This is a genomic window from Bacillus sp. N5-665, from assembly GCF_022637375.2.
Lineage (GTDB): Bacteria > Bacillota > Bacilli > Bacillales > Bacillaceae_G > Bacillus_A > Bacillus_A wiedmannii.
Window position 1 is genome coordinate 5,440,001 of record NZ_CP093325.1, and the last position, 50,000, is coordinate 5,490,000.

Sequence of the window (50,000 nt, forward strand, 5' to 3'; positions counted from 1 at the left end):
CGTTCTTTTTGATCAATCGGATCATTTAGCTCAGTAAATGCATTTGCATGTTCACGTGCAACGATAAATAATTCGAAACGATCTGTGAATCGTGGATCTTCGTCATTCTTTTTCGCAAGTGGCGAAATTTCTACCGGATGACCGTAAATAAATGTTGGTTGGATTAATTTATCTTCTACTTTTTGTTCGAAGAATTCGTTTATAATATGACCAACTTCCATCGTATCCTTAATACCTACATTATGTTCTTTTGCAAGTTCACGCGCTTCTTCTACACTCATTGGATTCCAGAAATCTGCTCCTGAATGTTCCTTGATTGCATCTACCATATGAAGACGTGTCCATTCTGGTTCTAGATTAATTTCATAATCACCATATTGGATTGTTGTTGTACCTAGTACTCGCTTCGCAATATGAGCAACCATATTTTCTGTTAGTTTCATAATATCTTTATAATCAGCATACGCTTCATATAATTCAATCATTGTAAACTCTGGATTATGACGAGTTGATACACCCTCATTACGGAATACACGACCGATTTCATAAACTTTTTCTAATCCACCCACAATAAGGCGTTTTAAATGAAGTTCAATTGCGATACGCATGTATAATTCCATATCTAACGCATTATGGTGCGTAATGAAAGGACGCGCAGAAGCTCCACCTGCAATTGCATGCATCATAGGTGTTTCCACTTCAAGATAACCATTGTCATCTAAGTATCTTCTCATTTCACGAATGATTTTACTGCGAGTAACGAATGTTTCACGGCTTTCCATACTTGTGATTAAGTCTAAGTAACGTTGACGGTAGCGTTGTTCAACATCTTTTAATCCATGATATTTATCCGGTAATGGACGAAGAGATTTCGTTAATAGTGTGAAGCCCGTTGCTTTCACTGAAAGTTCTCCAACGTTCGTTTTGAACACTTTACCTTCAATACCTACTAAATCACCTAAATCTGCTGTTTTAAATAATTCGTACTCTTCATCTCCAACAGCATCTTTACGAACATAAATTTGAACTTGTCCATGTAAATCTTGAATATGTGCAAATCCAGCTTTTCCTTTACCGCGTTTTGTCATAATACGACCAGCGATAGAAACAGAGATTTCTTTCTCTTCTAATTCTTCTTTAGAGAACTCTCCATATAAGCTTAATAAGTCATTTGTTGCATTTGTACGTTCAAATCGTTTACCGAACGGATCGATTCCTTGCTCACGTAAGTTATGTAACTTTTCACGACGAACAAGCAATTGGTCGTTTAATTCTTCGTGGTTCATGTTATCCATGGTATTGATATCACTCCAGCTCTATTAATTTTTACAATATATACAGTATAGCATTTTCTACTCAACTAGAAAAACTGCCAGCAACTAGCTGGCAGTTCTTCTTTCTTTCACGTAATTATAGGAAGTGTATAGAAGAATGTCAATCTTCCCTATCTATTATTAACCAACGTGAATTGTTTGTTGTTTCGCTTCTACTTCTTCTACAAATGCACCTAATACATTCGCAAGGTCCTCACGCGTATTACAAGCATTGATACCATTACGTACAGTTGCATTACCACGAACACCCTTTAAATACCAAGCTGCATGCTTTCTCATCTCTCTTACAGCGACATTTTCGTTCTTTAAATCGATAAGACGATCCAGATGCAACATACATACGTCAATTTTCTCACGCACTGTCGGTTCCGGCATTAATTCACCTGTTTCCAAATACTTTACCGTACGATAAATCATCCACGGGTCCCCAAGGGCAGCGCGACCAATCATAACACCGTCTACACCAATTTCATCAAGCATACGCTTTGCATCTTGTGGCGTTTCGACATCACCATTTCCGATAACCGGGATATTTACAGCTTGCTTTACTTGTTTAATAATATCCCAATCCGCTTTCCCTTCATACATTTGTACTCGTGTACGTCCATGAACTGCTACTGCTTGTCCGCCAGCACGCTCAACAGCTTTTGCATTCTCAATTGCAAAAATATGATCTGCATCCCAACCAATACGCATCTTAACTGTAACCGGCTTTTCAACAGCATCTACAACTGCCGCTACCATTTCATATATTTTATTTGGGTCTAAAAGCCACTTTGCTCCCGCGTCACACTTAATGATTTTCGGTACTGGGCAACCCATATTAATATCAATAATGTCTGCTGTCGTATATTTATCTACGTATTTCGCAGCATCTACAAGAGTTTTTTTCTCTCCACCAAAAATTTGTAAACTTAATGGCTTTTCTCTTTCGTCAATATATAACATATCTAATGTTCTTTTGTTATTAAGTAATATCGCTTTATCACTTACCATTTCAGCACAAACTAAACCTGCACCAAATTCTTTTACTGTCAAACGGAATGCAGAGTTACACACTCCCGCCATCGGTGCTAATACAACCGGGTTTTTCATCTCAATATTTGCAATCTTTAACACTCGACTTACTCCTTCCTTCATAGTCACTTCGGCATTAATTCCTCCACTGAAACCTTTAATGCCTTAGCAACTTCCACTACAAAATCTTGGGAAGGCGATCGATTCCCTCTCTCAACTTCACCTAAAACAGATACAGATACCCCTAACTCTTTCGCAAAACCTTCTTGTGTATAACCTTTTAGCTTTCGAAAAGCACGAATGCGTCTTCCCCATTTTTCTGCTTCCATACCGTTACTCCCTCTCGCCTTTTCATTTCTTCTACTTGTGAACGTGAAATGTTTTGTTTTATATCTTGATTAATCTCTAACAACGGAACGATAACAAAAGCTCTTTCGAACATCCGCGGATGCGGAACAATAAGATTCTCTGCTTCAATATTTTCTTGATTATATAGTAAAATGTCAAGGTCGATGGTCCTCGGACCCCATCTGATTTCCCTTTTTCTTCCTAAATCATTCTCTACTCTTTGTGTAATTTTCAATAGTTCTTGCGGTGATAAATTGGTAGAAATTTTTATAACTAAATTTAAAAAGCAACTTTGGTCAGTATAGCCAACTGGCTCTGTTTCATATACAGATGAAATATCGTTAACTTGGATATACGGGTTTTTGTTTAAAAACTGAATCGCTTCAGTTAAATACGTATAACGTTCTCCGATATTTGAACCTAATGCAATGTAAGCTATATTATTCATGGACGTTCTCTCGTAATTTCCACTGCTACAGCACGATAATGCCCAGGTATCGGCGGATCTGGTTTAATTACTTTAATTGTACAACGGAAAATACTCTCATATTGTTTCAATATATCTGCAGCAATATTTTCAGCGATACTCTCTACAAGCTTATACGTTCTATCTTCAACAACTTTTCTACATAACTCGAAAAGCTCTCCATAATTGACAGAATGCTCTAAGTCATCACTTTCTCCTGCCTGTTTCAAATCCAACTCCACCGTTAAGTCCACTTTAAATCTCTGACCCAATTTATTTTCCTCTGGGAATACACCATGATAACCGTAAAACTCCATATCATGAACATAAATTTTATCCAATTACTTTACCCCCTTACCAATCATCGCATCCATCATCTTAGCCATACGTGCCATTTCCTTCACATCATGAACACGAACAAACTCACAGCCCTTTTCAATGCCAAGACAAACGGTAGCTCCCGTTCCCTCAAGACGTTCCTCTACCGGTAAATCTAACACATGTCCAATAAAGGACTTTCTTGAAGTACCTAAGAGAACTGGATAACCCAATACGTTTAACTGTTCTAAATTACGCATCGCTTCTAAATTTTGTTCAGGTGTTTTAGCAAAACCGATGCCTGGGTCTAAAATGATATTCTCATCTCGCACACCAGCATCTTTAGCAATTTTAATACTGTCATATAAATCAGCAATCATATCAGCCATTAAATTGCGGTAATTCATGTTATCTCGATTATGCATCAAGATAATAGGTACATCGTAATGAGCTGCAACTTCAGCGATTTTCGGTTCCGCCTTCGCTCCCCAAACGTCATTAATAATATGAGCGCCCGCTTCGATTGCTTGTTTTGCAACTTCAGCTTTATACGTGTCGATAGAAATAGGCAATTTCACTTCTTTTGCAACCGCCTGAATCATCGGAACAACTCGCTTGATTTCTTCTTCCACTGATACTTTAGCAAAACCCGGGCGAGTAGATTCACCGCCGATATCAATAATATGAGCACCTTCATCTCGCATTTCTTTCGCATGGCGCACCGCAGCCTCTATCTCGTTGTAACTCCCACCATCGGAAAACGAATCTGGTGTTACATTTAAAATCCCCATAATTAAAGTTTTTTCATTTAAGTTCAATGTATATTCGCCGCAGCGCAAATCATAATCCCACTTCAAACTACACATCTCCTCTTCACAATTCATTTCTGCTCCACAATTTCTCTCTCTGCATTTCGTAAAGATTCATAAACCTTTTTGTAACCATACCTACTTTACCCGGGAAATCTCGTCCCTCTATATGATAAAGTGGAACAATTTCTTGAATCGAGTTCGTTACGAAAACTTCATCAGCTGAAAGTAATTCATCTTTTGTAAAGAAACCTTCCTTTACTTCGATGCCCAGCTCTTCAGCAACCTTTATAATAAACGCACGAGTGATACCATTTAAAATCCCTGTTTTTAACGAAGGTGTATACAAAATATCACCTTTCACGAAAAAGAGATTCGAAACAATACCCTCTGCAACATAACCTGTTTCAGTAAGGAAAATACCTTCCTTATTCACAACATTTCCAATTTCACGTTTTCCTAAAATGTTATTTAAATAATGATGAGACTTTAAGCGAGACGCACCCTCTGGTGTATTTCGCACTTGTTTTAAAACAACCCCTTCTTTTTCCACTACATCTCCCGGGGCTGCTAAAGGTTTTATAAAAACAATAACAGACGGCTCTTCATACATTTCCGTTTGCAATCCAATTTCATCTATACCCGCTGATACATTAAAACGTACATATGCATGCTCTAATTCATTCTTAACGAGTAAATTCTTCAAAATAAGCAGTACTTCATCTTTCGTCATTGTCCATTTAATTTGCAATGTATCCAGCGCATCTATTAAACGGTCATAATGATCATCCAATAAGAAAGGATGACCATTATAAATACGAAATGTCTCAAAAACTCCAAGACCATATAAATAACCATGATCATAAGGAGAAATTCTCGCTTCACTTGCTTCTACATACTCACCATTTACATAAATTAACACGATGTCACACTTGGGCTGTATTTACGAATGAAATTCTGCAACAACTCTTTCCCGTGGGAAGTCATAATTGATTCTGGATGGAACTGTACACCTTCAATCGGTAATGTTGTATGACGGAGCGCCATAATTTCCCCTTCTTCTGTCCAAGATGTTACCTCTAAGCAATCAGGTAACGTCTCTTTCTTAACGATAAGGGAATGATAACGTGTCGCAGTAAACGGATTAGGGATATCCGAAAAAATCGTCTTTCCGTCATGATGCATAAGCGACGTTTTCCCATGCATTAAGCGCTCCGCACGTATAACCTCTCCGCCAAACACTTGTGCAATGGATTGATGTCCAAGACAAACCCCAAAAATCGGAATCTTTCCAGCAAAGTATTGAATAACCTCCATACTAATACCTGCTTCATTAGGACTACACGGACCTGGTGAAATCATTAACAAATCTGGTTTCATATTCTCAATATCTGAAATAGTCACTTCATCGTTACGTTTAACAACAAGCTCTTGTCCAAGTTCTCCAAGAAACTGCACTAAATTAAATGTAAAAGAATCATAATTATCAATCATTAATATCATTTCTCTCACCTAACCGTTTCTTCGCTACGTTCTTTTGCACGCCATAAAGCAATCGCCTTTTTTAACGACTCTTTATATTCATTTTCCGGATTCGAATCAATTACAATTCCCGCCCCTGCTTGTACATGTGCTTTTCCATCTTTAGCAAGCAGTGTTCTAATTACAATATTCAATTCTGTATCTCCAGAATAACCGATCCACCCGATTGAACCTGTATAAATCCCTCGGCGAACAGGTTCTAATTCTTCAATAATTTCCATCGTACGTATTTTCGGGGCACCAGTAATTGTTCCCCCAGGGAATACAGCCTTCACTAAATCAAAAGCATCTTTATCTTCTTCCACCTCACCACGCACATTAGAAACAATATGCATAACATGTGAGTATTTCTCGATTATCATAAATTCATCTACTTCTACAGTGCCATATTTACAAACACGCCCTAAATCATTTCGTTCTAAATCCACAAGCATGACGTGCTCTGCTCTTTCTTTTTCGTTCTCAATTAATTCTTTTGCTAATTCTTCATCCTCTTGCTCATTCGCCCCTCTAGATCTCGTTCCAGCAATCGGTCTTGTACTTACTTCGGTTCCCTCTTTCTTAATTAGCAACTCTGGCGATCCACTAACAATTTGAAAATCCCCGAGCTCCAAGTAACCCATATATGGAGATGGATTAATCTCACGAAGACTTGTATAGATTTCTAGTGGGTGTGTTTGTAACGTTCTTTCTTGCCTTGTCGACAAGTTTACTTGGAACACATCACCAGCCCCAATATATTCTTGAATACATTCAACCGCCTTCATAAAGCTTTCTTCTGTAAAAGCAACTGTTTCACTTTTCTCTTCAGGGCATGCAAAAGGTATATTCACTTCTGGCGCTTCTGTCGCCCAAAGAATCTTCCATTCATTTAATCGCTCTTTTGCCTCTTCATGCTTATCTACATAATGTGTAATAATCCATAATACTTTTTCTTTTTGATCATACACAAACACATCATCAAATAATAAAAAGAATATATCAGGTATATTAATGTCATCCTCCGCATGGGAAGGGAGTTTTTCAATATAACGGATGCAATCATAACTAAAGTAACCAATTGCACCACCTTGAAATGGAGGGTATTCCGGATTATAGTCCGTTTTCCATCGCTCCATATATTCCTGCATTAAATCTAATGGGTTTCCTTGTTTTATTGTTTCCTTACCACTTTCGCTTATATGTAACGTTTCACCCTTCCCTCGGATTACCGCTACTGGGTTCAACCCCACAATGTTATAACGACCGCCACGTCCACTCTCTAACAAAATATGTTGCGGTTTATCCTTAGAAAGAAATTTATACTGCTTAAAGAAATCTAACTGATATGGAATAGAAAGCGCTAAAGATTTTCTTCGTTGCATATCAACACCCCGTCTTCTTTTATCCCACCCTCTTAGATTAACCACCTCAAACTACATTCGTTATATATATAAAGTGGTTATACTCGAAGGCTAGTGAAAATAAATTAATTATACTACCTCTTATTTTACATGAAGTTTTCTAGTCATTCACTCTTTTCCTATTTCCAATCCAAAAAGAAAAAGCATCCTTTTTCAAGGATGCTTTTTCAATCACATATAATTAAGACTCAAATTGATACAGCGGTGTACTTAAATAACGTTCACCGTTACTTGGGATAATAACAAGTACCTTTTTCCCTTTACCTAACTTTTTCGCAATTTCTGTTGCTGCATAAATAACTGCTCCAGAAGAGATACCCACTAAAATACCTTCCTCTTTAGCCACTCTTCTTGCATATTCAAATGCTTGCTCTGCTTTTACTTGAACAATTTCATCATATACCTCTACATCCAATGTCTCTGGGATGAATCCCGCCCCAATTCCTTGGATTTTATGTGGACCCGGTTTCCCACCAGATAGTACTGGTGAATCCGCAGGTTCTACTGCATAAATTTTAATATCTTTATACGCTTCCTTCAGTACTTCACCAGCACCAGTAATCGTTCCACCTGTACCAATACCTGCAATAAACGCATCTAATTGGTCACCCATTTGTTCAACAATTTCTGGCCCTGTTGTTAAACGATGAATTTCTGGATTCGATTGGTTTTTGAACTGTTGTGGTATAAAGTATCCATGCTCTTTTGCTAATTCAGTCGCTTGACGAATCGCTCCACCCATTCCTTCAGGCCCTGGAGTCAATACTAATTCTGCACCGTAAGCACGTAACAAATTACGACGCTCAATACTCATTGTTTCTGGCATTACTAAAATTGCCTTATATCCTTTAGCGGCCGCTACCATCGCTAAACCAATTCCTGTGTTACCACTTGTCGGCTCAATGATTGTATCGCCTTCTTTTAATAATCCTTTTTTTTCAGCATCTTCAATCATAGCTAATGCAATACGATCTTTAACACTGCTCCCTGGATTCATAAATTCTAATTTTAAGTATATATCTGCGCTGTTTGATTCTACGATGCGGTTCAACTTAACGATCGGCGTTTTCCCGATTAATTCTGAAACTGATTGTGCCACTCGCATTCCTGTCACTCCTAACACCGAGTATTTTTATTGGTTTTATCTATATTTAGATTTTGTCAGAAAATTCCCTTTTTGTCAATCTATTTAGAGGACGGATTCCCTCACTTCCCTTATTACAAACTCTCAATTAAATTTGTAATATCTTCTTTAGAGAACTTGTATCGCTCATTACAGAAATGACAATGAACTTCTGTCTCTTCTTCTTCTTCACGAATTTGCTCTAACTCTGTTTTACCCAAACTAATTAACACACTCTCAATACGTTCGCGTGAGCATGTGCAATTAAATTGAACATCCATCACTTCTAATACTTTTACTTTATCTTCTTCAAGAACTGCATACAGTAACTCTTCTGGAGAAAGCCCTTGTTCGATTAACGTTGATACAGGAGGAATCTTCTGCAAACGATCTTCAATGAATGAAATTGTTTCTTCCTGTGCACCTGGCATAATTTGAAGGATAAATCCACCTGCCGCTAATACGCTGTCATCTCCATTTACAAGAACGCCGACTCCTACAGAAGAAGGTGTTTGCTCAGAAACTGCAAAATAATACGTGAAGTCTTCCCCTAATTCTCCTGAAACAATTGGAGATTGACCAATAAACGGCTCACGCATACCAATATCTTTAATTACTGTTACAAATCCTTCAGTACCTACCGCTTGATATACACGTAATTTCCCTTGTTCCGTTCCTTCAAAATCAACATGTGGATTCGTTACATAACCACGTACATCCCCATTCGCATGAGCATCTACTAAGATGGGACCAATCGGACCATTACCTTCTACCTTAATCGTTAACTTTTGGTCACCTTTTAACATCGCGCCCATCATTGTACCTGCAGTTAAAGAACGACCAAGTGCCGCTGAAGCTGTTCTCCATGTATCATGACGTCTTTGCGCCTCACTTACTGTGTTTGTAGTACGTACACTATATGCACGCACTTCCCCATCAAACGCTAACGCTTTTACTAAATAATCTTTCATACTCATTTATTCACCTTTCTCATGCTGTAAATTTGCATTACGCTCGTATAACATATACAAACCCTTTAATGTTAAAAATGGATCTACAACGTCAATTACATTCGATTCTTCTGAAATTAATTTCGCCAATCCACCTGTTGCGATAACTTTCGGTTCTTGTTTAGCTTCCTCTTTCATACGCTTAACAATACCTTCCACTTGTCCAACATAACCATAAAGAATACCAGATTGCATCGCACTTACCGTATTCTTTCCAACAACACTGCTTGGTTTTGTAATTTCAATACGAGGAAGTTTTGCCGCTCTACTATATAAAGCCTCTGCTGAAATCATAATTCCCGGCGTAATAACTCCACCCATATAATGCTTTTCTTCGTTAATATAACAATATGTAGTAGCCGTACCGAAATCGACAATAATAAGCGGACTTCCATATAAGTGGATTCCTGCTACTGCATTTACAATTCGGTCCGCGCCTACTTCACGTGGATTTTCATATTTAATATTTAGCCCCGTTTTTATTCCAGGACCTACTACAAGCGGTTTAATTTTAAAATACTTTTCACACATGCGCTCTAAAGCAAACATAATTGGTGGTACGACTGAAGACACGATAATACCTTTCACATCTTCAAACGAAAGACCTTCATGCTCAAGCAACTGCTTTACAAGCATTCCATATTCATCTTCTGTCTTATGACGATCTGTTTCCATGCGCCAATGTTGACGAAGTTCCCCCTCTTCAAACACGCCTAGCACAGCATTTGTGTTCCCTACATCCAATACAAAAATCATATTCTCACCACTTATCTTATTTAATCTATATTTGTGCAATATGTATAAAACTTATAAAAACATCATATCACACATACTTATATAATCAGCTTTTCTATCCTCATCATTTTACAAAAAGATTACACTCTATTTCAATTTTTAATACCAGATTTACTTAAATTTTTTTCTACTTCATTTCGTTCCACAAATAAAAAAAGGAGTGACCATCGTCACTCCTTCATCTCTTACTTATCTTCTGATTCTTCATCGTCCTTCTTCATATTGATGTTTACTTTCACATCATCTGAAGATGTTGGACGCTCTGGCAATCTGCCGTAATCATATAAATGATTGATTTGCTCTGCATCTAACGTTTCTACTTCAAGTAACGTTTTCGCAATAATATCTAGCTTATCACGTTTTTCAGTAAGAATTTGTTTCGCGCGAGCATAACATTCTTTTATAATAGTTTGCATTTCCACATCGATTTCATGTGCAATTGCATCACTGTAGTTTTGTTCTGAATGGAAGTCTCTTCCTAAGAACACTTGACCACCTTGTGAGCTACCGAATTGCATCGGTCCAAGCTTATCACTCATACCGAATTCCGTAACCATACGTCTTGCAATACCAGTCGCACGTTGGAAGTCGTTGTGAGCACCTGTACTTGCTTCACCAAACACAATCTCTTCAGCTACTCGACCACCAAGTAAACCAGTGATTTTATCAAGTAACTCTGGTTTTGTCATGAAGTAACGATCTTCTTTCGGAAGCATTACTGCATATCCACCAGCTTGACCACGAGGGACAATTGTTACTTTATGAACGATATCTGCTTCATCAAGGACAACACCAATTACAGTATGGCCAGCTTCATGGAATGCAACGATATTACGTTCTTTTTCAGAGATAACACGACTTTTCTTAGCTGGACCTGCAATAACACGATCCGTTGCTTCATCAATATCACTCATATCAATTTTCTTCTTATCTTGACGCGCAGCCACTAAAGCAGCTTCGTTTAATAAGTTTTCAAGATCCGCACCAGAGAACCCCGGTGTACGAGTTGCAATTGCTCTTAAGTTGATATGATCATCAAGCGGTTTATTACGAGCATGTACTTTCAGCACAGCTTCACGGCCATTTACATCTGGACGATCTACTGTAATTTGACGGTCAAAACGACCTGGACGTAATAACGCTGGATCAAGAATATCAGGACGGTTTGTTGCAGCGATGATAATAATACCTTCGTTTGCACCGAATCCATCCATTTCAACAAGTAATTGGTTCAACGTTTGCTCACGCTCATCATGGCCACCACCAAGACCTGCGCCACGTTGACGTCCTACTGCATCAATTTCATCAATGAAAATGATACAAGGAGCATTTTTCTTTGCATTTTCGAATAAATCACGTACACGTGATGCACCGACACCGACGAACATCTCTACGAAATCAGAACCACTGATAGAGAAGAATGGAACGCCTGCCTCACCTGCAACGGCACGTGCTAGTAAAGTTTTACCTGTACCTGGAGGTCCTACTAATAGAACACCCTTCGGAATACGGGCACCAACTTCAGCGAACTTACGAGGATCTTTCAAGAATTCAACTACCTCAACAAGCTCTTGTTTCTCTTCATCCGCTCCAGCAACATCTCTGAAACGAACTTTTTTCTTTTCGTCATTATATAACTTCGCCTTACTTTTCCCGAAGTTCATAACACGGCTACCGCCGCCCTGAGCCTGGTTTAATAAGAAGAAGAATAAAATGAAGATAATGACAAACGGAATGATAGAAGTAAAGAACGTTACCCAAGCACTTGTTTCTTCTGCTGGTTGATACTTAACTTCAGCACCTTGCGCTTTGTCATTAATTTTCTTTTGTAATTCCTCAGTATTTGGTGCATAAGTAACAAATTGTTCTCCTTGGCTAGAGTTGTTAAATTGTCCTTTTACCTCAAATACACCATTTTTCGGTTGAAGTTGCACATTACGCACTTCACCTTTTTCTAGTTTAGTAATGAATTTATCGTAGCTAACTGATGTCGTTTTTTGTGTCGAACCATTAAAATAGCTCACGATTCCAATTACTACTAGGAATATCAGTAAATAAAAGATGGTATTACGGAAGATACGATTCATTCCTAACCTCCTCTCACGGCATAAACACTATAGTAAATCGTAACATAGAAAAACTTTCCTATACAATTGTGACGCCTGTATTTAATTAATTTGAGTAAACACTTGGTTTTAATACTCCTACATAAGGAAGATTACGGTACTGCTCTTTATAATCTAATCCATACCCTACAACAAATTCATGTGGAACAGTAAACCCAACATAATCCGCTTTCAAATCTACCTTACGGCCTGTCGGCTTATCTAATAACGTAACAATTTTTACAGACTTCGCTTTACGATATTTGAATAGGTCTACTAAGTAACTTAGCGTAAGACCGCTATCAATAATATCTTCAACGATTAAAATATCGCGACCCTCTACAGAAGTATCAAGGTCTTTTAAAATTTTCACTTCGCCTGTTGAAACAGTAGAGTGACCGTAACTAGATACAGCCATAAAATCCATTTCAAGATATGTATCTGTTCTCTTTAATAAATCTGCCATGAATGGCATTGCGCCCTTTAATACACCAATCGCAAGAGGTATTGTATTTTTATAATCCTCTGCAATAACCGCACCTAATTCGCGCACCTTTTCTTGTATTTGTTCTTCAGAAATTAATACTTTTTCGATATCTTGATTCATCATTTCATTATCCTCCCGGAAGACTCCTTGCTTTTGTAGTGAATAATCATATATTTATCCTTCTTTGCCGTCTCTTTCGAGATAGCAAACGCAGATCGCTTCAACAAGGGTACCCAAATAATATTCCCACTTGCATCACAAACGACCGGCCATTCTTCTCTTTTTTCTCTTGGTACTTTTGCTTCAATAAAAATAGTTTTTATCTTTTTTGTGCCATTCATACCTTGTATTGACATGCGATCTCCATTTTCTCTAGAACGAATACGAAGTGGATATGATATATCATTATACTTAGCAACAAATACTGTTTCATTCATGTTACTTGGTATATCTTCGCTCACCTCTGTTACAAGCTTATCCCCGTTCGATAGCGTAATTGTCCCGGGCACTGATAAATCTTGTAAAAAAGGAGAAACAATTTCTTGTTTAAATCCAAAGCTGCACTCCTCGTATGCACGAACAATTTTTAAATCACCTGGGAAATCAAGTGAACCCGAAGGTTGTGTCCGCTTAAAAAACTCGATCACTTTGTCAATATGTATAGAGGAAAGAGAAGATGGAATCTTATATTCATAAAGATAGTTTAATATTAGTTGAATCCCTCTTCTTTGTAAAGGCATAGACATGGATTCAAAGGCAGGAATTGATAAGCTAATTTGTTTATCACTTTTTTTTGTAATTACTTTATTCATTTTCTCAAAAGCTAATTCCTGCAAATACGCCTCATCCTCTTGCATCTGCATGCTAAATTTTTGGAATTTCTCATGCACTTGTGAATTTTCTTCTTTCAAATGAGGAAGAACATATTTACGTAATCGATTCCTTGTATATACTTCCTTTTTATTACTTGGATCTATACGGGGAATTATTTTTAGCTTATTACAGTAATCAACAATCTCTTCCTTCGTTACTCCAAGTAACGGCCTAATTAAATATCCATTATGAAAAGGACGCTTCACTGCAATTCCTGCATATCCTTTCGGAGTACTCCCTCGTACAAGGCGCATTAAAATCGTCTCTACTTGATCATCACCATGATGTCCAAGAGCTACATATCTCGCATCATATTTCTTCATTATTCTTTCCAAAAATGCATATCTGCATTCTCTAGCAGCAACCTGTGCATTCATTCCATGTTGCTGTTGATATTGCGACACATTAATCCTTATCGTTTCGCAAATAACTCCCAGCCCTTTACAAAGGTCCTGCACAAACTGTAGGTCCTCATGAGATTCATCACCTCTAAACATATGGTCCACATGTGCCACTACAATTTCGAACTGTTTTGCTGCTCTTTTTTCTAACAAATAATATAGAAGAGCCAAAGAGTCAGGACCACCAGAAACCCCTACAACAATTGTTGAACGTTCCTTTAATACATCATGCTGCTTTACAAAGTCATCTACCTTTTCAACAAATGTATCTTTCAACTTCGTAATCACCTTTCATTAAACAAGAACAGCAACGTTAGTTACCTTGTTTATAATGGTACAACTTTTACAAACATTGTGCAAAAAAAAGATATACAAAAATTACATTTTTATCTTACATCATCCGTACATATTCACAAAAATAATAACATTATCTTTTAAAGTAAAAAAACCTAGGCATCCACCTAGGTTTTTAGAAAGCAACAGTGATAAAGAAACATCACACTTAAAATTTATTGTGCCTGCATTCCTACAATTGGAATCGTAGCCCACTTCGGCATATTTTTCTTCACTTTCGCCACAACGATAGTCATATCGTCATTTATATAACCATCACAAGAGCGAATCACCTCTTCCATAATGATATCAGCAATTTCTTGCGGATCTTCGGTTTGTAATTCTTTAATTTTTCGTTTCATCCATAGTTCATGATTTTCTACATGTTGCGCTCCCTCGAAAATCCCATCGCTCATCATAATAAGGATATCGCCCGTTTTTAATTGTTCACCTACTACATCAACTTCAACATCCTCAATAATCCCCATCGGCAAATTACTTGCCTCAATTTTCAAAATATTATTCGCGCGTTTAACAAAACTCGGCGTCGATCCAATCTTTAAAAATTTCGCACTCGCATCCCGCAAATCCACCATAGCTAAATCTAACGTCGTAAACATCTCTTCTGTTGTTCTTAAAGAAAGAATAGAATTGATAGATTTAATTGCTATTTCCTCATCAATGCCTGATTGAAGTATTTTTTGTAATAATTTTACCGTTTCTTTACTCTCCATATGAGCTCTTTGCCCATTTCCCATACCATCACTAATTGCAAGTGCATATTTACCAACACTTAAATCCATCATCGCATAAGAGTCACCAGAAACAAACCCACCGCCTTTTGCAGCTGTGGCCAACCCAGTATCAAGAGAATACGTTTTTGCCGAACCAAATGATATTAAGCTGTGGCCGTTCGGATAAGAAGATTTTTCTTCATGTTTAACAACAATATTTTCCTTTAGAATGTCAGAAAGCATCGGCGCAACTAACTTTTCACATTCTCCATGTTCATTAGATGCAACTGGAATCAACATTTCAATATCAATACTTCCTCTATCTAAACAATATATATCAACATGCTCTACTTCTACGCCAAAATCACGAAACGCTTGCATAATCTGTTCTTCCTGCACTTGATGATTTTCTCGTTCTCTTTGGATCTCCTTAGCAAAATCCTCCATAACTTTTGATACACCTAATAGTTGCTCCGCTACTATTCTACGGTTTTCTTTCATTTGTTTTCGTAATTTTTGTCCTTCATAGAAGTGATCTAATTCACCCGCTACTAAATCCGTCACTTTCTTCCCTCTCACACAATGCTTGTCCCATTCACGAACTAACTTCCGATTATGCTGCAACGTCCCCTCTTCCGTTTCACTCATTATTTGTTTCATATAATCGTACGTTTTGTCGAAATTAACTACCCAGCATTGGTCCTTTTTAAAGCATGTTTGACATGTTTTTGCAGTAATTGTACTTAAGAACAAATCCGCCTCTGTCTCTTTATCGTCCTCCTCCACATATCCATATACAGAAAAGCTATTAGATAAAGCAGCAAATACATTGGCAAATTGATTAATTTTATTCGCTGTAACATCACGCATCCTTCTTAAATACTGTTGTTGATCTTGCGAATGTTCCTGTGTGCCTGGCATGAATTTAGCAATACGATCCATAACAAGTTTCGGTGTTAATAAGAAGAACACAATCGCCACACCAGATTCAATTAAAGTTGTCACAATGTTTGTTTGCTTATCTACATATAGCGTAATCAAGCTTGTCCCAATTAATAAACCTAAACTAACACCTAAACGCTTCCCTTCTTTTAACAAACCACCAAGCAACCCAGAAAAAGCAAGTAGACTAAGTTGAGACAAACTGGAGACATTCGCTAAACTTAATATTAATCCAGTGACGACCCCCACTGTAGATCCTGTAGCAGCCCCCGCGATAAATGCAAACACAAGCACTAAATACCTAGTAAAAATATGTTGAATAGAAGCGTCATATACAAACCAATCTGTTGTACCTGTTAAAACAGATGCTAGTAATATAATTAAACAAACGATTTCTTCTGTCTCTAGCGCTTGTTGCTTACCTTTTCGTTCCACTAAAAGCGGAACACTTTGTAAAAATATCATAGTTAATACGAAGCTAAGCCCTGCCTCAATCGTACTAACGAGTAAATCGTACATGGTGACAGTTTGTTGCGCGAAATATACGACAACTAAATGTGCGGTTAATGCGGAGATAAATACTTGGAATGGAACAAGTCCAACAGTTTTACGTGTAAACCGACTAAAGAAGATATTATAAATGAAGAATGTAAAAATAGATGCAAAGGTAAAGAATAAATTATCTATCGAAACTGAAAGGGCGCCCCCCATAAGAGCCAAGAACGCGAGCGGCATTTTATCCCGCTTCATAACATAAACAGCAGCAAAAAACGGCAGTGCAAACGGTAAAATGTTTGTTAATATATATGCTCGTCCCAAAAGAAAACCAATAACAACAATAATAAATCCCCATCTAAAGAAAACCTGTTCAAACTTCATTCGCAACTTACTCGTCCACTTTACTGCTCCAAGCTGACTCTCATTTATTGCCAATGCACTTGTATTCATAGTATTCCTTCCTGCTTTAGGCATATTTTTAACACCACCTGCATAGTTTAATTACTGTCATTATAAAAGATGATTATTGGGATTTTTGTCAAAACAACAGTTTTCACTTTTATAATCGTTCGACTTTTTATTCGAAATAACTCTACATATATACACGGTATGTAATTTATTCCCGCTACTTTAATTGAACATTCAGAAAATATAGGGTGATTTTGTAGAAGTGTTGTATGTCTTAATTTATTTAATAAAAAAAGATCATGCAAATTTGCATGATCTTTTTAGGATGACCCGTACGGGATTCGAACCCGTGTTACCGCCGTGAAAGGGCGGTGTCTTAACCACTTGACCAACGGGCCGTTAAATTAAATATAGCGGCGGAGGGGATCGAACCCCCGACCTCACGGGTATGAACCGTACGCTCTAGCCAGCTGAGCTACACCGCCATGTCGTCTTATTTAACGGACAATTAGTATCTTACCTCAGATATATTTTAAAGTCAACACATCTTGAAAACTTTTTTAAAAATATATTTTCACATATAAAAAAGCACCCCGAGCAATCGCCCTGGGTACCTCTCTATATGCTAAGAATTAAACGTTCTTATTATCCGCGACGTGCGCCACGGCCACCACGTTTAGATTCTGTGTTACGCTTTAAAGAAGTTAAACGATCTTCACTGTCCTTTAAGAAACGTGCCATCTTTTGCTCGAATGTTTCTTTTGGAGCTCGTTCGTTACCGCCGCCACGGTTATCTCTGTTGAAAGAACGATTACGTTGTGGACGTCCAGAACGTTGTTGATCGCCACCGCCACCGCGTTGGTATTCACCACGTGGACGATCTCCTTCTGTTTTTTCGCGCTCTTTCGCTTTTTTAATAGATAGACCGATCTTACCATCTTTTTCAACGTTAATAACTTTTACTTCTACTTGGTCGCCCACTTTTAAGTGATCGTTAATATCTTTCACATAATTATCAGCAACTTCACTAATATGAACAAGACCCGTTAAGCCTTCTGGCAGCTCCACAAAAGCCCCAAAATTTGTAATACCTGTTACTTTACCCTGTAACTTGCTGCCTACCTCGATTGACATAAAAAAAATGCTCCTCCTTAGTGGTTAAAAAGTCAAATTTTACTTTATTATATATAATCCTAAAATATAGTGTCAATAAGACATACTCTACTTAGAAACAGGAAAAATTATCTCCCCTTTTCCAGAGAAGAAATAATCCCTTCTAGCAATCTTTAATACGTACTCTTCATCATTTAACTTTTGAACTTCGTCTTTTAGACTTTTTTCTTTATTCGTTAATGAATCCAGTTCTTTTTTCATGTCCTTAACTTTTGCTTCTTTTGCTCTAATGGAACTGTTTTGTTGATAAAACGTTACACTAATACTCGCAATAATTGTAAAAGCAAAGACAAGAAAAACCGCTAAACGGCGATAAAGTCGCTTCCTGTTCTCATCCGTTTGTATTATATGCTCTTTAACAGGATTTGGACTCTGTTTTTCGATTGTTCTTTGTCTCAGTTCCCTCATTTCCGAGGTCCCCCTAACTTCTTTTTTATACGCTCCCATAATTGGAAGATGTGTCCCTTCAATTTTGCTATATATTGCAGGAACCCTACATGTTTCATTATAAAAAGTTTAACACGATTAGGGAGAAGTTTCCATATGAGCGAAGCAATAAATCGAACAGGCCAGAAAAAAACTTTCCATATGAAAAGTAATATCCAAATCACCATTTTCCATAACACATGTCCAATTGAAAGCAGTATACGAAATAAGAATAATATAAATGCAATAAATAGCTGCGCTATAATAATAACAGGTTTTATCATGAGTAGCTTTATAATTTGAACAAAAAAGTGTGTTGTTCGCATAAAAATATAGATGAGAAAATTTAACAGTCTCATGTATATTGCTTTCAATAAGCTTTGATATGCCGCAAAACCACATAATAATGCCAAAAATACATATATACGTAGTTCAGCTTCATTTACAAGAAGCAATACATAAAAAACGAATAATGCTTGGACAATCCAAAATAGTATATCATGTATAAATACAAGCCAACGTTTACGTTCTTGCCGCTTTAAAAATCGTTGGTATGTATCTAAAGACGCTCCAATCCAAGCACCCATTCCGATCATTGAGAGCATCGTATACAACTGAATTGTTAGGCTCATTTAAACAACTTACTAAAGAATCCTTTAGTTTTCTCCCCTTGATTCTCATCAATATACAGCATCTCATGAACTTTCCCTTTAATCGATACAACACCTTTTTCTACATCTAAATTTTTCATTTGCAAATTTTGACCACGAATTGTTAAAAAACCCATTACGGTCTCAAGTAAAAACTCCTCGCTATCAAAACTCTCTACCTGCTTTACACCGGTAATATCAATTACACGCCTGCCACGCATAATAATATCATGCTCTACCGAAACATTTTGTTGATTAGAAGACGTAGGTGAGTAACCATTATTCACGTAAATCCCCCCATAGATTTATACTAGCTAATAGTAATGTATGAAGGGATAATTGATTTTAGAACAAGCCTTCTTCAGCCTTTACTTTTTCTTCACGAACTAAACTATACATATTTGTTGCATCTTCTTTTTTAGTCGTTTCTTTCAATTCGTTTATTTTTACAGTTACTATTTTTTGACCAAAACGAATTGTTAATTCATCAGCTACTTTCACATCTGAACTCGCTTTTGCCACTTGACCATTAATTGATATTCTTCCTTGATCAGCTACTTCTTTCGCTAATGTTCTTCTTTTAATTAAACGTGATACTTTTAAAAACTTATCTAGACGCATATCAAATCCCCCTATTAACGCTCTGTTTGTTTTGCCTCTTCCCATAAAACATCTAACTGCTCTAATGATAAATCTTGTATCTCTTTATTCATTTCAGCTACCTTTTCTTCCATGTATAAGAAACGACCGACGAATTTCTCATTCGTTGAACGTAACGCTTCTTCGGGATCTATTTTATAATGACGAGCTATATTCACAAACGCAAATAGTAAATCGCCAAATTCACCTAACATTTTCGCCTCATCCATATTTGTAACTTCTTGCTGGAACTCTTGCCATTCTTCTAAGGCTTTCTCTATCATCGGTTGTACATCAACCCAATCGAAACCAACTTTGCCAGCTTTTTTCTGGATTTCATAGGCGCGTAGTAATTGTGGCAACCTTTTTGGAACCCCATTTAAAACAGATTCTTTCACGAATCCTTTTTCTTGTTTTTTAATTTCTTCCCAATTGGCAATTACTTCGTCAGCATTATTTACATCCGTATTCCCAAATACATGCGGATGGCGGCGAACCATTTTCTCAGATAAAGTTTGAATAATATCATCTATAGAGAACCAACCTTCGTCCTCCCCAATTTGAGCATGCAACATAACTTGTAATAATATATCACCCAGTTCTTCTACTAAGTGATCATCATCCTCTTCATCAATCGCTTCCAACACTTCATAAGCTTCCTCAATTAAATACTTCTTTAAAGATTGATGTGTTTGCTTTTTATCCCACGGACAACCATTCGGTCCACGAAGGTCTGCAATAATTTCTCTAAGCACATCAAACTGTTGATACAAGGACGCACGTTCTTTAACTGGTGGTACATATACACTCGTTAAATTGTTCAACTCTGTTTCATGATCTAACATGTACAACGGCACCTTTTTAACTTGTTCAAATGAAGTCCCTGCAGCTGTTACAATATACACTTCATAATCATCTGATAGCATCTCCATTAATGTTAATTTCACATCAGATGCAACGAATGCGTCATATACTTGGCAAAAGATTAAATGTTGACGTAATTCTAATTGTCCTCTTTCAAATGATGTGGCGTCAATTAATTGGAATCCTTCAATCGGATCAATCTTTAAACTCGCAAACATAGGATCAAGGAAACTTTGTCCACCTTCAATGCGCACTTCAACATTCGCTACTTCGCCTTTTTCCAACAATAGCTGAACTGTTCTTTCCGCTACAAGCGGATGCCCTGGCACGGCATAGATGATTTCTGTGCCTTCAGCTTGTTCTAGCAATGTATTCGCGATTGTTTCATATACAATTTCAAATGTATCATGCGCTTCATATACATCGTCAAAGGCTGTATATTGTATACCTTCTTTCTCCAACTCTTCTATAACGGGATGTTCCTTCGTTCTAACAAACATGTGATCTGCTTCTTTTATTTTTCGATATACACCCATCGTTAACTGATCTAACTCACCAGCACCTAATCCTAAAATAGTAATGATTCCACTCACAACCTGCCACCTCTATCCACTCTTCTTCAATGAACCTTCTTTTTTCTCTTTTTTCATAACGGTTCCTATTTCCGCTTTTGTAAATACACGTAATTTTAAAATTAAAAACACATATGTTAATCCACCGATAGCTACACCTAAAAATGCCTCAAGTGTTGCAATTCCTCTATGCCTTGTATCAATTACTAATCCAGACAGTTGCATCACACGTATAAATATTATTAATACAAACCCCATACCGATACCACTAATAACTACACCTAACATATTCCGCTTATCGATAAGCGATTCGGATACAGCTTGCATAAGTAATGCACTATTTAGCACAGAAATTACAATTAACGCAACTAGTGTTGCAATTGCAGCTCCCTTCACACCAAAATACGGCATTAATGTATAATTTAAAGCTAACTTTAAACAACCCCCAAATATAACGAATATTGCTGGTTTTAATGTTTGTCCTAACCCCTGCAAAATAGACGCAGTTGTAATCGACAATGAACTAAATAAAATAGATAAAGATAAAATGGATAAAACATCTGACCCATCACTATTTTCAAACAACATAATATTCGTAGGCTGAATAATACAAGTTAATCCAATGGCAGCTGCAAATCCAATAACAAATGTTATTTTCATTGCTAACTTTACCTTTTCTCGAATAAAGGAAAGATCTCCTCTTTCCTTCGCCGCTGTAATAATTGGAATAAGCGACAATGAGAAAGAAGTTGTCACGACAGTACCTAATTGCATAAGCGGGATACTTCTGTCATAAACACCTTTTAATACCTTTGCACTTTCAGCTTGCTCTCCTGCCCCAATAAGTAAGGAATAGAAGGAAATAGAATCAGCCATTTGTATAAAAATAAGTACTAAGTTACTAACACAAATCGCCAATCCCTGCCAAAACAGAATTTTAATGATCCTCTTTTTTCCCTTAATTCTCTTTACACTCTTGAAAAATATAGAACGAAAGTCATGACGCATATAAAGTACAAGTACGATAATCCCAATCAGTCCACCTGCGATTGAACCTAACATAGCACCTGCACCGACTGTATATAAATCAAATCCGCGAGCAATTAGGAATAGAGATAAAAATACAATAATAGAAACACGAATCGTTTGTTCTATCACTTGCGAAACAGCTGTTGGCATCATATTATTGAATCCCTGAAAATATCCTCTTGCTACAGATAAAAACGGCATCAATATGAATGAAAATGAAATAACACGTAATAACTTATCTAAGTGTATATCGCCCATGGCTGTTGCAATTGCTTCGGCACCAAAAAACAATGTAAAAAAGCCTACGAAACCAATTCCTAATAAAAACCAAAAAGATACACAGATAATTTCTTCTGCTTCTTGTTGTTTCCCTCGCTCTAATCGTTCCGCAACCATTTTTGAAATTATAATGGGGAACCCATAAGTAGCTAAAATTAAACAAAATCCATAAAACGGATAAATTTGTTGGTAAATATAAAAACCAATATCACCCGCTATATTTTGATATGGAATACGGTAAAAAGCGCTTAATACCTTTGTAACAAAACTTGCGATTGTTAATATAATAGCCCCACGCCAAAAGGCTTGATACTTCTTCGATTCCATACAAGAAAACTCCTTTTTCTATTCTCACCCCTCGTATTATATCATAAAGAAAAGGACAAGCTTCCTTGCCTACACGAGTAATAATACGTTCGCGCAACGATAGAAATGTTCAACGAAAAAAGGTAGCAAAGCGCTACCTTCATTCAATATACATATATCTCCAAATATTTGATTTCTCAAGAAGAAATATCATAATTAGGAAAGATTGCTACTTCTCAAATTCGATATAGCCTTACTGCTCCATTTGTTTCGCTAAAAAGCTTGCAGCTGTATTTACTGACTTATGCTCTACTTCACTTATAATAGCCTCTTTAGAGAAGATAACAACAGCTCCAATTGGATCCCCATTCGCAACAATCGGGCCAATTGTATAGGAACTCACTTTTTCTGTTACTCCATCAATAATTGAAATTTCGCTTTCATCTGTCATAATTACAGACTTACGCTCTTCCATTGTCTTCTCAATTAAATCGCCAACACTTTTATTTAAGTATTCTTTTTTAGATACACCTGCTACTGCGATAATAGAATCACGATCGCATACAAGCACATTATGTCCTAAGCTATCGTATAAAGCTTCCGTATATTCCTTTGCAAAATTACCTAGTTCACTAATTGGAGAATATTTTTTCAAAATCACTTCTCCATCGCGATCAACAAATATTTCTAGTGGGTCTCCTTCTCGAATACGTAAAGTTCTACGAATTTCCTTCGGGATTACTACCCTACCTAAATCATCAATTCGACGTACGATTCCAGTTGCTTTCATTCTAATGCTGCCTCACTTTCTACTGATGATCAAAGTGGTGAATTTACCTGTTCATGTAAAAATCACCAACTGTTAGACATAGTATTTTACACATTAGTTCTTCTATGCACGCCGAATTGTATTTTTTTATCTTATATTAGGCATTTATGACTTCTTTTTTTACATCTGGTAGGCCTTTTAATAAATTTTCAGCAATTGTTAACCACTTCGATGTCTCTAAACCATTTGTTTTCATAACGATTTTCAATTGCGATCCTTCCATTCCTAGACCAATCATACGTCCAAAACTATTTCCAAGCATGAATAATTTTCCGCCATCAATATTTTGACTTGCTTGTTCTGAGAACAGAATTGTCACTTCAAATTTATTTTGCTTAATTAACTCAATTTGTTCTTTCATTGCCAATACTTTAATATTTGCAATTTGCAATAAGTAACCAACTTCTTGCGGGTAATCACCAAATCTATCTATCATCTCTTCCTGCAACTCTTCAATATCCTCAATTGCAGAAACACCTCTAAACTGTTTATACATCATAATCTTTTGTTTACTATCTGAAATATAAGCATCTGGTAAATATGCATCTACTTCTAAATCAATTTCAACATTAACTGTATTTTCAACCCCATCTGTTCCTCTACGCTGTTCAATTGCATCTTTTAACATTTGAGAATATAGATCAAATCCGACAGAATCAATAAATCCATGCTGTTCGGCTCCTAACAAGTTACCTGCACCACGAATGGATAAGTCTCTCATCGCAATTTTGAAACCTGACCCAAGCTCTGTGAACTCTTTAATGGCTTGCAGACGCCTCTCTGCAACTTCTGATAACACTTTATCTCGTTTGTATGCAAAGTATGCATATGCAACACGATTAGAACGTCCAACACGACCACGAAGCTGATACAGCTGCGATAGTCCCATACGATCTGCATCAAATACAATTAACGTATTTACATTCGGAATATCTACACCCGTCTCAATAATTGTTGTACTTACAAGAACATCATGCTGCCCTTCTAAAAACGATAGCATAACAGACTCTAATTCACCTTCGTTCATTTTCCCATGCGCATAAGTTACACGCGCGTCTGGAACTAACATCGAAATTTCATCTGCTTTTCTTTCGATATCCTCCACACGATTATATAGGAAGTAAATTTGCCCACCTCTTGCAAGCTCTCGTTCTATCGCTTCTCGCATTAACGCTGGATTATACTCTACTACATACGTTTGGACTGGGAAACGATTTTCTGGTGGTGTCTCAATAACAGATAAGTCACGCACACCAAGCATAGACATATGGAGTGTACGCGGAATCGGAGTTGCCGTTAATGTTAACACGTCAACATTTGCTTTTAATTGTTTAATTTTTTCTTTATGCGTTACACCAAACCTTTGTTCTTCATCAATAATAAGAAGACCTAAATCTTTATAAGTAACATCTTTAGATAAAATACGATGCGTTCCGATTACGATATCTACCGTACCATCTTTTAAGCCTTTAATTGTTTCATTTTGCTGTTTTCTCGTACGGAATCTACTTAATAATCCTATATTGATTGGATAATCTTGAAAACGCTCTCGAATTGTTTCATAGTGTTGTTGTGCAAGGATCGTTGTCGGCACTAAAATTGCAACTTGTTTTTCATCCATAATTGCCTTAAATGCCGCACGGATAGCTACTTCCGTCTTTCCATATCCTACATCACCACAAAGAAGCCTATCCATCGGACGTCCACGTTCCATATCTTTCTTAATCTCTTCAATAGAACGTAATTGATCCTCTGTCTCTTGATATGGGAAAGAAGATTCAAATTCTTGTTGTTCTGCCGTATCTGGTGTATATGCATAACCCTTTGAGGCTTCGCGCTCAGCATATAGTTTAATTAGGTCATCCGCAATGTCTTGTACAGATTTTTCAACTTTCGTTTTGACCTTTTTCCAATCATTTCCGCCCAATTTATAAACTTTTGGATCCTTACCTTCAGATCCTACATATTTCTGCACTTGGTCAATTTGTTCAATTGGAACGTATAACTTATCATTACCTTGATATTTAATATTCAAGTAATCTTTATGAACACCATTAATCTCTAGTGTCTCGATACCTAAGAATTTACCTATACCATGATTTACATGAACTACATAATCTCCAACTTTTAATTCCGAATAACTTTTAATACGTTCAGCATTAGATAACTTCTGCTTACGTTGTGATTTTTTAACTTTCTTATGAAAAAGCTCTTTTTCAGTAATAACAACAAGCTTTTGCATCGGCATTTCAAATCCTGCGTGTAAATCACCTACAGCAATTTGTAACCTTCCAGGCAATAATATATCTGTGCCCTCTACGATATCTGCCTCAATATCATAATCACTTAAAATATGTTGTAGTTTTTTTACACGTTCATCATCTGTGCCGAGCACAACAGTCGTAAAATGCCCTTCGTTCCATCTATCAATTTCAGTTTTCAACAACTGCATCTGCCCATGGAAATCTTGCATTGTTTTACATGTCACATTCACAATGTTTTGTGGATGTGTATGTGCTATATGGCGTAAGAATAACGTTAAATACACAAAACTTCTTTTTTTATGATGAAGAAATTCCTCAAACGAGTGTGAGAAAGATAAATCTTGAATAATTATTCCCTCACCAAGAAGTGATATATACCATTCCGCCTCTTCTGTTTCAAGATGTGATGCTGTTTCTTGAATACGGGAAATCTCATCTAAAACCACAATACCATCTTCTGGTAAATAATCTATCAGACTAGCAGGTTCTTTATAGAAAATAGATAAATATTTAAACATCTGTTCTATACTTTGCCCGTTTTTTAACATCTCAATTTCATGACTTACCGTTTCAAGCACTGTAGTCTTCAATTTATCATCGGAAAGTTTTTGCATCGTCTTAGTCAAGCCTTCCTCAAGATGCTCAATTCCCGACTTCAATTCTTCCTGTGAAAATAAAAACTCTGTTGCTGGACCAAATCTAACACTTTCTTTTTTATCTTGAGAGCGCTGTTCATCCACATCAAATAATCGAATAGAATCAACTTCTGTATCGAAAAATTCAATACGAAATGGTAACTCTTCAGTTAATGGGTAAATATCTAATATTCCCCCGCGCAAACTGAATTCCCCAGGAGCTTCTACCATCGACTTACGCTCATAACCAATATGATGTAAAGTATGCAAGAATGTATCTAAATCAATCTCTTGCCCTAGATTGATTTCGATTTGCCTTTGCTTCCACAACTCTTTCATTGGTAAAAATCTACGTAGTCCTGCAACTGGCGCTACAATAATCCCGTTTTCTCCTGCCGCTAAACGATTCAATACTTCAATACGTTGCGCCTTCAATTCTGGGCTTGCAACACCAATTTCTGATGCTATCAATTCATTTACTGGGTATAACCACACATCTTTTTCACCAAGTAACGCCACTAAATCTTCATGCACTTTTTGTGCTTGATATAAATTATGCGTCACAATAAGTTGTGATTTTTTTGTTTTTTTATATAAGGCCGCCATTAATAACGAACGAGAAGAGGTTGCCATACCTGATACAAGTTGTTCTTTTAAACCATCTTCTAGTCCATTAATAACCGATTGGATCTCTTCATTTTTATAAAATTGCTCTAATAAACCTATCATTTTCAAAACCCCTCTCAACATAAAGAGCAAGCCACTATATTTTATGCAAATATTTTGGAAAAAGAAAACAGAAAAATGCTTTGGACATGCCAAAGCGACAACATTTTATTGCAGAAATTTTTCATATTCATAATACTCAGGATAAGATGCGAGCGTTTCTTGACACGATTCACAAATCGTTTTTATATATATATTTCCATTCTCATGAAAATGAATCATCTCTACTACTTCTTGCTCTGTTAGTTGAAATAAAACGTCGCTATACACTTTTTCTGCAGTAACGGAGCCTACATTACTCCCGCAATGTCTGCAATAATAATAACCTTCCATACTAGCCTCCTAAAAATCCAATTACTACTAGTATGGGTAAAAACAAGACAAAATATTCCCAATCATACCCTTAACTATTGAAGGTATTCATGATTTGAAGAAAAGGTTTATTTAACCATTCTTCACATGCATCCGCTGCTTTTTCAATAGAATGACTCACATCAGGAATTTCTTCCGATGTAAAACGTCCTAATACGTAATCTACTACCTTCATGCCATTTTTCGGACGATCAATTCCCATGCGGATACGTTGAAACTCTTGTGTTCCTAAATGTGAAATTGTTGATTTCACACCATTATGTCCACCAGCACTACCTTTCATACGAAGGCGTAATTTACCTACAGGGATGTCTAAATCATCGTACAGAACAACGAAGTCTTCAACATCAATTTTATAGTAATCCATGAGTGGTCGAATACTTTCCCCAGATAAATTCATATATGTAAGTGGCTTTAATAAGATTACTTTTTCTCCATTAACAAATCCTGCACCAAATATTCCTTTAAATTTTTGTTCATTCAAAGAAATATTCCAACGCTTTGCAAGTTCATCAATCGCCATAAATCCAATATTATGCCTTGTTAATTCATATTCTCTACCCGGGTTCCCAAGTCCTACTATCAATTTCATTCTTGTACCACTACTTTCTTTTTTCGATACGAAAAGACGTAACCAATCTTGGTTACGTCTCATTCTATCCAATTAATTGAATAATACACTTACAGATTCTTCTTCGTACACACGAATGATTGCTTCTCCGATTAGTGGAGCAACTGAAAGTTCATGTACTTTGTCGATTTTCTTCTCTTCTGGTAATACGATAGAGTTCGTTACAACTAACTCTTTAATATTTGAGTTTTGGATACGCTCAATTGCTGGACCAGATAATACTGGGTGTGTACAGCAAGCATATACTTCAGAAGCACCGTTCTCAACAAGAGCGTTTGCTGCTAATGTAATTGTACCAGCTGTATCAATGATGTCATCAATTAAAATTGCTGTTTTACCTTCAATATTACCGATAATGTTCATTACCTCTGATACGTTCGGACGAGGGCGACGCTTATCAATAATAGCGATTGGTGCTTTTAGACGATCTGCCATTTTTCTAGCACGAGTTACCCCACCGTGGTCAGGTGACACGATTACGATATCTTTAAGACCTTTTGTTTCAAAGTAATCTGAAAGGATCGGTACACCCATTAGGTGGTCGATTGGGATATCAAAGAACCCTTGAATTTGTGGAGCATGTAAATCTAGAGTGATTACACGAGTTGCACCTGCTGTTTCAAGCAAGTTTGCTACAAGTTTCGATGTAATTGGTTCACGAGAACGCGCTTTACGGTCTTGACGCGCATAACCATAGTAAGGAATAACAATATTAATTGTTTTTGCAGATGCTCGCTTTAATGCATCGATCATAATAAGTAATTCCATGATATGTTCGTTTACTGGGAAGCTTGTAGATTGAATAATGAATACATCGCAACCACGGATACTTTCTTCAATGTTAATTTGAACTTCTCCATCACTAAAACGATCAACAGAACATTTTCCTAGTCCTACTCCAATGTGCTTTGCAATTTGCTCAGCAAGTTCCTTATTAGAGTTTAAAGAGAATACTTTCAAATTAGAATTTAGATATTGAGTCGACATCTAGATTAACCCTCCACATTATGATTTTTTCTTATTCAGCAATTGATCAACATAGTCTTCTTTGTTAACTTGACGTGCACGTGCTACAGATAATGCTTTTGATGGAACATTCTCTGTAATTGTAGAGCCTGCTGCCACATAAGCACCATCTTCAACTGTTACAGGAGCAACAAGGTTTGAATTACATCCAATAAATACCCCGTTACCAATCACAGTTTTGAATTTATTCTTACCGTCATAGTTCACCGTAATTGAACCACAACCAAGATTCACGTCTTCTCCAACTTGTGCATCCCCGATATAACTTAAGTGTGAAGCTTTACTTCTATTACCAAAAACAGTTTTTTTGATTTCCACGAAGTTTCCAACGCGTACTTCATCTCCAATAACTGAATCTGGGCGAATATGTGCAAATGGACCAACCGATACTTCTGTACCAAGTTTACTATCATGTACAGTAGATTGACGAATTGTCGTACGATCTCCAATTTCACTATCGCGAATTACTGTATGCGGTCCAATTTCACAATCAGAACCAATTACAGTATTCCCCTCAATAATTGTTCCTGGATGAAGAACTGTATCACTACCGATAATCGCATCAGCAGAAATATACGTGTTACTTGGATCAATAATTGTAACACCATTTACCATGTTCTTTCGGTTGATACGGTTTTTCATAATAATTTCCGCTTGCGATAGAGCGACTCTGTCGTTAACACCTAACGTTTCATCGAAGTGCTCTGTTTGATAAGCTGATACGATATGACCTTCATTTTTTAAAATCTCAATAACATCTGGCAGGTAATATTCACCTTGTACGTTATCATTTGAAACTTTAGAAAGTGAGGCGAATAAAGCTTTATTATCAAAACAATACGTACCTGTATTGATTTCTTTAATAGCTAATTCTTTATCATTTGCATCCTTATGCTCAACAATCTTTTCAACATGACCATTCTCATTACGAACGATACGACCATATCCAGCAGGTTCTTCTATGTAAGCTGTTAGCACCGTTGCCATTGCCCCTGCCTCTTTATGTTGCTGAAGCAATGATTCCATCGTTTCAGCAGTTATTAGCGGCGTATCACCACAAATAACTAAAGTTGTTCCTTCTTCGTTTGCAAGTACACTTGCAGCTTGATCTACAGCATGTGCTGTACCAAGTTGTTCTGCTTGTAATGCAAACTCACTTACGTTTCCTAGCTGTTCTTGTACCATTTCAGCACCATGTCCTACGACTGTTACAAGTTTCTGCAATCCTAATTGCGTTACTTGATCGACAACATGTTGTACCATAGGTTTTCCACATACAGGATGAAGCACTTTGTATAGCTTAGACTTCATACGTGTGCCTTTGCCCGCAGCTAGAATCACTGCAAATCTGTTTGACATATAGACCCTCCATCGCAACCTATTTATCCATTAACGATATTATCCTAAATCATCATATATTTCAAGAAACACATTTTAACTATTAAATTTTACCATAATTCTTATACGATGTTTTACTCTTTAGTATCTTTTTTAAGAAATAAGCTATACTATTTAAAATGATTTTGAAAAAATTAGAAGTTTTCCTCTTCACTTTAAAGAATTCAGAATTTTCCGTGCGAAAAATAGATAAAACCACAAAAAAACAAACCCCTGTAAATGCTTACAGGAGTTTGTTGCAAAATTATAGGGATTTCTTTAAAAAGCCCTTTTCATTCGAATTTTACGAAGCACCCGCTTCTTCAAACTCAACCTCTTCTAACTCGCCTAAACGATGATACTCTGTTAAAACCGCATCTTGAATTTTAGAGCGTGTATTAGAATTAATTGGATGTGCAATGTCACGGAATTCTCCATCTGGAGTACGTTTACTTGGCATTGCTACAAATAATCCATTATTACCATCAATTACACGAATATCATGAACAACAAATTCATGGTCTAGAGTAATAGAGGCAATTGCTCTCATGCGGCCTTCTGTGTTTACGCGGCGTAATCTTACGTCAGTCACTTCCATCTTGTGTTCACCACCCTTTTCTAAATAAGCGATATATTTGTATAAATTCCACAAAATTTCTATTTTCCCTTTAATTTTTTAAAAATTTTTAAGATAAAAATTTTTAATTTAATTGAATATAGAGATTAGTGGAGGTTATCGCTTACAAAAGATTACTTAACTAGGGCAATTACTTCGATTTCAATTGAAACATCTTTCGGTAATTTTGCTACTTGTACACAAGAACGAGCTGGCTTATGAGTAGAGAAATAAGAGCCGTATACTTCATTAACAGCATTAAAATCATCCATATCTTTTAAGAATACTGTTGTTTTTACTACTGTATCAAATGAAGCACCTGCTTCTTCTAATACAGCTTGTAAATTTTGAAATACTTGCTCTGTTTGTACTGTCACGTCTCCTGCTACAAGCTCTCCACTTGCAGTTAACGGAATTTGTCCTGAACTGTAAAACATATTATTTACAATAATCCCTTGTGAATATGGTCCAATTGCTTGTGGTGCATTGCTTGTTTGAACAACTTTCATATTTTTTCACCCTTTTATTATTTATTTTTACTCTTTAAAAATAGTGCACGAAAAGCAGTTTGTCCATCTATTTTATAATTTATAAACAGAATAAAAAAAAGATAAAGCGATCTGCTTTACCTTTTTACTCAGCCTCTACAAGCCCTTCATCAAATGGTGCCAGTGAATAATTTCCCTTTTCCACTTGAATCGCTTTTTCTTTCACATCAACTTCTGATAGACGAATTAATGATACAAAATTATTAATTAGTCGTTCTTCAATATCCGTGGATTCTACTAATACACCAATACCAACAACATTAGCCTTAAACTCTTCTAACATACTCATCATACCTTGAATTGTCCCGCCAGCTTTCATGAAGTCATCAATAATTAAAACATTTGATCCCTCTGGAAGGCTACGCTTTGCTAACGTCATTGTTTGAATTCGCTTAGAAGAACCTGATACGTAGTTAATACTAACAGTTGGGCCTTCTGTTACCTTATTATCTTTCCTTGCAATTACTACCGGTACATCTAAGTAATTTGCCACCGCATAAGCAAGTGGAATCCCCTTCGTTGCCACCGTCATAACCGCATCAATTGGTTGCCTAGCAAAAACAGAAGCAAACAAACGACCTGCGCCATTAATATGGCGAGGATTACTTAAAAGATCTGTCATATATAAGTAACCACCAGGCAAAATACGATCTGGATTTTCAAATAAGCTACAAAGCTCACCAATAATTAGATCTGCCTCTTCCTCACTTATATATGGTATATATTTCACTCCTCCTGCTGCTCCTGGTACCGTTTGCAATGTGCCGACCCCTTGTTGTTCAAACGTTTGCTTAATAATAACTAAATCTTCACTAATGGAAGACTTAGCTGATTGATACCTTTCAGCAAAAAAAGTGAGAGAAACTAGCTGACGAGGGTTTTGTAACAAGTAATACGTCATATCGACTAATCTTGTACTTCGTCTAATTTTCATACTCTCACCTCAAATCACGAATATTCTAAACAAATCATAACGTATTATACGTCTTTATTCAAGCGTTTCTCGCTCTCCTAATAAACGTACTGCGTATACTTGTTCACAAAATCCTTTTAATCCATTATATATACGATGCATTCGCGAATCATGATGCACAAGACCAAATACAGTTGGGCCACTTCCACTCATTAATACAGCATCCGCCCCAAATCGCTTCATCTGTGCCTTAATACGTGCAACTTCAGGATGCATCGCAAACGTTACATCTTCTAAAACATTACCAACAGTATCACAAATCCCTTTGTAGTCCCCAGCATTTATGACGTTAACCATTTTATCTACATTTGGATGTGTAACTCGATTTAACTTTAAATTTCCATACACATCAGCAGTAGATACACCAATATGGGGTTTTGCTAAAATAACCCAACAAGAAGGCGGAGTTTTTATGTGCTCAATTTGCTCTCCTCTTCCAGTGGCAATTGCTGTCCCACCATATACACAAAACGATACATCTGATCCTATTTTTGCGCCAAGCTCTGCTAACTGATCAATTGTAAGCCCTAAATTCCATAATTTATTAAGGCCACGTAATGTCGCTGCTGCATCACTACTTCCACCTGCTAATCCAGCTGCTACTGGAATCGTTTTTTCAATAGTAATAGATACGCCTTTTTTCACATTAAACTTCTCTTTTAATAATTTCGCTGCTTGATAAGCTAAATTTCTTTGGTCGTCTGGGACATACCGATTATGGGATAAAATTTCAATACGGTCTTCTGCTAATTCCATTAGTTCTAAACGATCCGCTAAATCAATTGTTGTCATAATCATTTTCACTTCATGATATCCGTCTTGTCTTTTTCCCAGTACATCTAACGACAGATTAATCTTTGCTGGTGCTTTCACTAGTAGCTTCAATCTATTCACCCACTCTATGTACTCAATCTTTTATCGTTTATTTTACCATAAATTTATAGTAAGACGATGACACTTCCCTAATTATAACGAAAAGCATTCAGAATGAAACTACTTATGTAAAATGATGGCACCTTTTCGAGTACAAAAAGCCGAGGAATCACTCCTCGGCTACCGTAGCATAGAAAGTATCTTACAACTACTGGTTTTGTTTCATTAATTGCTGTTCTGCAATTTCTATAGCACGTTTCACCATGTTACCAGCATCTTTCGCACGAATTCCGCCCCAGCCTTCTTTCTGAACAACATCATAAAAGCCTAGCTCTTTTGCAAGCTCTTCTTTAAATTGATTTGACATGACACCTCTTCGTCTACTCAATGCAGAGTCCCTCCTTATTTTGCTACGGTATAATTAGTATGCAAAATAATATAGCTTTTCATTTGTGGGAATATATGTAACGATACATGAATTATAAAATCACTTCATTATGAGGTTCACCATAAAACGTTAACTCTACTGTCTCTGTTAAAACATCCGCATAGCTATATGATACACGTTGTAACGCATCTTCTTGCTGATCCAATTGTACAACAAAAACAGAACGGTACGTTTCTGCAAGTACACCTGATTGCTCTACTGTTTTTCTTCTCCCACTATTTGCCTTTAACATCAGTCTCTGTCCAAGATGGTGATCTAATTCGCTTTTAATTTCATCTAAACGTTTTGACATATACTTCGTTACACCTCGCTGTAATTTAGATTGAACACTTAAAACACGATATATCTATCCCAATTATTAACCGCAACTCACAGACAATATCATTATAAAAGCATCATGCGTTCAAATAGATAGAAGAAATACTATATTGTAAAAGTATCATTATGTAGTCTGCGCGTTCTTGTCTCTTTTTATCCAAGCTGATTTAAATCCTTTCCATACAAAAAAGCAAGATACATATGTACCTTGCTTATTCTTCATAATGTTGAAAGGGTAATCCAGTTCGTAAAATTCCCCTCGTCTCAATACCGCCAAGTCCCTTTTCGCCGGTAATCGTATTACGTACAACATCCCATACATTTACTCTTTCCATAAATGACGTAAAACTAATTTTTCCAACCACATATACAGGATCTAGTGCGTGAATATTAATTCTAGATGGTGAACTAGCAAAATTAGCACCTGCTCGAATTAATGCTTCAAAGTGTGATTGGCATGCCCCAGCAAAAATAACGAGTTGATCCAATGATGGATATTTTTTTCTCACTTCTCGAACAGCCTGTACAAAATGCCTTGAATGCCTATATGCTGCTAAATCTCCCTTTACCCCTTTTGATTTTGTATATGCATCGTGTCCTGTAATAACTAAAATGTCCGGACGAAAATGATCTATTAAATCTACTACCTTTTCATGCATCTCTGTTTCTTTACAATGAATACCTTGTACAGGAACACCAATTTTATTATATAAGTCTAAGCACTTGCGCAAATATAACGGGTCTCCATCTATATGCAATACACGTCCTGGCATTTGAAAATAATTTACCTCACTTGTATATCCACCCGTTGAAGTGTGTTCATGCCTTTGTTTCATTAATACATAATCTTGTTGAAACAAACGATACGTACGCTCCATCGTTTCTTTCTCACGCTTCGCTCTTTTTTTATGTTCTCGTTGGTCTATACTAATTAAATCTTCAAGTGGCGCATCTGCCACCAGTCTAATTTCCTCTCCAAATAATATAGCTATCTCGCCTTTTATTTCTATAATACGAAAAAGGATATCCCTATTATGAGAATATCGTTCCACTAATTCTCCAACATGTAAAGCCATTCTCCTACCTCCAAACTCGTTAGGCCATCTTACCTGTTTTTAAAGTATGAATGTAGGAGAGGAAAGGTGACAAAAGGGACAGTTCAAGTTGAACTGTCCCTTTTCTATTCTTATGACAATTTATGAAGAACTAATGCATTACTTAATGTTGCAAACTCCTCGATAGATAGCGTTTCGCCTCTTCGTTTTGGATCAATTCCTACTTCTGTTAAAATTCGATCCAACAGCTCTTTATCTTTCGGGAAACCATTTAAATTATTTGATAAATTATTCATTAAAGTTTTACGACGCTGTGCAAAACTTGCTCTTACTACTTCAAAGAAGAATGTCTCATCTGTTACTTCTACAACTGGTTTCGGGCGCTTTAGGAGACGAATAATCGCAGAATCAACATTCGGTTGTGGCACAAACACTGTACGTGGTACAGTCATAACTGTTTCTACCTCTGTATAATACTGAATAGCAATGGATAAAGAACCATACTCTTTCGTTCCAGGTTTAGCAGCTAAACGATCTCCAACTTCTTTTTGCATCATAACAACAAATCCACGAACTGGTAATTTCTCTTCCAGCAATTTAAATAAAATTGGCGTTGTAATATAGTACGGTAAGTTCGCTACTACCATTACATCTTGCCCTTCCTCAAATTGCTCACTGAACACCTCATGTACATCTGCCTTTAGTACGTCTTTATTTATAACTGTAACGTTGCTATATGGAGCTAACGTCTCATCTAAAATCGGTAATAATCTCTGATCAATTTCAAAAGCTACTACTTTTTTAGCACGCTTTGCTAATTGTTCTGTTAACGCACCGATACCTGGTCCAATTTCAATTGCACCACTTTCTGAACCAATTTCAGCGTGATCGACAATACGATTTAATACGTTCGTATCAATTAAAAAATTTTGTCCTAAACTTTTTTTGAATGAAAATCCATACTTTTCAACAATGTCTTTCGTACGATTTGGCGTTGCGATATCCTTCATTTTCTTTCCTCCTGTATGACTTGCTTATAAGCTTCTGCAAACGATTCTTTTGAAACTTGAAACATTTGTAAACGTTTATGTAACTGTTTTGCGTTTGTATAACCAATCTTTAATAGCTTACCCATTCTTTCTCTGCGACTCTTTGCCATTTCTCCGCCCACTAAGCCTGCATCGACTAAATCGCTCCAACTAATTTCACTTGTGTAAGCTTCCATTTCTTCATGTATATTCTCTAAAGCACGGCGAATTGATTCATTAGAAGCATGTTCAATCCCGACACCCTTTTTCCTTTTGGCAAGTGCTTCTTCCTTCGGTAAAAAGGCATGTTTACATCCAGGCACCTTATCAGAAATAATTTTTCGAATACGCTCTCCAGGATAATCCGGATCTGTGAAAATAATAACGCCCCGTTTTTGCAGCGCTAATTTAACTTGCTCAATAACATGATCACCGATTGCTGAACCGTTCGTTTCAATTGTATCCGCATCAACAGCACGCTTAATCGCAACTGTATCATCTTTACCTTCTACAACGATAATCTCTTTAATTTTCATGCTTGCCTCCACACTCGTTTCGTCTCTACTTAGTAAAACAAAAAAATGACGACTTTTCCATTATTATTTTCCCCATTCTTACATTTTAAAAAATAGAATGTCCAAAACTTTGTTCTCTCTCCTTATTGTAACACTTCCTCATTCGCCCTTATTTTTTCACAAAAATAAAAAAAGAATGGGTTCTCCCACTCCTTTTTATTCAACACCAAATAAAGCTTTTGCATTTTTTGTTGTTATCTCTGCTACTTCCTCATAAGAAATTCCTTTTAAATTCGCAATTTCTTCTGCTACAAGTTTTACATAACTCGGTTCATTTCGTTTTCCTCGAAATGGATGTGGTGTTAAATATGGACAATCCGTCTCTATTAACAATTTCTCTAATGGAATCTCCGTGGCAACTTCTTTCGGTTTCTTAGCATTTTTAAATGTAACTGGGCCGCCTAACGAAATTAAAAAGTTCATATCAACACATCGCTCTGCTACTTCTACGCTGCCGCTAAAGCAATGCATAATGCCTCCCACTTCAGCTGCATTCTCTTCTTCTAGAATATCAACAATATCTTGAGTTGCATCGCGGTTATGTATAATAATCGGCAATTTCACCTTTTTGGCTAATGCAATTTGTTTACGGAATACTTCCTTCTGTATTTCTTTTGGAGACTTATCCCAGTGATAATCTAAGCCCATTTCTCCAAGTGCAACGACTTTAGGATGGGAAGCAAGTTCTTCTAACCACGCTAAATGTTCTTCTGTCATGTCGATTGCATCAACTGGATGCCATCCTACCGCAGCGTAAATAAAATCATAAGTTTCAGCTAACTCCATTGCCTTTTTGATCGTTATTTCATCAAAACCAACAACAACTGTATAGGTAACTCCTGCTTCTTTCATTCGTGCAATAACTTCTTGCAAATCCTCTTCAAATTGCTCTGCATTCAAATGTGAATGTGTATCAAACAACATAATACATAACTCCTTTTATATTGAAATCAAGTTTATTCTAAAAAATAAGCTCTTTACTAACTTAACGATAACAATACTATAATTTTAATGCAAAAATAGAGAGTGTAAAAAGAAAAAAGACGCTTCACACATGTTACACGTGAAACATCTCTTTTCTTGTCTTAATTACTTGATTTTTGTACCGTTTGGTAGATTTTGGTCGATTGATGCTAATGACAATACGCCATTCTCTTCACCCGCTAAAATCATACCTTGTGATAATTCACCGCGTAATTTTACAGGTTTTAAGTTTGTTACACAAATAACCTTTTTACCTTTTAGGTCTTCCGGCGAATAGAATTTTGCAATTCCTGAAACAACTTGACGCTTTTCTGTACCTAAATCCAGCTGAATTTTTAACAACTTATCTGCTTTTTTCACAGGTTCAGCTGATAGTACTTCAGCTACGCGTAATTCTACTTTAAAGAAATCATCAATTGTGATTTCTTCTGCTTTCGGTTCTTCTTCTTTTTTCTCTTCTACTTTAGGAGCAGAGCTTTTCATTTGTTCTTTAATGTAGCCTACTTCTACTTCCATTTCTAAACGAGGGAAAATTGGGTTTCCTTTTTCTACTTTTGTTCCAGCTGGAATGCAGCCAATTGTAGATAGGCTTTCCCAAGATTTATGTGCCTCTTCAGTAAGTCCAAGTTGAGCAAACATCTTACTTGGCGCTACTGTTAAGAACGGCATAAGCATAATACCTGTTTGACGAAGTACTTCTGCTAAGTGAGCCATTACAGAAGCTAACTTTTCAAGATCCTTCTTATCTTTCGCTAATACCCATGGTTGTGTTTCGTCAATATATTTATTTGCACGGCTAACCAATTGCCAAATTGAGCTTAGCGCTACAGAGAATTCCATATTCTCCATTGCCTCTTCTACTTTTTTCAATGTATCTTTTGCAAACGTTACTAACGTTTCATCAAATTCCGTTACATTTGCTTTAAATGCAGGGATTTCTCCGTTAAAGTACTTATCAATCATAGCTACTGTACGATTTAATAAGTTACCTAAGTCATTTGCTAAATCAAAATTAATACGCTCTACAAATCCTTCTGGTGTGAATACGCCATCAGATCCGAATGGAACTTCACGAAGTAAGTAATAACGTAATGCATCTAATCCGTAACGATCAATTAATGTAACTGGATCTACTACGTTTCCTTTTGATTTACTCATCTTTCCATCCTTCATTAAAATCCAACCATGAGCAAAGATTTTTTTCGGAAGAGGTAAATCTAATGCCATTAAAATGATTGGCCAATAAATTGTATGGAAACGAACGATTTCTTTTCCAACTAAATGCACATCAGCCGGCCAGAATTTCTTATACATCTCTTCATTTTCTGTTCCATAACCTAATGCTGTAATGTAGTTAGACAATGCGTCAACCCATACGTAAATAACATGTTTCGGGTTACCTGGAACACGAACTCCCCAGTCAAATGAAGTACGAGAAACAGCTAAATCTTCTAAGCCTGGTTTAATGAAGTTATTAATCATCTCATTCTTACGAGACTCTGGCTGAATGAAATGTGGATTATCTTCATAGAATTTTAATAGTCTGTCGACATATTTACCCATTCTAAAGAAATACGATTCTTCACGAACAAGTTCTACATCATGACCACTATCTGGGCTTTTTCCTCCAACTACTTTGTCACCTTCCATAATTGGATCTACTAATTGATGCTCTGTATAGAATGTCTCATCTTGTACAGAATACCAACCTTCATATTCATCAAGATAAATATCACCTTGATCTACTAGTTGCTTGAAGATTTTTTCAACAACATCTTTATGACGATCTTCAGTTGTACGAATAAAATCATCATAAGAGATATCCATTTTCTCCCAAAGCTCTTTAATTCCTGCAACAATGTTATCCACATATGCTTGTGGTGTAACATTTAATTCTTCTGCTTTCTTTTGGATCTTCTGTCCATGCTCATCAGTTCCTGTTAAATAATGAACATTGTATCCTTGCATACGCTTATATCGTGCCATCGCATCTCCTGCTACTGTTGTATAAGCATGTCCAATGTGTAATTTTCCACTTGGATAATAAATTGGGGTAGTAATATAAAAGGACTTATTTTCCTCTGTCATTGTTTTGGACCTCCCGGATAACCTCATATGTATTTATAAATAGTATATCAAAAACTTATATATAAAGTGAAACTTTAATCTGTGGGGGTTTTGTTCACTCCCGCGGATTATTAGCCCGCACCAATCAGGCTTTTACGAGCAATCCGACTCCAACTTAAATTCTTTGCTCCAGCCAAATTTTAAATTTAGAATCTTACTGCTTGTTAATGCGGGATAAAAACGAGTTAATACTTAATATCTTTATCATCTATTGCTCATATTTCAAGAAAATATACAGTCCTTACTTACAATCTATAATTTTTTCTGAAAATAAAGTGAAATAATAGTAGAAATTACTCTCATTCTATTATATATAAGAAGTAAGAAATCTATAAATCTTTTTAAAAAATATAGAATTAAAGAATTGACGGAAATGTAAATGATTGGTATCATATGTCCATAGGGTATTTTGTCGAAAAATGACGAATCTAGAAAATAGACTCGAAACTTATAAACTATTTCTTTAGGAGGAAAAGAATTATGAAATCTACTGGTATCGTTCGTAAAGTTGATGAATTAGGTCGTGTAGTAATTCCAATCGAATTACGCCGTACTTTAGGTATTGCAGAAAAGGATGCTCTTGAAATCTACGTTGATGACGAGAAAATCATCTTAAAAAAATATAAGCCAAACATGACTTGCCAAGTAACTGGTGAAGTATCTGATGGTAACCTATCTTTAGCTGAAGGTAAAATTATCTTAAGCAAAGAAGGCGCTGAGCAAATCTTAAACGAACTTCAAGATTATATCGAAACAGCAAAATAAGCTTCTCAATTATGAGAAGCTTATTTTTTATCGACATGATAGATTTGATATACATCGCGTTTCGACAAATCTCGATCTTTAGCGACTGTTTTTATTGCCTCTTTTGAATTCATACCTTTTTCGTTTATATAATGTTCAATATGATCATATACCGAAATAGATTCCCACCATTTTTCTTCTGGGGCAGGTTCTTCCGTTGAACCAGCTACTAAAATACAAAACTCGCCACGAACTTCATTTTGTTTCGTCCACTCAATTGCTTCCTCAACTGTTCCACGAATAAATTCCTCGAATTTTTTCGTTAACTCTCGACATAATACAATTTCTCTATTTCCCAACACTTCTTGCATCGAGATTAAAGTATCATCTAAACGATGGGGCGCTTCATAAAACATCATTGTAGTTTGTACATAACGAAGCTTCTCTAACTCCATTTTTCTTTCTTTTTTATTTCTTTGTAAAAATCCATAGAAATAAAATTGTTTTGTTTCAAGACCTGATGCAATTAATGCTGTAAGGGCTGCATTTGCCCCAGGAAGCGGGATAACATGATACTGTTCTGCTACAGCCTCTACAACAATATCGTAACCTGGATCAGAAATACACGGCATACCAGCATCACTAACAAGTGCTACAGTCTTTCCTTCGTCTAACTTCCCTAATATTTTCTTCCCACTTACTTCCTTATTGTGCTCATGGTAACTCATAACAGGGGTTTCAATTTCGAAATAATTACAAAGTTTTTTCGTTTGTCTCGTATCTTCAGCAGCAATTAAATCAGCTTCTTTTAAAATTCGGATTGCACGAAATGTCATATCTTCTAAATTTCCAATAGGAGTTGGTACTAAATATAAAACTCCCTTTTCATTTTGTTGAAAGCTTTTTTGTTGCCACATAGTGTTCTCCTTTTTGCATATATTCTTCTTTTTGTTTTCTATTTAACTGCTTAAAATAATACTCTGCTTGCATAGCTGTACGCTTATCTTCATGAAATTCTATGTATTTTAAAACAACAGGAAGTCTAGCACGCGTATACCTAGCCCCTTTTCCACTATTATGGGTCTGAATCCGCTTCTCTATATGATTTGTATATCCAGCATAATAACTTCCGTCAGAGCACTCTACTACATAAAAACAATCCTTATTCTTCTCCATATAAAATTGAACGAATCTCCTTTGTATATTCATTATTTTCTTCATATACAAAAAGAGGGGGCAATATTTTCAAATCTGCGTTTCCATCCTTAATTCCTTCAATTAACAATGTATTCGCTTCTTTCCCTGCCTTAGGATAAACAAATCGTACACGCTTTGGTTCAATTTTGTATTTACGCATTAATGTAACAATATCTAGTAAACGACCTGGACGATGTACAAATGCTACTTTCCCACCTTGCTTTACTAACTGACTACTTGCAGATACAACATCCTCTAATGTACACATAATTTCATGACGAGCTATCGCTAAATGTTCATTCATATTTTTCTCAGAAGTTGCAGGTGTTTGAAAATAAGGGGGATTACATGTGACAACATCATATTGATGACGTCCAAGTTTCTCCGGCATATCTTTCAAATCCCCATGTATTAAGTGAATTCTTTCTTCTAGCTTATTGTATTGAACGCTTCTGATTCCCATATCATATAAACGTTCTTGAATTTCTACACCTGTAATGCTTCCCTTTGTTCTTGTACTTAATAAAAGGGGGACAACTGCGTTACCTGTACACAGATCAAGTACATTACCTTTTTGAATTGGCACCCAAGCAAAGTCTGCAAGTAAAACAGCATCTAACGAGAAATTGAATACTGATGGGCTTTGTACAATCTTCATATCTTGCGCTAATAAGTAATCTAAACGTTCATCTTCATATAAATTCATATGTTACTCCTTTTCTTACACTTAACCTACCCTATTTCATCTTCTACTAATAAAAAAACATATTTCATTGTACTCTCATGTATAAAAAATTACCTTTCCAATTATCATTGGAAAGGTAATTTCACTTTTTATTTAAAAATGACAGGCAGAATAAACAATCTCCCTCTTTACGTACACTTCCATAATGCAGATTACAAATATGAAAACCTTCTTGATATAGCCTTGCTAAATTATCGTAGCCTTCGCCAATATCAGTTGTCTTTGGCTTCACTTCTTTACGTTTTTGAGTTTTTTGTTTTTCTTTAATCTGCACTTCTTCAAAGCGATGTCGCAAATTTTCATTTTCCATTTTTATATGTTGGTTCTCTTCCAACAACTCTGCAAGATGTTGTTTTAATTCTCCCAACTGTTTGTATAAATGTCCAATTTGCTCTTCCATACTAGAAACCGATGCAAAAATATCTTTTTTCTCCACAAGCACCCACCTCATTAATCTGTGGTTTGACTCGAAACGACCCCTTTATTCACTAACTCATCTAACGTATATTCTACTATCCGTTCCTTGTCTACTAGTTCCACTTGAATTAATCTTTCTAAAATATTTAATCCGATAACACGGCCAGTACCATGCGGGGTTTGTATACGTTGATCTAAATCAGGAAGTTGTTCCTTTGCTGCCTCATATTCATCATTCTCATATTTTAAGCAACACATTAAGCGACCACATAAACCAGAGATTTTTGCAGGATTTAATGATAAATTTTGATCCTTTGCCATCTTAATGGATACAGGTTCAAAATCTCCTAAAAAAGTAGAACAACAAAGCATACGACCACATGGACCAATACCACCAAGCATCTTCGCTTCATCACGAACACCAATTTGTCTTAGTTCAATTCTTGTCCTAAAAATTGCCGCTAAGTCCTTCACTAGTTCGCGGAAATCAATCCGACCATCCGCAGTAAAGTAGAAAATAATCTTATTGCGATCGAACGTATACTCTACATCTACAAGTTTCATATCAAGATTATGCTCTACTACCTTTTGCTGACAAACTTGGTATGCTTCTTTCGCAGCATGTTTGTTCTCTTCAACAATGGTACGATCATTTTCATTTGCAATACGAATAACCTTTTTTAGCGGTAATACAACGTCGTTTTCATCAACTTGCTTTTTGGTAATAACTACTTTTCCGTACTCAATACCTCTTACTGTTTCTACAATTACAAACTCATTTTCAGAGATATCGAACTGATTCGGATCGAAGTAATACACCTTTCCGGCCTTCTTAAAGCGAACACCTACTACATCATACAAAACGGTCATCCCTCCTGCAACCGCAACACTAACTGTTCGAACACAAGCTGCGCATTTACATTAGCGTTGATTCTATTTTTTGCCTCTAATATATTAAAGAGAGCTGATACAATGCGCTTCTGAGCATAGGAGAAAGATTCAAACATCTCTTTCTGCTCATGAAAAACAAGACGATCTTCTTCTCCAAGTTGAACATATAATAAATCCTTATAAATAAGGAGCAACATATCTAAACCTTGCTGTAATTGTTCTTTCTCTCCAAAGTGTTTTCCCCATTTTTCTTGTACAAAAAAAATAGAGGCTTTATCCTTTTCGAGCGCTTCACATAATTTTATCACTAAAGCTCGTGCTTGTGCAAACCATTCATCACTACATAAAGCTAAAGCTTCATCAAAACTATTCGTGAGTTGCGCAGCAAGTGTCGATAAAGATGCCGTAATACCTTCATCCTGTAATCTTCTAATTAAAGATTCCGTAGGTAACGGTCTAAATGTAACAACTTGACAGCGAGATAAAATCGTATTTAAAATTTGATGACTTTGTTCAGTAAGTAAAATAGCTGTTGTATCACTACTTGGTTCTTCTAAAAATTTTAAAAGTGTATTCGCTGCATTTGCTGTCATACGATCTGCGTGCTCAATAATATATACTTTTTTATTTGCTTCTAATCCTGTTTTTGAAAACTCTTCTTGTAAATCATGAATTTGCTGCTTCTTAATAGATAATCCGTCTGGTTTTACAATATGTAAGTTAGGGTGGTTACCTGAATCAATTCGCTTACAATTTGTACATACGTGACAAGGCTCTACCCCGTTCCGCTGAGAACAGAGGAAACTCTTTGCCATTTGAATTGCCGTTGCAAACTTTCCAGTCCCTTTCCCTCCCTCTAACAAGTAAGCGTGGGATATACGCTCTTTTGCAATGCTATTCATCAACATTTTTACACCGATGGGTTGTATAGCAGAAAGCTGCTCCCACGTCTTCGTCATAATGCATACCTCACTTATTTCATTCTTTCCTTCTATTATAACAATTTATCTTCTATAATCTGAACAACTTCTTCTATAAGTTTTTCCATTGGTTGATCAGCATTTACCAATACAATACGATCTGAGAAATGTTCTACAACTTGTAAATATCCTTCACGGACACGTTTATGGAAAGAGATATCTTCCATATCTAATCGATTCACTTCACGTCCTGCATCTTTTTCAATGCGAGCTAAACCAATCTCTGGTTCAATGTCTAGGTAAATCGTTAAACTAGGCATACAGTCCTCTGTTGCGAAACGATTTATTTCAAATACCTTATCCATACCTAACCCTCTTGCATATCCTTGATACGCTAAAGAGCTATCTATAAAACGATCACATAATACAAGGTAGTCCTCGTTAAGTGCCGGCATAACCTTTTCCACCAAATGTTGTCTACGTGCAGCGGCATACAGAAGCGCCTCTGTACGTGCTTCCATCATCGTATATTCTTGTTTATGTAAAATTGTTCTAATATCCTCTGAAATTGCAATACCACCTGGTTCTCTCGTCGCCATTACCTTTTGTTCTTTTTGTTCAAAGTACGGCAATAAACTTTTAATTAACGTTGTTTTACCCGAACCTTCTGGACCTTCAATTGTTACAAATAATCCCTTCATTCTAAAACCTACTTTCTATATCATACACTTTCATATATTTCGTGCTACCTTGAAAACGAGCGCCTGATTGCTCTAAATACATAATTTGCTCTTTATGTTCTGAAGTAATTCTTTCCCCATACATAATCAATGGAATTCCAGGTGGGTACGGAATTACCATTTCTGCCGCTATCATCCCAACTGCTTCTTCTACAGATACTACTTTTGTTTCATATCCTTCCAGTTGTTTATATGTATACGGTAAAGGAGAAAATTCTCCTTTATAAGTATAACGAATAGATTCCTTCTTGTCTTTCACCTCATAATATTGCAATGCCCCTCGGATCATCTCTATAGCCTTCATATACTCCTTATTTACTTGCAAGGGTAAAATAAATAGAACATTATATGGATCCGCCATTTCTGTATATATACCGACTTTTTCAAATACAGACTGTAATTCGTATCCTGATAACTGACAACGTGTCTGTACAGTAACCTTTAACTCATCTTGTAATGGATACTGTAAAATAGCTATTTGTGGAATAGAACACAATTCGTCTTTAAATCCCCGTAAAAACTCGACAATTTCATCATGTCCCTTTTCTTTTATACGTGCTATTGTAAAGCGTGCAATATCAAGAGAAGTCATAATTGGATACGATGGACTACTAGATTGTAGCATACTTAAATAGGTAGAAACTTTTTCTTCTTTCACTAGGCGACTATTTATATGTAAATAGGATCCCATTGTCATCGCGGGTAATGTTTTATGTGCAGAATGAACTACAATATCTGCCCCATATGCTAATGCTGACTTTGGAAATGCCCCTCCTAAACAAAAATGAGCTCCATGTGCTTCATCTACTAAAACGGGGATTTTATGTGCATGTGCATAAGCGATGCTTGCCTCTAGATCCATCCCCATACCATAATAATTAGGATGCGTTAAAATGAGTGCTTTAGCATTTGGATATTTTTCAATTGCTTCCTTAATAATTTCAACATGAATGCCCACCGGTACATTATAAGCTTCATCAATCCATGGATCTAAAAAAATTGGATTTGCGCCCGCTAATTTTAAACCATTAATAATTGATTTATGACAATTTCTTTGTACAAGAACAATATCATGTTCCCCGCAACAAGACAAAATCATTGCTAGGTTCCCTACTGTTGAACCATTAATTAAAAAATAACTTTTTTTCACTCCATATACATCAGCTAATAACTGTTGTGCCTCATCTATACATTCAAACGGACTATGTAAATCATCTAACCCTGACAACTCAGTTACATCGATAGATAGTATATCTTTAAACTCCCCTATAGCTTCCTGAGGGAAGTTTAAACCGTTTTTATGACCTGGAACATGAAAGGATAACGGCTTTCTATCTTTAAACTCTGTTAATGCCTCATATAAAGGTATGCGATTTTGCTTCATCTATATCTCTTCCTTATTATTTCATTCTTTATCTATTATACAGAACAAAAAAAATAATAGGCATATGCCTATTTAAAAATATGATACTTCTAATTTCCGAAGCTGTTTTAAATAATATATATACTTCGGATCATTTGTCTCCGTATTCACCATATCTTTTTCACATTCATAACAGATTAAATTATTATAAACATATATCCCTTCTTTTCTTTCTGTCTCACAAACAATACAAACCTCATTTTGTGCTTTCATAACCTTCCCTCCCTATTTCAATGGACATATTTTATACTTCTATTCCTTAACAATTTACAGAAAAATATACATCCATCTCTTATATAATATGATTAACCCTTGGGCAACGTGTTTGTATTACCATTACTTCTTTTTTTTTCGTACTGTTTGAAAACACAAAAAAAACACAAGTCAAAAGACTTGTGTTTTTAATTGCTTGGCGACGTCCTACTCTCACAGGGACAAGGTCCCAACTACCATCGGCGCTAGAGAGCTTAACTTCCGTGTTCGGTATGGGAACGGGTGTGACCTCTCTGCCATCATCACCAAACTATGAAGGCATATTCCTTCAAAACTAGATAACATTGCTACATATTATATGGTTAAGTCCTCGATCTATTAGTATTCGTCAGCTCCACATGTCACCATGCTTCCACCTCGAACCTATCAACCTGATCATCTTTCAGGGATCTTACTAGCTTACGCTATGGGAAATCTCATCTTGAGGGGGGCTTCATGCTTAGATGCTTTCAGCACTTATCCCTTCCGCACATAGCTACCCAGCTATGCCCTTGGCAGAACAACTGGTACACCAGCGGTGCGTCCATCCCGGTCCTCTCGTACTAAGGACAGCTCCTCTCAAATTTCCTACGCCCACGACGGATAGGGACCGAACTGTCTCACGACGTTCTGAACCCAGCTCGCGTACCGCTTTAATGGGCGAACAGCCCAACCCTTGGGACCGACTACAGCCCCAGGATGCGATGAGCCGACATCGAGGTGCCAAACCTCCCCGTCGATGTGGACTCTTGGGGGAGATAAGCCTGTTATCCCCGGGGTAGCTTTTATCCGTTGAGCGATGGCCCTTCCATGCGGAACCACCGGATCACTAAGCCCGACTTTCGTCCCTGCTCGACTTGTAGGTCTCGCAGTCAAGCTCCCTTATGCCTTTGCACTCTACGAATGATTTCCAACCATTCTGAGGGAACCTTTGGGCGCCTCCGTTACACTTTAGGAGGCGACCGCCCCAGTCAAACTGCCCACCTGACACTGTCTCCCGGGTCGATAAGACCCGTAGGTTAGAATTTCAATACATTCAGGGCGGTATCCCACCAGCGCCTCCACCGAAGCTAGCGCTCCGGTTTCAATGGCTCCCGCCTATCCTGTACAAAATGTACCAAAATTCAATATCAGGCTACAGTAAAGCTCCACGGGGTCTTTCCGTCCTGTCGCGGGTAACCTGCATCTTCACAGGTACTATAATTTCACCGAGTCTCTGGTTGAGACAGTGCCCAAATCGTTACACCTTTCGTGCGGGTCGGAACTTACCCGACAAGGAATTTCGCTACCTTAGGACCGTTATAGTTACGGCCGCCGTTTACTGGGGCTTCAGTTCAGAGCTTCGCTTACGCTAACCCCTCTCCTTAACCTTCCAGCACCGGGCAGGTGTCAGCCCCTATACTTCGCCTTACGGCTTCGCAGAGACCTGTGTTTTTGCTAAACAGTCGCTTGGGCCTATTCACTGCGGCTTTCCGTTAAGAAAGCACCCCTTCTCCCGAAGTTACGGGGTCATTTTGCCGAGTTCCTTAACCAGAGTTCTCTCGCACACCTTAGGATTCTCTCCTCGCCTACCTGTGTCGGTTTGCGGTACAGGCACCTTTTATCTCGCTAGAAGCTTTTCTTGGCAGCGGGGAATCAAAGACTTCGCTCCATAAGGAGCTTCCCCATCACAGCTCAGCCTTCACGATAAGCGGATTTGCCTACTTATCAGCCTAACTGCTTGGACGTGCACAACCAATCGCACGCTTCTTCTATCCTTCTGCGTCCCTCCATTGCTCAAACGATAAAGAGGTGGTACAGGAATATCAACCTGTTGTCCATCGCCTACGCCTGTCGGCCTCGGCTTAGGTCCTGACTAACCCTGAGCGGACGAGCCTTCCTCAGGAAACCTTAGGCATTCGGTGGACGGGATTCTCACCCGTCTTTCGCTACTCATACCGGCATTCTCACTTCTAAGCGCTCCACCAGTCCTTCCGGTCTGACTTCACTGCACTTAGAACGCTCCCCTACCACTGATACCATTGGTATCAATTCGCAGCTTCGGTGGTGTATTTAGCCCCGGTACATTTTCGGCGCAGAGTCACTCGACTAGTGAGCTATTACGCACTCTTTAAATGGTGGCTGCTTCTAAGCCAACATCCTAGTTGTCTAAGCAACTCCACATCCTTTTCCACTTAATACACACTTTGGGACCTTAGCTGGCGATCTGGGCTGTTTCCCTCTTGACTACGGATCTTATCACTCGCAGTCTGACTCCTAAGGATAAGTCATTGGCATTCGGAGTTTGACTGAATTCGGTAATCCGATGAGGACCCCTAGTTCAATCAGTGCTCTACCTCCAAGACTCTTACACTTAAGGCTAGCCCTAAAGCTATTTCGGGG

The 50,000-nt window shown here is 36.9% G+C and carries 50 protein-coding genes, 2 tRNA genes and 2 rRNA genes (2 of these 54 running past the window's edge); 1 reads left to right on the plus strand and 53 read right to left on the minus strand.

All coding sequences use genetic code 11. From position 1 onward, the window contains the following. From lysS to metG, 42 genes are all read right to left on the minus strand, one after another. Positions 1-1,295, minus strand: partial view of a lysine--tRNA ligase gene (gene lysS, locus MNO09_RS30520; RefSeq protein WP_000369674.1) — the 5' portion only. Its footprint begins 205 nt before the window's first position; only the first 1,295 of its 1,500 coding nucleotides appear in the window; its start codon is at positions 1,293-1,295; its stop codon lies beyond the left edge, outside the window. A 159-nt stretch (positions 1,296-1,454) separates the two neighbouring features. Next, positions 1,455-2,453 carry a tRNA dihydrouridine synthase DusB gene (gene dusB / locus MNO09_RS30525; RefSeq protein ID WP_140399201.1) on the minus strand — a complete coding sequence of 333 codons (999 nt, stop codon included), beginning with the start codon at positions 2,451-2,453 and terminating at the stop codon, positions 1,455-1,457. A gap of 23 nt (positions 2,454-2,476) precedes the next feature. Continuing rightward, positions 2,477-2,680: a helix-turn-helix domain-containing protein gene (locus tag MNO09_RS30530; RefSeq protein ID WP_000387029.1), complete on the minus strand. Its 204-nt coding sequence runs from the start codon at positions 2,678-2,680 to the stop codon at positions 2,477-2,479. After that, a complete protein-coding gene (gene folK, locus MNO09_RS30535) occupies positions 2,632-3,147 on the minus strand; it encodes a 2-amino-4-hydroxy-6-hydroxymethyldihydropteridine diphosphokinase (protein WP_001059453.1) in 516 nt (171 codons plus the stop codon). The genes MNO09_RS30530 and folK overlap by 49 nt, the downstream gene beginning before the upstream one ends. Then, complete coding sequence (folB, locus tag MNO09_RS30540; protein ID WP_000358076.1) at positions 3,144-3,506, minus strand: dihydroneopterin aldolase; 363 nt, start codon at positions 3,504-3,506, stop codon at positions 3,144-3,146. Before folB ends, folK begins: the two co-directional genes overlap by 4 nt. Further along, entirely contained in the window at positions 3,507-4,367 is an 861-nt protein-coding gene (gene folP / locus MNO09_RS30545; RefSeq protein WP_002096157.1) for a dihydropteroate synthase, read from the minus strand. After that, on the minus strand, positions 4,357-5,214 hold the full coding sequence (pabC, locus tag MNO09_RS30550) for an aminodeoxychorismate lyase (RefSeq protein WP_088106786.1): 858 nt from the start codon (positions 5,212-5,214) through the stop codon (positions 4,357-4,359). The genes folP and pabC overlap by 11 nt, the downstream gene beginning before the upstream one ends. Beyond that, positions 5,208-5,795, minus strand: coding sequence for an aminodeoxychorismate/anthranilate synthase component II (gene pabA, locus MNO09_RS30555; RefSeq protein WP_000602305.1), 588 nt, complete (start codon positions 5,793-5,795; stop codon positions 5,208-5,210). The genes pabC and pabA overlap by 7 nt, the downstream gene beginning before the upstream one ends. A gap of 5 nt (positions 5,796-5,800) precedes the next feature. Next, positions 5,801-7,198: an aminodeoxychorismate synthase component I gene (gene pabB, locus MNO09_RS30560; protein ID WP_001189682.1), complete on the minus strand. Its 1,398-nt coding sequence runs from the start codon at positions 7,196-7,198 to the stop codon at positions 5,801-5,803. 220 nt (positions 7,199-7,418) lie between these two features. Then, positions 7,419-8,342 carry a cysteine synthase A gene (cysK, locus tag MNO09_RS30565; protein ID WP_001261726.1) on the minus strand — a complete coding sequence of 308 codons (924 nt, stop codon included), beginning with the start codon at positions 8,340-8,342 and terminating at the stop codon, positions 7,419-7,421. Between the two features lie 113 nt (positions 8,343-8,455). Continuing rightward, positions 8,456-9,331, minus strand: a complete 876-nt coding sequence (gene hslO, locus MNO09_RS30570; RefSeq protein WP_033657699.1) for a redox-regulated molecular chaperone HslO — start codon at positions 9,329-9,331, stop codon at positions 8,456-8,458. 6 nt (positions 9,332-9,337) lie between these two features. Continuing rightward, positions 9,338-10,126: a type III pantothenate kinase gene (locus MNO09_RS30575; RefSeq protein WP_000578367.1), complete on the minus strand. Its 789-nt coding sequence runs from the start codon at positions 10,124-10,126 to the stop codon at positions 9,338-9,340. Positions 10,127-10,350: 224 nt separating this feature from the next. After that, complete coding sequence (gene ftsH / locus MNO09_RS30580) at positions 10,351-12,252, minus strand: ATP-dependent zinc metalloprotease FtsH (RefSeq protein ID WP_001079657.1); 1,902 nt, start codon at positions 12,250-12,252, stop codon at positions 10,351-10,353. Between the two features lie 85 nt (positions 12,253-12,337). Then, complete coding sequence (hpt, locus tag MNO09_RS30585) at positions 12,338-12,880, minus strand: hypoxanthine phosphoribosyltransferase (protein ID WP_000981845.1); 543 nt, start codon at positions 12,878-12,880, stop codon at positions 12,338-12,340. Further along, positions 12,877-14,307 (minus strand): tRNA lysidine(34) synthetase TilS, encoded by a 1,431-nt coding sequence (gene tilS / locus MNO09_RS30590; RefSeq protein ID WP_000655444.1) that lies wholly within the window; start codon positions 14,305-14,307, stop codon positions 12,877-12,879. The genes hpt and tilS overlap by 4 nt, the downstream gene beginning before the upstream one ends. 233 nt (positions 14,308-14,540) lie before the next feature. After that, on the minus strand, positions 14,541-17,012 hold the full coding sequence (gene spoIIE / locus MNO09_RS30595) for a stage II sporulation protein E (RefSeq protein WP_001123525.1): 2,472 nt from the start codon (positions 17,010-17,012) through the stop codon (positions 14,541-14,543). Between the two features lie 260 nt (positions 17,013-17,272). Further along, positions 17,273-17,344 (minus strand) — tRNA-Glu (locus MNO09_RS30600). A gap of 13 nt (positions 17,345-17,357) precedes the next feature. Continuing rightward, positions 17,358-17,431: transfer RNA gene (locus tag MNO09_RS30605), tRNA-Met, on the minus strand. A gap of 160 nt (positions 17,432-17,591) precedes the next feature. Next, positions 17,592-18,080, minus strand: coding sequence for a S1 domain-containing RNA-binding protein (locus tag MNO09_RS30610; protein ID WP_000021454.1), 489 nt, complete (start codon positions 18,078-18,080; stop codon positions 17,592-17,594). 87 nt (positions 18,081-18,167) lie between these two features. Next, a complete protein-coding gene (divIC, locus tag MNO09_RS30615; protein WP_001208737.1) occupies positions 18,168-18,527 on the minus strand; it encodes a cell division protein DivIC in 360 nt (119 codons plus the stop codon). Next, complete coding sequence (yabQ, locus tag MNO09_RS30620; RefSeq protein ID WP_000059766.1) at positions 18,524-19,177, minus strand: spore cortex biosynthesis protein YabQ; 654 nt, start codon at positions 19,175-19,177, stop codon at positions 18,524-18,526. The genes divIC and yabQ overlap by 4 nt, the downstream gene beginning before the upstream one ends. Then, positions 19,174-19,482, minus strand: a complete 309-nt coding sequence (gene yabP, locus MNO09_RS30625; protein ID WP_001059106.1) for a sporulation protein YabP — start codon at positions 19,480-19,482, stop codon at positions 19,174-19,176. The genes yabQ and yabP overlap by 4 nt, the downstream gene beginning before the upstream one ends. Before the next feature lie 58 nt (positions 19,483-19,540). Then, a complete protein-coding gene (locus tag MNO09_RS30630; protein WP_001234878.1) occupies positions 19,541-19,816 on the minus strand; it encodes an RNA-binding S4 domain-containing protein in 276 nt (91 codons plus the stop codon). 14 nt (positions 19,817-19,830) lie between these two features. Next, positions 19,831-21,291: a bifunctional methyltransferase/pyrophosphohydrolase YabN gene (yabN, locus tag MNO09_RS30635; RefSeq protein ID WP_241950080.1), complete on the minus strand. Its 1,461-nt coding sequence runs from the start codon at positions 21,289-21,291 to the stop codon at positions 19,831-19,833. 12 nt (positions 21,292-21,303) lie between these two features. After that, a complete protein-coding gene (locus MNO09_RS30640) occupies positions 21,304-22,905 on the minus strand; it encodes a putative polysaccharide biosynthesis protein (protein ID WP_070169267.1) in 1,602 nt (533 codons plus the stop codon). A 232-nt stretch (positions 22,906-23,137) separates the two neighbouring features. After that, the gene (spoVT, locus tag MNO09_RS30645) at positions 23,138-23,674 is read right to left on the minus strand and encodes a stage V sporulation protein T (RefSeq protein ID WP_000648312.1); all 537 of its coding nucleotides are present in this window, start codon (positions 23,672-23,674) and stop codon (positions 23,138-23,140) included. 136 nt (positions 23,675-23,810) lie between these two features. Continuing rightward, a complete protein-coding gene (gene mfd / locus MNO09_RS30650; RefSeq protein WP_064475156.1) occupies positions 23,811-27,341 on the minus strand; it encodes a transcription-repair coupling factor in 3,531 nt (1,176 codons plus the stop codon). 105 nt (positions 27,342-27,446) lie between these two features. Further along, complete coding sequence (locus MNO09_RS30655) at positions 27,447-27,671, minus strand: anti-sigma-F factor Fin family protein (RefSeq protein WP_000399441.1); 225 nt, start codon at positions 27,669-27,671, stop codon at positions 27,447-27,449. A gap of 70 nt (positions 27,672-27,741) precedes the next feature. Beyond that, the gene (pth, locus tag MNO09_RS30660) at positions 27,742-28,302 is read right to left on the minus strand and encodes an aminoacyl-tRNA hydrolase (RefSeq protein ID WP_078183735.1); all 561 of its coding nucleotides are present in this window, start codon (positions 28,300-28,302) and stop codon (positions 27,742-27,744) included. 72 nt (positions 28,303-28,374) lie between these two features. Then, on the minus strand, positions 28,375-29,328 hold the full coding sequence (locus MNO09_RS30665; RefSeq protein WP_000107420.1) for a ribose-phosphate diphosphokinase: 954 nt from the start codon (positions 29,326-29,328) through the stop codon (positions 28,375-28,377). 18 nt (positions 29,329-29,346) lie between these two features. Next, positions 29,347-30,726, minus strand: coding sequence for a bifunctional UDP-N-acetylglucosamine diphosphorylase/glucosamine-1-phosphate N-acetyltransferase GlmU (gene glmU / locus MNO09_RS30670; RefSeq protein ID WP_000071047.1), 1,380 nt, complete (start codon positions 30,724-30,726; stop codon positions 29,347-29,349). A gap of 322 nt (positions 30,727-31,048) precedes the next feature. Further along, a complete protein-coding gene (gene spoVG / locus MNO09_RS30675) occupies positions 31,049-31,342 on the minus strand; it encodes a septation regulator SpoVG (RefSeq protein ID WP_000454042.1) in 294 nt (97 codons plus the stop codon). 152 nt (positions 31,343-31,494) lie between these two features. After that, on the minus strand, positions 31,495-31,869 hold the full coding sequence (locus MNO09_RS30680) for a RidA family protein (RefSeq protein WP_000869826.1): 375 nt from the start codon (positions 31,867-31,869) through the stop codon (positions 31,495-31,497). 124 nt (positions 31,870-31,993) lie between these two features. Then, positions 31,994-32,842, minus strand: coding sequence for a pur operon repressor (gene purR / locus MNO09_RS30685; RefSeq protein ID WP_000702481.1), 849 nt, complete (start codon positions 32,840-32,842; stop codon positions 31,994-31,996). 54 nt (positions 32,843-32,896) lie between these two features. Then, positions 32,897-33,766 carry a 4-(cytidine 5'-diphospho)-2-C-methyl-D-erythritol kinase gene (gene ispE, locus MNO09_RS30690; protein ID WP_000772096.1) on the minus strand — a complete coding sequence of 290 codons (870 nt, stop codon included), beginning with the start codon at positions 33,764-33,766 and terminating at the stop codon, positions 32,897-32,899. 196 nt (positions 33,767-33,962) lie between these two features. Then, positions 33,963-34,142: an acid-soluble spore protein SspF gene (sspF, locus tag MNO09_RS30695; RefSeq protein ID WP_001985066.1), complete on the minus strand. Its 180-nt coding sequence runs from the start codon at positions 34,140-34,142 to the stop codon at positions 33,963-33,965. A gap of 91 nt (positions 34,143-34,233) precedes the next feature. Beyond that, positions 34,234-34,494, minus strand: a complete 261-nt coding sequence (gene veg, locus MNO09_RS30700; protein WP_000044349.1) for a biofilm formation stimulator Veg — start codon at positions 34,492-34,494, stop codon at positions 34,234-34,236. Between the two features lie 238 nt (positions 34,495-34,732). After that, the gene (yabG, locus tag MNO09_RS30705; RefSeq protein ID WP_001173738.1) at positions 34,733-35,596 is read right to left on the minus strand and encodes a sporulation peptidase YabG; all 864 of its coding nucleotides are present in this window, start codon (positions 35,594-35,596) and stop codon (positions 34,733-34,735) included. Positions 35,597-35,706: 110 nt separating this feature from the next. Then, the gene (gene rsmA / locus MNO09_RS30710) at positions 35,707-36,585 is read right to left on the minus strand and encodes a 16S rRNA (adenine(1518)-N(6)/adenine(1519)-N(6))-dimethyltransferase RsmA (RefSeq protein WP_000651555.1); all 879 of its coding nucleotides are present in this window, start codon (positions 36,583-36,585) and stop codon (positions 35,707-35,709) included. Continuing rightward, positions 36,582-37,139: a ribonuclease M5 gene (gene rnmV, locus MNO09_RS30715; protein ID WP_000692830.1), complete on the minus strand. Its 558-nt coding sequence runs from the start codon at positions 37,137-37,139 to the stop codon at positions 36,582-36,584. Before rnmV ends, rsmA begins: the two co-directional genes overlap by 4 nt. Before the next feature lie 195 nt (positions 37,140-37,334). Continuing rightward, positions 37,335-38,102 carry a TatD family hydrolase gene (locus tag MNO09_RS30720; protein WP_000895824.1) on the minus strand — a complete coding sequence of 256 codons (768 nt, stop codon included), beginning with the start codon at positions 38,100-38,102 and terminating at the stop codon, positions 37,335-37,337. 165 nt (positions 38,103-38,267) lie between these two features. Next, entirely contained in the window at positions 38,268-40,250 is a 1,983-nt protein-coding gene (gene metG / locus MNO09_RS30725) for a methionine--tRNA ligase (protein ID WP_000134146.1), read from the minus strand. A gap of 519 nt (positions 40,251-40,769) precedes the next feature. On the opposite strand from metG, the gene abrB reads away from it, so the two are divergent. Next, entirely contained in the window at positions 40,770-41,054 is a 285-nt protein-coding gene (abrB, locus tag MNO09_RS30730; RefSeq protein WP_000843036.1) for a transition state genes transcriptional regulator AbrB, read from the plus strand. Between the two features lie 20 nt (positions 41,055-41,074). On the opposite strand, the gene rsmI is transcribed toward abrB, so the two are convergent. From rsmI to MNO09_RS30785, 11 genes are all read right to left on the minus strand, one after another. Then, positions 41,075-41,950 carry a 16S rRNA (cytidine(1402)-2'-O)-methyltransferase gene (rsmI, locus tag MNO09_RS30735; protein ID WP_000267811.1) on the minus strand — a complete coding sequence of 292 codons (876 nt, stop codon included), beginning with the start codon at positions 41,948-41,950 and terminating at the stop codon, positions 41,075-41,077. Further along, on the minus strand, positions 41,919-42,209 hold the full coding sequence (locus MNO09_RS30740; protein WP_000414338.1) for a GIY-YIG nuclease family protein: 291 nt from the start codon (positions 42,207-42,209) through the stop codon (positions 41,919-41,921). The genes rsmI and MNO09_RS30740 overlap by 32 nt, the downstream gene beginning before the upstream one ends. After that, a complete protein-coding gene (locus MNO09_RS30745) occupies positions 42,196-42,936 on the minus strand; it encodes a tRNA1(Val) (adenine(37)-N6)-methyltransferase (protein WP_001055375.1) in 741 nt (246 codons plus the stop codon). The genes MNO09_RS30740 and MNO09_RS30745 overlap by 14 nt, the downstream gene beginning before the upstream one ends. A 121-nt stretch (positions 42,937-43,057) precedes the next feature. Then, positions 43,058-43,411 carry a DNA replication initiation control protein YabA gene (gene yabA / locus MNO09_RS30750; RefSeq protein ID WP_000412057.1) on the minus strand — a complete coding sequence of 118 codons (354 nt, stop codon included), beginning with the start codon at positions 43,409-43,411 and terminating at the stop codon, positions 43,058-43,060. 14 nt (positions 43,412-43,425) lie between these two features. Next, the gene (locus MNO09_RS30755) at positions 43,426-44,253 is read right to left on the minus strand and encodes a PSP1 domain-containing protein (protein WP_000272429.1); all 828 of its coding nucleotides are present in this window, start codon (positions 44,251-44,253) and stop codon (positions 43,426-43,428) included. Positions 44,254-44,258: 5 nt separating this feature from the next. Continuing rightward, the gene (gene holB, locus MNO09_RS30760; protein WP_000169570.1) at positions 44,259-45,242 is read right to left on the minus strand and encodes a DNA polymerase III subunit delta'; all 984 of its coding nucleotides are present in this window, start codon (positions 45,240-45,242) and stop codon (positions 44,259-44,261) included. Positions 45,243-45,277: 35 nt separating this feature from the next. Next, positions 45,278-45,904: a dTMP kinase gene (tmk, locus tag MNO09_RS30765; RefSeq protein ID WP_000677224.1), complete on the minus strand. Its 627-nt coding sequence runs from the start codon at positions 45,902-45,904 to the stop codon at positions 45,278-45,280. 1 nt (position 45,905) lies between these two features. Continuing rightward, the gene (locus MNO09_RS30770; protein ID WP_000812663.1) at positions 45,906-47,327 is read right to left on the minus strand and encodes an aminotransferase class I/II-fold pyridoxal phosphate-dependent enzyme; all 1,422 of its coding nucleotides are present in this window, start codon (positions 47,325-47,327) and stop codon (positions 45,906-45,908) included. Positions 47,328-47,399: 72 nt separating this feature from the next. After that, positions 47,400-47,579: a sigma factor G inhibitor Gin gene (locus MNO09_RS30775; RefSeq protein ID WP_000647291.1), complete on the minus strand. Its 180-nt coding sequence runs from the start codon at positions 47,577-47,579 to the stop codon at positions 47,400-47,402. Positions 47,580-47,773: 194 nt separating this feature from the next. Next, positions 47,774-47,889 (minus strand): 5S ribosomal RNA (gene rrf / locus MNO09_RS30780). A 48-nt stretch (positions 47,890-47,937) separates the two neighbouring features. Then, positions 47,938-50,000 (minus strand): 23S ribosomal RNA (locus MNO09_RS30785) (it continues 859 nt past the right edge of the window).

Bases quoted from the DNA above. Each gene is read 5' to 3' on its own strand.
- rnmV (WP_000692830.1), bottom strand. From the start codon at position 37,139: ATGAAAATTAAAGAGATTATCGTTGTAGAAGGTAAAGATGATACAGTT.
- spoVG (WP_000454042.1), bottom strand. From the start codon at position 31,342: ATGGAAGTGACTGACGTAAGATTACGCCGCGTAAACACAGAAGGCCGC.
- pth (WP_078183735.1), bottom strand. From the start codon at position 28,302: ATGAAATTGATAGTAGGACTTGGGAACCCGGGTAGAGAATATGAATTA.
- MNO09_RS30655 (WP_000399441.1), bottom strand. From the start codon at position 27,671: ATGGAAGGTTATTATTATTGCAGACATTGCGGGAGTAATGTAGGCTCC.
- spoVT (WP_000648312.1), bottom strand. From the start codon at position 23,674: ATGAAAGCAACTGGAATCGTACGTCGAATTGATGATTTAGGTAGGGTA.
- MNO09_RS30720 (WP_000895824.1), bottom strand. From the start codon at position 38,102: ATGTTGTTTGATACACATTCACATTTGAATGCAGAGCAATTTGAAGAG.
- cysK (WP_001261726.1), bottom strand. From the start codon at position 8,342: ATGCGAGTGGCACAATCAGTTTCAGAATTAATCGGGAAAACGCCGATC.
- folP (WP_002096157.1), bottom strand. From the start codon at position 4,367: ATGAATTGTGAAGAGGAGATGTGTAGTTTGAAGTGGGATTATGATTTG.
- MNO09_RS30630 (WP_001234878.1), bottom strand. From the start codon at position 19,816: ATGCGTCTAGATAAGTTTTTAAAAGTATCACGTTTAATTAAAAGAAGA.
- rsmA (WP_000651555.1), bottom strand. From the start codon at position 36,585: ATGAAGGATATCGCAACGCCAAATCGTACGAAAGACATTGTTGAAAAG.
- ftsH (WP_001079657.1), bottom strand. From the start codon at position 12,252: ATGAATCGTATCTTCCGTAATACCATCTTTTATTTACTGATATTCCTA.
- folK (WP_001059453.1), bottom strand. From the start codon at position 3,147: ATGAATAATATAGCTTACATTGCATTAGGTTCAAATATCGGAGAACGT.
- pabA (WP_000602305.1), bottom strand. From the start codon at position 5,795: ATGATATTAATGATTGATAATTATGATTCTTTTACATTTAATTTAGTG.
- MNO09_RS30770 (WP_000812663.1), bottom strand. From the start codon at position 47,327: ATGAAGCAAAATCGCATACCTTTATATGAGGCATTAACAGAGTTTAAA.
- abrB (WP_000843036.1), top strand. From the start codon at position 40,770: ATGAAATCTACTGGTATCGTTCGTAAAGTTGATGAATTAGGTCGTGTA.
- spoIIE (WP_001123525.1), bottom strand. From the start codon at position 17,012: ATGCCTAAAGCAGGAAGGAATACTATGAATACAAGTGCATTGGCAATA.
- MNO09_RS30680 (WP_000869826.1), bottom strand. From the start codon at position 31,869: ATGAAAGTTGTTCAAACAAGCAATGCACCACAAGCAATTGGACCATAT.
- veg (WP_000044349.1), bottom strand. From the start codon at position 34,494: ATGTCAAAACGTTTAGATGAAATTAAAAGCGAATTAGATCACCATCTT.
- MNO09_RS30575 (WP_000578367.1), bottom strand. From the start codon at position 10,126: ATGATTTTTGTATTGGATGTAGGGAACACAAATGCTGTGCTAGGCGTG.
- yabG (WP_001173738.1), bottom strand. From the start codon at position 35,596: ATGGCTTTACATGTTGGAGAATTAGTGGAACGATATTCTCATAATAGG.
- tmk (WP_000677224.1), bottom strand. From the start codon at position 45,904: ATGAAGGGATTATTTGTAACAATTGAAGGTCCAGAAGGTTCGGGTAAA.
- rsmI (WP_000267811.1), bottom strand. From the start codon at position 41,950: ATGTGGCAACAAAAAAGCTTTCAACAAAATGAAAAGGGAGTTTTATAT.
- metG (WP_000134146.1), bottom strand. From the start codon at position 40,250: ATGACAGAGGAAAATAAGTCCTTTTATATTACTACCCCAATTTATTAT.
- MNO09_RS30530 (WP_000387029.1), bottom strand. From the start codon at position 2,680: ATGGAAGCAGAAAAATGGGGAAGACGCATTCGTGCTTTTCGAAAGCTA.
- yabQ (WP_000059766.1), bottom strand. From the start codon at position 19,177: ATGAGCCTAACAATTCAGTTGTATACGATGCTCTCAATGATCGGAATG.
- MNO09_RS30745 (WP_001055375.1), bottom strand. From the start codon at position 42,936: ATGAATTTATATGAAGATGAACGTTTAGATTACTTATTAGCGCAAGAT.
- purR (WP_000702481.1), bottom strand. From the start codon at position 32,842: ATGAAAATTAGACGAAGTACAAGATTAGTCGATATGACGTATTACTTG.
- MNO09_RS30610 (WP_000021454.1), bottom strand. From the start codon at position 18,080: ATGTCAATCGAGGTAGGCAGCAAGTTACAGGGTAAAGTAACAGGTATT.
- MNO09_RS30740 (WP_000414338.1), bottom strand. From the start codon at position 42,209: ATGGAGAAGAATAAGGATTGTTTTTATGTAGTAGAGTGCTCTGACGGA.
- divIC (WP_001208737.1), bottom strand. From the start codon at position 18,527: ATGAGGGAACTGAGACAAAGAACAATCGAAAAACAGAGTCCAAATCCT.
- holB (WP_000169570.1), bottom strand. From the start codon at position 45,242: ATGACGAAGACGTGGGAGCAGCTTTCTGCTATACAACCCATCGGTGTA.
- pabB (WP_001189682.1), bottom strand. From the start codon at position 7,198: ATGCAACGAAGAAAATCTTTAGCGCTTTCTATTCCATATCAGTTAGAT.
- hslO (WP_033657699.1), bottom strand. From the start codon at position 9,331: ATGAAAGATTATTTAGTAAAAGCGTTAGCGTTTGATGGGGAAGTGCGT.
- MNO09_RS30640 (WP_070169267.1), bottom strand. From the start codon at position 22,905: ATGGAATCGAAGAAGTATCAAGCCTTTTGGCGTGGGGCTATTATATTA.
- MNO09_RS30775 (WP_000647291.1), bottom strand. From the start codon at position 47,579: ATGAAAGCACAAAATGAGGTTTGTATTGTTTGTGAGACAGAAAGAAAA.
- mfd (WP_064475156.1), bottom strand. From the start codon at position 27,341: ATGATAGGTTTATTAGAGCAATTTTATAAAAATGAAGAGATCCAATCG.
- glmU (WP_000071047.1), bottom strand. From the start codon at position 30,726: ATGTCAAACAGATTTGCAGTGATTCTAGCTGCGGGCAAAGGCACACGT.
- hpt (WP_000981845.1), bottom strand. From the start codon at position 12,880: ATGATGAATCAAGATATCGAAAAAGTATTAATTTCTGAAGAACAAATA.
- MNO09_RS30665 (WP_000107420.1), bottom strand. From the start codon at position 29,328: ATGTCGACTCAATATCTAAATTCTAATTTGAAAGTATTCTCTTTAAAC.